The 55,787-nt window shown below is 74.3% G+C and carries 55 protein-coding genes and 1 pseudogene (2 of these 56 cut by a window edge); 38 read left to right on the plus strand and 18 right to left on the minus strand.

The window, feature by feature from the left end:
* The 8 genes from dop to ACTMS2_RS25425 form a co-directional block, all read left to right on the plus strand.
* Positions 1-47: the 3' end of a depupylase/deamidase Dop gene (gene dop, locus ACTMS2_RS25390; protein ID WP_121398237.1), read on the plus strand. Its footprint begins 1,471 nt before the window's first position; 47 of the gene's 1,518 nt are visible here — the last part of the coding sequence; its start codon lies off the left edge, out of view; the stop codon is at positions 45-47.
* 106 nt (positions 48-153) lie between these two features.
* Positions 154-369 carry a ubiquitin-like protein Pup gene (locus ACTMS2_RS25395; RefSeq protein ID WP_363899676.1) on the plus strand — a complete coding sequence of 72 codons (216 nt, stop codon included), beginning with the start codon at positions 154-156 and terminating at the stop codon, positions 367-369.
* Between the two features lie 21 nt (positions 370-390).
* Positions 391-1,077, plus strand: a complete 687-nt coding sequence (locus ACTMS2_RS25400; RefSeq protein ID WP_441177652.1) for an endonuclease VII domain-containing protein — start codon at positions 391-393, stop codon at positions 1,075-1,077.
* Entirely contained in the window at positions 996-1,835 is an 840-nt protein-coding gene (gene prcB / locus ACTMS2_RS25405; protein WP_192581475.1) for a proteasome subunit beta, read from the plus strand. Before ACTMS2_RS25400 ends, prcB begins: the two co-directional genes overlap by 82 nt.
* 61 nt (positions 1,836-1,896) lie before the next feature.
* Entirely contained in the window at positions 1,897-2,727 is an 831-nt protein-coding gene (gene prcA / locus ACTMS2_RS25410; protein ID WP_441177653.1) for a proteasome subunit alpha, read from the plus strand.
* A 459-nt stretch (positions 2,728-3,186) separates the two neighbouring features.
* On the plus strand, positions 3,187-4,545 hold the full coding sequence (gene pafA, locus ACTMS2_RS25415) for a Pup--protein ligase (protein ID WP_357881540.1): 1,359 nt from the start codon (positions 3,187-3,189) through the stop codon (positions 4,543-4,545).
* Between the two features lie 68 nt (positions 4,546-4,613).
* A complete protein-coding gene (locus ACTMS2_RS25420) occupies positions 4,614-4,799 on the plus strand; it encodes a hypothetical protein (RefSeq protein ID WP_089000436.1) in 186 nt (61 codons plus the stop codon).
* Positions 4,800-4,994: 195 nt separating this feature from the next.
* Positions 4,995-5,543 carry a carboxymuconolactone decarboxylase family protein gene (locus ACTMS2_RS25425; RefSeq protein ID WP_441177654.1) on the plus strand — a complete coding sequence of 183 codons (549 nt, stop codon included), beginning with the start codon at positions 4,995-4,997 and terminating at the stop codon, positions 5,541-5,543.
* Positions 5,544-5,561: 18 nt separating this feature from the next.
* On the opposite strand, the gene ACTMS2_RS25430 is transcribed toward ACTMS2_RS25425, so the two are convergent.
* Complete coding sequence (locus tag ACTMS2_RS25430) at positions 5,562-6,647, minus strand: DUF3866 family protein (protein ID WP_441177655.1); 1,086 nt, start codon at positions 6,645-6,647, stop codon at positions 5,562-5,564.
* A gap of 291 nt (positions 6,648-6,938) precedes the next feature.
* Here ACTMS2_RS25430 and ACTMS2_RS25435 point away from each other — a divergent pair, with 291 nt between their 5' ends.
* The 7 genes from ACTMS2_RS25435 (at position 6,939) to ACTMS2_RS25465 (ending at position 12,715) form a co-directional block, all read left to right on the plus strand.
* A complete protein-coding gene (locus tag ACTMS2_RS25435) occupies positions 6,939-7,937 on the plus strand; it encodes a helix-turn-helix transcriptional regulator (RefSeq protein WP_101409810.1) in 999 nt (332 codons plus the stop codon).
* Positions 7,934-8,998, plus strand: coding sequence for a helix-turn-helix transcriptional regulator (locus tag ACTMS2_RS25440; protein ID WP_441177656.1), 1,065 nt, complete (start codon positions 7,934-7,936; stop codon positions 8,996-8,998). The genes ACTMS2_RS25435 and ACTMS2_RS25440 overlap by 4 nt, the downstream gene beginning before the upstream one ends.
* Before the next feature lie 10 nt (positions 8,999-9,008).
* Complete coding sequence (locus tag ACTMS2_RS25445) at positions 9,009-9,257, plus strand: hypothetical protein (RefSeq protein ID WP_441177657.1); 249 nt, start codon at positions 9,009-9,011, stop codon at positions 9,255-9,257.
* A 208-nt stretch (positions 9,258-9,465) separates the two neighbouring features.
* Positions 9,466-9,792 (plus strand): Sec-independent protein translocase subunit TatA, encoded by a 327-nt coding sequence (gene tatA, locus ACTMS2_RS25450; RefSeq protein WP_121398247.1) that lies wholly within the window; start codon positions 9,466-9,468, stop codon positions 9,790-9,792.
* 17 nt (positions 9,793-9,809) lie between these two features.
* The gene (gene tatC, locus ACTMS2_RS25455; RefSeq protein ID WP_441177658.1) at positions 9,810-10,760 is read left to right on the plus strand and encodes a twin-arginine translocase subunit TatC; all 951 of its coding nucleotides are present in this window, start codon (positions 9,810-9,812) and stop codon (positions 10,758-10,760) included.
* A 626-nt stretch (positions 10,761-11,386) separates the two neighbouring features.
* A complete protein-coding gene (locus ACTMS2_RS25460; RefSeq protein ID WP_441177659.1) occupies positions 11,387-11,992 on the plus strand; it encodes a response regulator transcription factor in 606 nt (201 codons plus the stop codon).
* Positions 11,993-12,133: 141 nt separating this feature from the next.
* A complete protein-coding gene (locus ACTMS2_RS25465; protein WP_441177660.1) occupies positions 12,134-12,715 on the plus strand; it encodes a response regulator transcription factor in 582 nt (193 codons plus the stop codon).
* Between the two features lie 51 nt (positions 12,716-12,766).
* Here the strand turns inward: ACTMS2_RS25465 and ACTMS2_RS25470 are convergent, their stop codons facing one another.
* From ACTMS2_RS25470 to lanKC, 5 genes are all read right to left on the minus strand, one after another.
* Complete coding sequence (locus ACTMS2_RS25470) at positions 12,767-14,632, minus strand: ATP-binding cassette domain-containing protein (protein ID WP_441177661.1); 1,866 nt, start codon at positions 14,630-14,632, stop codon at positions 12,767-12,769.
* Positions 14,629-16,359 (minus strand): ATP-binding cassette domain-containing protein, encoded by a 1,731-nt coding sequence (locus tag ACTMS2_RS25475; RefSeq protein WP_441177662.1) that lies wholly within the window; start codon positions 16,357-16,359, stop codon positions 14,629-14,631. Before ACTMS2_RS25475 ends, ACTMS2_RS25470 begins: the two co-directional genes overlap by 4 nt.
* A 73-nt stretch (positions 16,360-16,432) precedes the next feature.
* A complete protein-coding gene (locus ACTMS2_RS25480) occupies positions 16,433-16,552 on the minus strand; it encodes a SapB/AmfS family lanthipeptide (protein ID WP_089003486.1) in 120 nt (39 codons plus the stop codon).
* A 71-nt stretch (positions 16,553-16,623) separates the two neighbouring features.
* Positions 16,624-16,743: a SapB/AmfS family lanthipeptide gene (locus ACTMS2_RS25485; protein WP_013734295.1), complete on the minus strand. Its 120-nt coding sequence runs from the start codon at positions 16,741-16,743 to the stop codon at positions 16,624-16,626.
* Positions 16,744-16,749: 6 nt separating this feature from the next.
* A complete protein-coding gene (gene lanKC / locus ACTMS2_RS25490; protein ID WP_441177663.1) occupies positions 16,750-19,350 on the minus strand; it encodes a class III lanthionine synthetase LanKC in 2,601 nt (866 codons plus the stop codon).
* Between the two features lie 244 nt (positions 19,351-19,594).
* Here lanKC and ACTMS2_RS25495 point away from each other — a divergent pair, with 244 nt between their 5' ends.
* Complete coding sequence (locus tag ACTMS2_RS25495) at positions 19,595-20,530, plus strand: diacylglycerol kinase (RefSeq protein WP_441177709.1); 936 nt, start codon at positions 19,595-19,597, stop codon at positions 20,528-20,530.
* Positions 20,531-20,649: 119 nt separating this feature from the next.
* On the opposite strand, the gene ACTMS2_RS25500 is transcribed toward ACTMS2_RS25495, so the two are convergent.
* Together ACTMS2_RS25500 and ACTMS2_RS25505 are read right to left on the minus strand one after the other, a co-directional pair.
* Complete coding sequence (locus tag ACTMS2_RS25500; RefSeq protein WP_441177664.1) at positions 20,650-21,360, minus strand: TetR/AcrR family transcriptional regulator; 711 nt, start codon at positions 21,358-21,360, stop codon at positions 20,650-20,652.
* Positions 21,361-21,420: 60 nt separating this feature from the next.
* On the minus strand, positions 21,421-22,194 hold the full coding sequence (locus ACTMS2_RS25505; protein ID WP_441177665.1) for an HAD family hydrolase: 774 nt from the start codon (positions 22,192-22,194) through the stop codon (positions 21,421-21,423).
* Positions 22,195-22,280: 86 nt separating this feature from the next.
* Here ACTMS2_RS25505 and ACTMS2_RS25510 point away from each other — a divergent pair, with 86 nt between their 5' ends.
* A complete protein-coding gene (locus ACTMS2_RS25510; RefSeq protein ID WP_441177666.1) occupies positions 22,281-25,094 on the plus strand; it encodes a DEAD/DEAH box helicase in 2,814 nt (937 codons plus the stop codon).
* Positions 25,095-25,257: 163 nt separating this feature from the next.
* Positions 25,258-26,139, plus strand: a complete 882-nt coding sequence (locus ACTMS2_RS25515) for an MHYT domain-containing protein (protein WP_441177667.1) — start codon at positions 25,258-25,260, stop codon at positions 26,137-26,139.
* Positions 26,140-26,179: 40 nt separating this feature from the next.
* On the opposite strand, the gene ACTMS2_RS25520 is transcribed toward ACTMS2_RS25515, so the two are convergent.
* Together ACTMS2_RS25520 and ACTMS2_RS25525 are read right to left on the minus strand one after the other, a co-directional pair.
* A complete protein-coding gene (locus tag ACTMS2_RS25520) occupies positions 26,180-27,100 on the minus strand; it encodes a 5'-3' exonuclease (protein ID WP_363899728.1) in 921 nt (306 codons plus the stop codon).
* A gap of 52 nt (positions 27,101-27,152) precedes the next feature.
* Positions 27,153-27,377 (minus strand): DUF3040 domain-containing protein, encoded by a 225-nt coding sequence (locus ACTMS2_RS25525; RefSeq protein ID WP_441177668.1) that lies wholly within the window; start codon positions 27,375-27,377, stop codon positions 27,153-27,155.
* Positions 27,378-27,491: 114 nt separating this feature from the next.
* Here ACTMS2_RS25525 and ACTMS2_RS25530 point away from each other — a divergent pair, with 114 nt between their 5' ends.
* Entirely contained in the window at positions 27,492-28,580 is a 1,089-nt protein-coding gene (locus ACTMS2_RS25530; RefSeq protein ID WP_441177669.1) for a DUF4037 domain-containing protein, read from the plus strand.
* Between the two features lie 88 nt (positions 28,581-28,668).
* Here the strand turns inward: ACTMS2_RS25530 and ACTMS2_RS25535 are convergent, their stop codons facing one another.
* Positions 28,669-30,048, minus strand: coding sequence for a glycosyl hydrolase family 18 protein (locus tag ACTMS2_RS25535; protein WP_441177670.1), 1,380 nt, complete (start codon positions 30,046-30,048; stop codon positions 28,669-28,671).
* A 221-nt stretch (positions 30,049-30,269) separates the two neighbouring features.
* Here ACTMS2_RS25535 and ACTMS2_RS25540 point away from each other — a divergent pair, with 221 nt between their 5' ends.
* The 3 genes from ACTMS2_RS25540 to ACTMS2_RS25550 all read left to right on the plus strand — a co-directional run bounded on the left by ACTMS2_RS25540 (position 30,270) and on the right by ACTMS2_RS25550 (position 33,123).
* Positions 30,270-31,385, plus strand: coding sequence for a M24 family metallopeptidase (locus ACTMS2_RS25540; RefSeq protein ID WP_441177671.1), 1,116 nt, complete (start codon positions 30,270-30,272; stop codon positions 31,383-31,385).
* Positions 31,382-32,524: an acyl-CoA dehydrogenase family protein gene (locus tag ACTMS2_RS25545; RefSeq protein WP_441177672.1), complete on the plus strand. Its 1,143-nt coding sequence runs from the start codon at positions 31,382-31,384 to the stop codon at positions 32,522-32,524. Before ACTMS2_RS25540 ends, ACTMS2_RS25545 begins: the two co-directional genes overlap by 4 nt.
* A 92-nt stretch (positions 32,525-32,616) precedes the next feature.
* Positions 32,617-33,123: an Lrp/AsnC family transcriptional regulator gene (locus ACTMS2_RS25550; RefSeq protein WP_363899745.1), complete on the plus strand. Its 507-nt coding sequence runs from the start codon at positions 32,617-32,619 to the stop codon at positions 33,121-33,123.
* On the opposite strand, the gene ACTMS2_RS25555 is transcribed toward ACTMS2_RS25550, so the two are convergent.
* Together ACTMS2_RS25555 and ACTMS2_RS25560 are read right to left on the minus strand one after the other, a co-directional pair.
* Positions 33,053-33,664: a histidine phosphatase family protein gene (locus ACTMS2_RS25555; RefSeq protein WP_357976524.1), complete on the minus strand. Its 612-nt coding sequence runs from the start codon at positions 33,662-33,664 to the stop codon at positions 33,053-33,055. The two genes, ACTMS2_RS25550 and ACTMS2_RS25555, sit on opposite strands and share 71 nt — an antisense overlap.
* A 289-nt stretch (positions 33,665-33,953) precedes the next feature.
* Positions 33,954-35,360 (minus strand): KamA family radical SAM protein, encoded by a 1,407-nt coding sequence (locus ACTMS2_RS25560; RefSeq protein WP_363899749.1) that lies wholly within the window; start codon positions 35,358-35,360, stop codon positions 33,954-33,956.
* 156 nt (positions 35,361-35,516) lie between these two features.
* Here ACTMS2_RS25560 and ACTMS2_RS25565 point away from each other — a divergent pair, with 156 nt between their 5' ends.
* The 9 genes and pseudogenes from ACTMS2_RS25565 to ACTMS2_RS25605 all read left to right on the plus strand — a co-directional run bounded on the left by ACTMS2_RS25565 (position 35,517) and on the right by ACTMS2_RS25605 (position 45,775).
* Positions 35,517-36,566 (plus strand): zinc-binding alcohol dehydrogenase, encoded by a 1,050-nt coding sequence (locus tag ACTMS2_RS25565; RefSeq protein ID WP_441177710.1) that lies wholly within the window; start codon positions 35,517-35,519, stop codon positions 36,564-36,566.
* Between the two features lie 5 nt (positions 36,567-36,571).
* Positions 36,572-38,140 (plus strand): amidohydrolase, encoded by a 1,569-nt coding sequence (locus ACTMS2_RS25570; RefSeq protein WP_441177673.1) that lies wholly within the window; start codon positions 36,572-36,574, stop codon positions 38,138-38,140.
* Between the two features lie 58 nt (positions 38,141-38,198).
* Positions 38,199-39,761, plus strand: a complete 1,563-nt coding sequence (locus ACTMS2_RS25575; protein ID WP_441177675.1) for a lysine 5,6-aminomutase subunit alpha — start codon at positions 38,199-38,201, stop codon at positions 39,759-39,761.
* 5 nt (positions 39,762-39,766) lie between these two features.
* Positions 39,767-40,534: an OAM dimerization domain-containing protein gene (locus tag ACTMS2_RS25580; protein ID WP_393404009.1), complete on the plus strand. Its 768-nt coding sequence runs from the start codon at positions 39,767-39,769 to the stop codon at positions 40,532-40,534.
* On the plus strand, positions 40,531-40,923 hold the full coding sequence (locus ACTMS2_RS25585; RefSeq protein ID WP_441177676.1) for a hotdog domain-containing protein: 393 nt from the start codon (positions 40,531-40,533) through the stop codon (positions 40,921-40,923). Before ACTMS2_RS25580 ends, ACTMS2_RS25585 begins: the two co-directional genes overlap by 4 nt.
* A complete protein-coding gene (locus ACTMS2_RS25590; protein ID WP_441177677.1) occupies positions 40,920-42,260 on the plus strand; it encodes a glutamate mutase L in 1,341 nt (446 codons plus the stop codon). Before ACTMS2_RS25585 ends, ACTMS2_RS25590 begins: the two co-directional genes overlap by 4 nt.
* 398 nt (positions 42,261-42,658) lie before the next feature.
* Positions 42,659-44,364: pseudogene (gene lnt / locus ACTMS2_RS25595) on the plus strand (apolipoprotein N-acyltransferase); the annotation flags it as partial.
* A complete protein-coding gene (locus ACTMS2_RS25600) occupies positions 44,360-45,166 on the plus strand; it encodes a polyprenol monophosphomannose synthase (RefSeq protein WP_441177678.1) in 807 nt (268 codons plus the stop codon). The pseudogene lnt and the gene ACTMS2_RS25600, both read left to right, overlap by 5 nt.
* Before the next feature lie 84 nt (positions 45,167-45,250).
* On the plus strand, positions 45,251-45,775 hold the full coding sequence (locus tag ACTMS2_RS25605; protein WP_441177679.1) for an FxsA family protein: 525 nt from the start codon (positions 45,251-45,253) through the stop codon (positions 45,773-45,775).
* Positions 45,776-45,836: 61 nt separating this feature from the next.
* Here the strand turns inward: ACTMS2_RS25605 and ACTMS2_RS25610 are convergent, their stop codons facing one another.
* On the minus strand, positions 45,837-46,178 hold the full coding sequence (locus tag ACTMS2_RS25610) for an RNA polymerase-binding protein RbpA (RefSeq protein ID WP_046564157.1): 342 nt from the start codon (positions 46,176-46,178) through the stop codon (positions 45,837-45,839).
* Between the two features lie 277 nt (positions 46,179-46,455).
* Positions 46,456-47,046 (minus strand): pyridoxamine 5'-phosphate oxidase family protein, encoded by a 591-nt coding sequence (locus tag ACTMS2_RS25615; RefSeq protein ID WP_441177680.1) that lies wholly within the window; start codon positions 47,044-47,046, stop codon positions 46,456-46,458.
* Between the two features lie 235 nt (positions 47,047-47,281).
* Here ACTMS2_RS25615 and ACTMS2_RS25620 point away from each other — a divergent pair, with 235 nt between their 5' ends.
* The 3 genes from ACTMS2_RS25620 (at position 47,282) to ACTMS2_RS25630 (ending at position 48,350) form a co-directional block, all read left to right on the plus strand.
* On the plus strand, positions 47,282-47,659 hold the full coding sequence (locus tag ACTMS2_RS25620) for a DUF2089 domain-containing protein (protein ID WP_441177681.1): 378 nt from the start codon (positions 47,282-47,284) through the stop codon (positions 47,657-47,659).
* 83 nt (positions 47,660-47,742) lie between these two features.
* Positions 47,743-47,916, plus strand: a complete 174-nt coding sequence (locus tag ACTMS2_RS25625) for a hypothetical protein (protein WP_441177682.1) — start codon at positions 47,743-47,745, stop codon at positions 47,914-47,916.
* Between the two features lie 11 nt (positions 47,917-47,927).
* The gene (locus ACTMS2_RS25630) at positions 47,928-48,350 is read left to right on the plus strand and encodes an SHOCT-like domain-containing protein (protein ID WP_441177683.1); all 423 of its coding nucleotides are present in this window, start codon (positions 47,928-47,930) and stop codon (positions 48,348-48,350) included.
* 174 nt (positions 48,351-48,524) lie between these two features.
* Here the strand turns inward: ACTMS2_RS25630 and ACTMS2_RS25635 are convergent, their stop codons facing one another.
* Together ACTMS2_RS25635 and ACTMS2_RS25640 are read right to left on the minus strand one after the other, a co-directional pair.
* On the minus strand, positions 48,525-49,661 hold the full coding sequence (locus ACTMS2_RS25635; RefSeq protein ID WP_441177684.1) for a hypothetical protein: 1,137 nt from the start codon (positions 49,659-49,661) through the stop codon (positions 48,525-48,527).
* Between the two features lie 150 nt (positions 49,662-49,811).
* The gene (locus ACTMS2_RS25640) at positions 49,812-51,158 is read right to left on the minus strand and encodes an MFS transporter (protein WP_441177685.1); all 1,347 of its coding nucleotides are present in this window, start codon (positions 51,156-51,158) and stop codon (positions 49,812-49,814) included.
* A 70-nt stretch (positions 51,159-51,228) separates the two neighbouring features.
* Between ACTMS2_RS25640 and ACTMS2_RS25645 the strand changes: the two genes are divergently transcribed.
* The 4 genes from ACTMS2_RS25645 (at position 51,229) to ACTMS2_RS25660 (ending at position 54,607) form a co-directional block, all read left to right on the plus strand.
* Positions 51,229-51,879, plus strand: a complete 651-nt coding sequence (locus tag ACTMS2_RS25645; RefSeq protein WP_441177686.1) for a TetR/AcrR family transcriptional regulator — start codon at positions 51,229-51,231, stop codon at positions 51,877-51,879.
* Between the two features lie 61 nt (positions 51,880-51,940).
* Complete coding sequence (locus ACTMS2_RS25650; RefSeq protein WP_441177687.1) at positions 51,941-53,266, plus strand: flavin-containing monooxygenase; 1,326 nt, start codon at positions 51,941-51,943, stop codon at positions 53,264-53,266.
* Positions 53,263-54,087, plus strand: coding sequence for an SDR family NAD(P)-dependent oxidoreductase (locus tag ACTMS2_RS25655; protein WP_441177688.1), 825 nt, complete (start codon positions 53,263-53,265; stop codon positions 54,085-54,087). The genes ACTMS2_RS25650 and ACTMS2_RS25655 overlap by 4 nt, the downstream gene beginning before the upstream one ends.
* Positions 54,088-54,097: 10 nt before the next feature.
* Positions 54,098-54,607 (plus strand): NUDIX hydrolase, encoded by a 510-nt coding sequence (locus ACTMS2_RS25660; RefSeq protein ID WP_441177689.1) that lies wholly within the window; start codon positions 54,098-54,100, stop codon positions 54,605-54,607.
* Positions 54,608-54,642: 35 nt separating this feature from the next.
* On the opposite strand, the gene ACTMS2_RS25665 is transcribed toward ACTMS2_RS25660, so the two are convergent.
* Positions 54,643-55,787 carry the 3' portion of a glycosyl hydrolase family 95 catalytic domain-containing protein gene (locus tag ACTMS2_RS25665; protein ID WP_441177690.1) on the minus strand. It continues 1,105 nt past the right edge of the window, so the window shows 1,145 of its 2,250 coding nt (coding positions 1,106-2,250); the start codon falls outside the window, past its right edge — the gene reads right to left on this strand; it ends in the stop codon at positions 54,643-54,645.

A 55,787-nucleotide genomic window follows, 5' to 3' on the forward strand; every position in this document is an offset into this window, starting at 1 on the left:
GCTGCCCCAGCGCGAAGGACCTGTTGGAGACCCTCACCGGCGGCTGAGGCGTCGTCGTCGATTGCCCGCCGTGTGCCGAAGCCGGCGCGCGGCGGGCTTTTCGTCGCCTGCGCGAGGTAAGTTGATCGCAGGGCGATCGTGGAGGAGGCAGCAATGGCCACTCGTGACAGCGGCGGGCAGTCGCAGTCGGGCAAGTCGCGTCAGGGCGAGGAGACCGAGGACGTCACCACCGAGGCGAACCCGGAGGTGGCGGAGCGGCACGCCGAGATCACCGAGGACGTGGACGACCTGCTCGACGAGATCGACTCCGTCCTCGAGGAGAACGCCGAGGAATTCGTCAGGGGCTATGTACAGAAAGGGGGTGAATAGGTTCTATCCGGCATTTCGGGCATGTCTAGACAGTGGGATGACCGAAACGGTGAGCGTCTCTGCCGAGACTGCGGCGTGTGGAAGCCCTTGGCGGACTTCTGCGCCAACAGCAGGAGACCAGACGGTCGAGGCAGCTACTGCAAACCGTGCTTCAATGTGCGTTCGAAGGCCAGCTACGCGAAGCGCGTCCGAGAACGGGATGGGCGTGAGGTGCGCCGGCTACCGGCGGTGCCGGAGGGGTACCGCCGGTGTCCGGCGTGCGATGCGGTCAAGGTGCTGGCGGACTTTCCCCGTAACCGATCCGGGCGGGGCGGCCACGGCCGATACTGCAAGCCCTGCCACAACGAGAAGGGCAGGGAGTCGCGGACGCGGCTCCACGGCGGCAGTCGCGAATACCACCTGCGGCGACGCTACGGCATCGGCGAGAAAGAGTTCCAGGACCTCCTGGCCGAGCAGGGTGGGGTCTGCGCGATCTGTGGCACGCCGGACCCCCAACATCTGGACCACGATCATCGCACCGGGTGGGTGCGCGGGATATTGTGCTTCAACTGCAACGGTGGTCTCGGCCAGTTCCGTGACGATCAGTCGCGGCTGGCGGAGGCGATCACATATCTGAGAGGAACCACGTGGCAGCGGGTTTTGATCCATCCGGGCGTCTACCAGATGTGTTCACCAACGCGGGGACGTCCTCCTTCACCTCGTTCCTGAGCAAGGTGGCCCCCGAGATGCTGCCCGGCCGCCGGCCACTGCCGCCGGGTATGGCCGCCGACATGGCGCCGCACGCGACGACCATCGTGGCCATCTCGGCCGCCGGCGGCGTCGTGATGGCCGGCGACCGGCGGGCCACCATGGGCAACCTGATCGCCCAGCGCGACATCGAGAAGGTGCACCCGGCCGACGCGTACTCCCTGGTCGGCATCGCCGGCACGGCGGGGATCGGCATCGAGCTGATGCGACTGTTCCAGGTGGAGCTGGAGCACTACGAGAAGATCGAGGGCGCGATGCTCTCGCTCGACGGCAAGGCGAACCGGCTCGCCTCGATGATCCGCGGCAACCTGGGCGCCGCGATGCAGGGTCTCGCGGTGATCCCGCTCTTCGCCGGCTACGACCTGGCCGCGAAGGACCCGGCGCGGGCCGGCCGCATCTTCAGCTTCGACGTCACCGGCGGCCCCTACGAGGAGACCGGCTACGACGCGATCGGCTCCGGCTCGCTCTTCGCCCGGTCGGCGCTGAAGAAGCGCTTCCAGCCGGGGCTCTCCATCGACGAGGCGGTCCGGCTCGCGGTCGAGGCGCTCTACGACGCGGCCGACGACGACACCGCGACGGGCGGCCCGGACCTGATCCGGCGGATCTACCCGGTGGTCATGACGGCGACGGCGGAGGGCACCCACCGGCTCACCGACGAGGAGATGTCGGCGATCGCCGAGAGCGTGGTCTCCGGCCGGATGGAGAACCCGGGCGGTTGATCCGCTCCCGCCCGCACCAGTCAGCAGCCGTCAGCACAGCGCCCTAAGGAGAACCGCCGCCGTGGCCATGCAGTTCTACGCCTCGCCCGAGCAGATCATGCGCGACCGCTCCGAGCTGGCCCGCAAGGGCATCGCCCGGGGCCGCAGCGCGGTGGTCCTGAGCTACGAGGGCGGGGTGCTCTTCGTCGCCGAGAACCTCTCCAGCGCCCTGCACAAGGTCAGTGAGATCTACGACCGGATCGGCTTCGCCGCCGTCGGCCGCTACAACGAGTTCGAGAACCTGCGCCGTGCCGGGGTGCGGATGGCCGACCTGAACGGCCTGAGCTACGACCGGCGTGACGTCACCGGCCGGGCCCTGGCGAACGCGTTCGCGCAGACCCTGGGTGCCATTTTCACCGAGCAGTCGAAGCCGTTCGAGGTGGAGATCTGCGTGGCCGAGGTCGGCACCACCGCCGAGGACGACGAGCTCTACCGGCTCACCTACGACGGCTCCGTCAACGACGAGCCGGGCCGGATGGCCATGGGTGGGCAGGCCGAGGCGATCACCGGCGTACTGAAGTCGCACCACCGTCCGGACATGTCGCTGGGTGAGGCGGTCAAGGTCGCGATGCAGGCGCTGAGCAGCGTCGGGGGAGAGGGCGGCGCCGCCCGCACCATCGCCGCCAACCAGCTGGAGGTGGCAGTCCTGGACCGGCGCCGGGTGGGGCGGACGTTCCGCCGCATCACCGGGGCCGCGCTGACCGCGCTGCTCGACGGCGACAAGGCCGAGGAGCCGGTGTCGGCCCGTCCGGATACGCCGACCTCGCCGAGCCAGGAGGCGAAGAAGCCCACCACGTCGGCCGGCTCGGCGGACCTGGAGGGCCAGGAGGCCCCCGAGGCCCCCGAGGCGTAGTGGCAGCACGTGCCGGGCGGGCGGTCGGGGCGTCGACACGCCCGAACGACCGCTCGCCCGGATCCGCGCCCGCCGCCTGAACCGCTTTCCGTCTCGCCCGCGTTCCACTTACGGGTCGACGACGAGTCGGCCCTGCGGGCCTCGCATGGTCCGCCCGCCGTCCGCGCCGCCCTGGTACGGGTCTGCGCCCGTCCGGGCCGGCGACTGCCAGCGCCGGGTCTCCAAGCGGGCCTGCGGAGGCCGGCGTACGGGGCCTTCCCGCCTCGGCGCACCCCGCCCGGCCGCCCCGGGGACCTTCGGCGGTCAGCGTCCACCTGGGACGCCGGGGCGTACGGGAACCGGGAGCGAGCCCGACGGTCGTCGCGCGGCGGGCTCCCCGGGACGGCCCGCGGGCGCCCGGTGTGAGACGGGCGCGGTGTGCGCTGCCCATCTGGGGCCTCGGGCGGCTAATGTCTCATCATGGAGCGGCGAATCTTCGGCCTCGAGACCGAGTACGGCGTCACCTGCACCTACCGTGGGCAGCGGCGGCTGTCCCCCGACGAAGTCGCCCGGTACCTCTTCCGCCGCGTGGTGTCCTGGGGCCGGTCCAGCAACGTCTTTCTGCGCAACGGCGCCCGGCTCTACCTGGACGTCGGCTCGCACCCGGAGTACGCCACCCCCGAGTGCGACTCGGTGGTGGACCTGGTCGCGCACGACCGGGCCGGCGAACGGATCCTGGAGGGCCTGCTCGTCGACGCGGAGAAGCGGCTGCACGACGAGGGCATCGCGGGCGAGATCTACCTTTTCAAGAACAACACCGACTCGGCCGGCAACTCGTACGGCTGCCACGAGAACTACCTGGTGTCGCGGCACGGGGAGTTCGGCCGGCTGGCCGACGTCCTGATCCCGTTCCTGGTCACCCGGCAGCTGATCTGCGGCGCGGGCAAGGTGTTGCAGACGCCGCGCGGGGCGGTCTACTGCCTGTCGCAGCGGGCCGAGCACATCTGGGAGGGCGTCTCGTCGGCGACGACCCGCAGTCGGCCGATCATCAACACCCGCGACGAGCCGCACGCCGACGCGGAGCGCTACCGCCGGCTGCACGTCATCGTCGGCGACTCCAACATGAACGAGGTCACCACGCTGCTCAAGGTCGGCACCGCCGACATCGTGCTGCGGATGATCGAGGCGGGGGTGGTGATGCGTGACCTGACGCTGGAGAACCCGATCCGGGCGATCCGCGAGGTCTCGCACGACATCACGGGCCGGCGCAAGGTGCGGCTCTCCTCCGGCAAGGAGGTCAGCGCGCTGGAGATCCAGCAGGAATACCTGGCCAAGGCGACCGAGTTCGTGGAGCGGCGCGGCGGCGACCAGACCGCCAAGCGGGTGGTGGAGCTGTGGGGCCGGGTGCTGCGCGCGGTGGAGACCGGCGACCTGGAGCCGGTGTCGCGGGAGATCGACTGGGTGACGAAGCTGCGGCTCATCGAGCGCTACCAGCGCAAGCACGACCTGCCGCTGTCGCATCCCCGGGTGGCGCAGATGGACCTCGCCTATCACGACCTGCGTCGCGGCCGGGGCCTCTACGGGCTGCTGGAGCGGCGCGGGGAGGTGGACCGGGTGGCGACGGACCCGGAGATCTTCGAGGCCAAGGAGACGCCGCCGCAGACGACGCGGGCCCGCCTGCGCGGGGAGTTCATCCGGCACGCCCAGGAGAAGCGGCGCGACTTCACCGTCGACTGGGTGCACCTGAAGCTCAACGACCAGGCGCAGCGCACGGTGCTCTGCAAGGACCCGTTCCGGGCGTACGACGAGCGGGTGGAGCGGCTGATCGCCAGCATGTGACGCCGACGCCGGCCCGGGGTGGTGCTGAGCGCCGTCCGGGCCGGCGGGGCCGGTAGGCTGACCGCGCGATGACGACTTCCGAACCCCCCGAGAGCGGCCGCCAGCGGCAGAACTGGGCCGAGCGCCGCCGCGAGAAGATCCGCGCCGAGATCGAGCGCAACCGGCGCGGCGAGTACACGGTGCCCACCTGGGTGCTGGCCCTCGCGCTGGTGCTGATCGTGGGGGCCTGGCTGGCCCTGATCTTCCTGGTCTGAGCCGCTGCCGGCGTGGCGACGCCGACGCCCGGCGGTAGCCGACCGGGCACGGCTGCGGGCCCGTGGTCGTACCGGCGCGGCGACGCCGCAATCTCGAAGTTGTGCGCCCCCGATGGAACTGGAACCGTGGTGCCGTTCGGCGTTTCCGGTGACCGGCCGCGCACGCCGCGTGGTCGCGGCAGGGAGGGTGGCGGTATGGCACACATCGACCTCGGTCTCGACGAGCGGGCGCATCCGGGCATCAACGGTCCGATGCGGTTCCGCCCCGAGACGGCCAAGCCGCTCAACGAGCTCGCGGAGACGCTGCTGCGCGCCCCGCACCCGACGCTGACGCCCGGTGAGCGGGAGCTGATCGCGGCGTACGTGTCGGGGCTCAACGAGTGCCGGTTCTGCTGCGCGTCGCACTCGGCGTTCGCGGCGGCGCAGCTCCCCTCGGGCATGCGGCTGGTCGACCAGGTGCGCGCCGATCCGGCGACCGCCGAGGTCAGCGACAAGCTGCGGGCGCTGCTGGAGATCGCCAGCGCGGTGCAGCGCAGCGGCCGTGACGTGACGGCGGAGCTGGTCAAGGCCGCCCGGGTCGCCGGCGCGACGGATCTGGAGATCCACGACACGGTCCTGATCGCGGCGGCGTTCTGCATGTTCAACCGGTACGTCGACGGGCTGGGCACGCTGGCCCCGGAGGACCCTGGGGTGTACGAGCAGACCGCGGAGCACATCGTGCGCTACGGCTACGGCACGAGCTGACCGCCTCCGAGGGAGAGCTCAGGTCAGCAGGCGCGCGGCGTGCCGGCCGGCCGCGGCGGCGGCCAGGAAGTAGGCATGGTCGGCGTCGAGGCCCCGGCCCATGGTGGACAGCGCAACGGGCGTGGCCCGCAGCGCGGCGTCGAGCCCGTCGGTCGGCACCCGGACGAGGGTGTGCCGCGCCGCGAGCGGCGCCAGCGCCGCGTCCACCTCGCCGGCCAGCGCCGGGGCAAGGCCGTCGGGCACCACCAGCTCGGCGGGGGCGAGGGCCACCCGGCCGTACGCGGTGAGGCTGTGGTGCGACACGCCCCGGTGGCGGGGCCGGGGGTCGGCGTCGGAGATCCGCAGCGAGCCGACCGGGCGCCCGCCCAGCGTGGCGACGGCGTTGACGGCCTCGCCGACGGCCACGCCCGAGAAGCCCCACCGGGTGCCGGTGCCCAGGTTGCCCGGCCCCTGGGCGACGATCGCCACGTCGGCGCCCAGGACGTGCCGGGCGGCCAGCAACCCGCTGTGCACGGTGCCCGCCTCCAGGTCCCCGCCGAAGGACTGGCCGACGGTGACCGTACCGACGAGGTGCCCGCGCAGCCCGGCGAGGGTGCGGGAGAACCAGGCCGGCAGGGCGCCGCCGTCGGTCAGCAGGTATGCCACCCGGGCGGCGGGGGCGTCGGCGTGGATGCCGGCCAGGATCGCCGGCAGCGCGGAGTGCAGGTCGGCGGTGACGACGGGCAGGCCGGCCAGGTCGTCGGCGGCGGCCATGACCTCCCGGTGCGGCGAGGCCTCCTCGTCGACGCCGAGCAGGATCGGCTGCAACGGGGTGTAGCGGGCCTTGACCAGGTGGCCGGCGTCGCGACTGTCGAGGGCCTGCGGCGGGTCCGGCGGCAGCCGGTCGGGCAGCGCGACGACAAGGGCGTACCCGCCGGTGCCGAGGCCCATCAGCAGCGCGCCGGCGTTGAGCAGGACCCGGTCGCCGGGCTCGGGCCGGCCGACGAGCGCGGGATAGGCCAGGGCCCGTACGGTGGCGCCGTCGGGCAGGTCGACGTCCAGTTCCACCGCCCCGGTCCACTGCCGCCGCAGCGCCGTCACCGTTCCCGACCGCCATCGCACCATGCCCGGCACGCTAGCGTCGCCGTCCGTGGCGGGCGCGCCCGGGGCGGGTCAGCCGCCGGAGCCGTCCGGCTTCCGCTCGTCGCCGGGGCCGGCGGCGCCCGCCACCACGACGGTCCCGACGCGCTCCGTCCTGGGCTCCGGCGCGGTCACCGGGCCACGGTAGGGTCGTCGCCGGTCCGCCGTCCGCCGTCCGCCGCCCGGCGTGCGACGGGGCCGGCCGGTCGCGACGCGCCCCACGTCCTGCCCGCGTGGGTGCACGGGCGCGGCGCGTGGGCTGCTAGCGTCTACCGCGTGTCGCGGACCCGCACCGAACGCCTGGTCAACCTGGTTATCTGCCTGCTGTCCACGCGACGGTTCCTGACCGCCGCGCAGATCGCCGCGACCGTGCCGGGCTACGAGCACGATCCGGACGACGCGCGTGACCACGAGGCCTTCCAGCGCAAGTTCGAGCGGGACAAGGCCGAGCTGCGTGAGCTGGGCGTGCCGCTGGAGACCGGGACGGCCAGCGTCTTCGACGCGGAGCCCGGCTACCGGATCGCCCACCGGGAGTACGCGCTGCCCGACATCCCCCTCGAACCGGACGAGGCCGCCGCCGTCGGCATCGCCGCCCGGCTGTGGCAGCACGCCGGCCTGGCCGCCGCCGCCTCCTCGGGGCTGGCGAAGCTGCGTGCCGCCGGCGTCGACGTGGATCCGCAGGCCACGCTGGGCCTGGAGCCGATGGTGACGGTGGACCCGGCGTTCGCGCCGCTCACCGCGGCCGCCCGGGACCGGCGCGAGGTCAGCTTCGACTACCGGGTCCCCGACCGCGACGACCCGACCCGTCGCCGCCTCCAGCCGTGGGGCGTGGTCTGCTGGCGGGGCCGCTGGTACGTCGTCGGGCACGACCTCGACCGCGCGGCGACGCGCTGCTTCCGGCTGTCCCGGGTGGTCGGCACGGTCCGGGCGACCGGCGCCCCGGGGGGTTACGAGCCGCCGGCCGGGGTCGACCTGATCAGCCACGTGGCCCGCTGGTCGGGGCCGGCGGAGCGCACCGGGCGGGCCACCGTGCTGGTCGCCGCCGGGCGCGCGGCCGGGCTGCGCCGCTGGGCGGTCGGCGTCACCGCCGGGCCCGACGGCGACCGGCTGGTGCTGCCGTACGCCGACGCGGACGTCCTCGCCGGGCAGCTCGTCGGCTACGGTCCGGATGTGCGGGTGCTCGATCCCCCCGAGGTGCGTGACGCGGTGATCCAGCGGCTCAAGGAGATCGCCGCGCGGCACGAGGACCTCGCGGTCGCCGGCGGTGTCCGGTGACCCGCCCGGCCGCCCGGGGCGGCTCCCGCGCGTCGGCCGACCGGCTGGCCCGGCTGCTCAACCTGGTGCCCTACCTGCTGGCCCGGCCCGGCATCGAGCTCGCCGAGGCGGCGGGGGACCTGGGCGTCACCGAGCGGCAGCTGCGCGAGGACCTGGAGCTGCTGTGGGTGTGCGGGTTGCCCGGCTACGGCCCGGGTGACCTGATCGACATGGCCTTCGACGGCGACCGGGTGACGATCACCTACGACGCCGGCATCGACCGGCCGCTGCGGCTCACCCCCGACGAGGCCCTCGCGTTGGTGGTGGCGCTGCGGATGCTCGCCGAGACGCCCGGGGTGACCAACCGGGAGGCCGTCGAGCGGGCGCTCGCGAAGATCGAGCACGCGGCCGGTGACCTGGTGGCGGCGCCGGTCGAGGTCCGGCTGCCCGCCGACACCCGACGGGTGGAGGAGCTGCGGTCGGCCGTCGAGAGCGGCCGGGCGCTGCGCATCACCTACTACACGGCCGCGCGGGACGAGACCACCGAGCGGGTCGTCGACCCGCTGCGCATGCTCATGGTCGGCGGGCGGGCGTACGTGGAGGCGTGGTGCCGCCGGGCGGAGGCGGTGCGGCTGTTCCGGGCCGACCGCATCGACGCGGTCACCGAGCTGGACGAGCGGGCCGTCGTGCCACCGCAGGCCCGCCCGCACGACCTCACCGAAGGCGTGTTCCGCCCGTCGCCCGACCTGCCGCTGATCACGCTGCGCATCGGCCGGGGCGAGCGGTGGCTCACCGAGTACTACCCGTGCGAGCGGGTCGAGGCCGGTGACGGCGACCACTGGCTGGTCTCGCTGCGGGTCACCGACCTGGGCTGGGCCCGCCGCTTCGTGCTGGGTCTGGGTTCGGACGTGGCGGTGGTCGCGCCGGTCGAGCTGGCCGAACAGGTCCGGGCCGCGGCGGTCGCGGCCCTCGACGCGTACGCCTCGCCGGCGCCGGCCGCACCGCGCGGGCCGGCGGATGTCGCGGCCACGGCGCGGGCGGTGTCGCCGGCCGACCCGGCGGTGACCGTGGGCACCCAGTAGGCTGGCCGCCGTGGTGAAGTGGATCGTGCTCGCGGTGGTGCTGTTCGCGCTCGTCGTGTTCGTCCTGGCCCTGCGGCCGGTGCTGACGCGGCTGCCCCGACTGCGTCGCGCGGCCGTGGCCCTGCAACGCCGGGCGGGCGAGGCGGAGGCGCTGCGGGCGACCGCCGAGACCCTCCAGGCGCGGGCGGAGGCCCTCCAGGAGCAGCTCGACACTGCTCAGCGGCGGATGGCCGTGATCAAGGCGAAGCGCGGCGACTGATCGGTCGGTGCCCGGTTCCTGCGCGAAGCGGCCCGGTTGCACGCAGGAACGATCCGGCGGCAGGTGGTTGACGGGACGTCCCGCGTTGGTCAAGACTTCACCGGCCGGGACGAACCACCACCACCCGGCGGGTGGCAACGGCCGTCGGCGCACGTACGATGGGCTGCGGTACACCCCTCACGACGACACAGAGCGACTGGAGCTTCCCATGGGTGCCCTCAAGCCGTGGCACATCGCCGTACTCGTGGTCGTGCTGATCCTGCTCTTCGGCGCGAAGCGGCTCCCCGACGCGGCCCGTTCGCTGGGCCGGTCGCTGCGGATCATCAAGGCCGAGACCAAGAGCCTGCACGACGACGACCGTGACCTCGCCGAGAAGGCCGACGCGCAGTCCGGCTACCAGCCGCTCCCGCCGCAGACCGTCCAGGGCCAGCCGTACGCGCCGCCGCCCGCCGGCCAGCAGCCGCACGTCGCCCCGCAGCAGCAGCCGTACGCACCCCCGGTCAACGACCCGGTGCAGCGCGTCCGCGACAACTGACCGAAGGGCCCGAGACCGTGGCCTTCGCCCTCAAGAAGCGCGGCCCGAGCAGCTTCGTGCGGGCCGCCGACGGCTCGATGACGCTCATCGAGCACATCCGCGAGCTGCGCAACCGGCTGTTCAAGGCGTCGCTGGCGATCCTCGTCGGCTTCGGCTTCGGCATCTGGCTCGCCGGGCCGGTGCTGAACGTGCTGAAGCGGCCGTACTGCGATCTGCCGCAGGCGCGGACGACCAACGGTGCCTGCGACTTCGTCCAACTCGGCCCGGCCGACCTATTCCTGCTCAACCTGAAGATCGGGCTCTGGGTCGGGCTGATCATCGCCGCGCCGGTCTGGCTCTACCAGCTCTGGGCGTTCATCGCGCCCGGCCTGCACCGGCACGAGCGGCGCTACGCGTACGTCTTCACCGCGCTGGCGGCGCCGCTGTTCGCCGCCGGCGCGGTGCTGGCGTACTTCGTGACCGCGAAGGGTCTGGAGTTCCTGCTGGACATCTCCGGCAGCGACATCAACACGACCCTGGACATCACCCGTTACGTCTCGTTCGTCACCAACCTGATTCTGCTGTTCGGGGTGGCGTTCGAGTTCCCGCTGCTGGTGTTGATGCTGAACTTCGTCGGCATCGCCAGCGCGAAGCGGCTGCTGAGTTGGTGGCGGATCGCGGTGTTCGTGTTCTTCGCGTTCTCCGCCGTGGTCACGCCGACCCCCGACCCGTTCGGGATGACCGCGCTGGCGCTCTGTCTCTGCGCGCTCTACTTCGCGGCGGTCGGGGTGGCGTTCCTCAACGACAAGCGCAGGGGACGCGGCAAGGAGATCTACGCCGGCATCGACGACGACGAGGTCTCGCCGCTGACGCTCGACCCCGACCCGGTGGAGGCCGGGCAGCGGGTGGACGCCAGCGCGCCGATCGCCGCCCCGGAGCCGGTCGCCGCGCCAGCGCCGATCGAGCGCCGCTACGACGACATGACCTGACCGCCGGTCGTCCTCGTGCCGCACGGAACAAGCCCTCCCTCGCCGGAGGGCTTGTTCCGTTGGCGGCCGGCCGTCGGGCCGCCCCGGTCGACCAGCGGCAGCGAGCGCCCCGGTGTGCCACGGTGGCGCCCCTAACGCATGCCGCGCCAGCCGTCAGCCCGCAGTCGGCAATCCGTCACGAGGCATCCACGAGCTGCAATCGGGTAAGCAGATCTTTACGATGTGTCGACGTGTCCGACGAGGGAGGTCGCTGTCCAGTGCGTCGCCCGACGTTTCGTCGTCCACCCGTGACCGGGGTCGAGACCACCTCCCGGCCGCGGCGGTGCGGCGTGCCCGTCGCCCGGTCCGTCGTGCGCTCGACGAGGACTGACGGCGGACCGCTGCCCGCCCCGGGCGACCGGTTTCCCGGGGTGAGTGCCCGCCCCGGCTGAGTCCCGGCGGGCCCACCCGCGCGGTCGTCCGGCCCCGCTGGCCGCACTCCGGCGCGCCGGGCCGCCCGAACGCCCCTGACCGCCCGATCGCCGTCTGTCGCGCTTCATGATCCAGTCGTTCCCTCCGGCCGGCCTGCCGGGTCCCGTCAACGGGACCGATCGCCGCCCCCGCACCCCCAGATCGGAGCTAACGCGTTGATCCGCGTCGTCGTTGTCGAGGAGATGGGACTGCTGCGCACCGCCCTGTGCGCGGCACTGTCGAGCGAGGAGGACATCGAGGTCGCCGCCGAGGTGACCGGGGTGGAGGACCTGCCCGCCCTGGTGCGCCGGCATCGGCCGGACGTGGTGCTGGTGGACCTGGCGCCGGACGCCCCGCACCCGGTCCAGGTCGTCGCCCACATCACCGAGGCCATGCCCGACACCGCCGTGCTCGCCATGGGGCGGCGGTGGAGCCAGCAGCTCATCGGGGACCTGCTGGCCGCCGGCGTACGGGGCCTGGTCGGCAAGGATGCCTCGCTGGAGGCGCTGGTCGGCGCCGTACGGGAGCTCGCGGCCGGCGGGAAGGTCATCGACGCGGACGCCGCCGTGACGGCGCTACGGCCCGCGTCGAGCCCGCTGACGCGTCGCGAGGTGGAGGTGCTGCGCGTCGCCGCGGAGGGCCTGCCGCTCAAGGAGATCGCCCGCCGGCTCTACCTGGCGCACGGGACGGTACGCAACCACCTGTCGGCGGTCATGCGCAAGACCGGCGCGCGCAACCGGATGGAGGCGGTGTGGCGCGCCCGACGCGACGGCTGGATGTAGTCGCGTCCACCGTGGGGCGCCGGTTCCGTTCACCTCCTCGTCCAGCCTGGACGGTGGCGGACCGCTCACCGAGCGGAACCGGCCGAAGCGTGTTTAGATTCTGACGGTCCGTGATCTGTCCGACGACGCTCCGGAGGGTCAATGGTGATCCGTACGCTGCTCGCTCTCGACGGTGCCCTGGTCCGTGGCGCCCTGTCGCTCGTCCTCGCCGCCGAGGCGGACATCAGCGTGGTGGCGGAACTCGACCGGGGCGACGCCCTGCCGCCGGCGGTCCGAACGCGGCGTCCCGACGTCGCGGTCGTGGATCTCGACCTCATCGGGGAGACGGGCATGGCGGGGCAGTGCCCGCTGCTGGTGCTCGCCGACCGGCGCCGGGCGCGCAGCCTGCACCGGGTCTTCGTGCCGGGGCGCACCGTCGGGATCCTCGGCAGCGACGTCTCTCCGCACCGGGTGGTGGACGGCATCCGGCGGCTGGCCCGTCGCGAGTCGGTGGTCGACGCCGACCTGGTGATGGCGGCACTGAGCCGCGACAGCCCGCTCACCTCGCGGGAGACCGAGATCCTCGACCTGACCGCGGCCGGGGCGCCGGTCGTGGAGGTCGCCCGGACGCTCGGGCTCGCCCCGGGGACCGTACGCAACCACCTCGGCCGGATAGCCCGCAAGGCGGGCGCGCGCACGAGGGTGGAGGCCGTGCGGGTCGCCCGCGAGGCCGGCTGGATCTGACGACCGCCCCGGCACCCGCGCCTGGACCGCGACGGTGGCGGCGGCGGGTGCTCAGGCCCGGCCGAGTGGCACGCGGGCCGGCGGTGCCACGTCCTCCCAGTGCCCGACCAGCTCACGGTAGACGGGCGAGCGCACCAGCAGGTCGTCGTGGGTGCCGACGAGGGGCCGATCGCCGTCGAAGACCACCACCCGGCGGGCGCGGGTCGCTGAGCTGATCCGGTGCGCGATCACCACCAGGGTGCCGCCACGGCGGGCGAAGGCGTGCTCGACGGTCGCCTCCAGGGTCGGGTCCAGGTGACACGTCGCCTCGTCGAGGATCACCAGCGGCGCGGGGGCCAGGTAGGCCCGGACCGCGGCGACGAGTTGGCGCTCCCCGGCGGAGAGGTCGGCGGGGTCGAGGTCGGCGTCGAGGCCACCGAGGCGGCTCAGCAGGGGACCGGCGCCGAGGGTGCGTACGGCGGCCAGGACCGTCGCGTCGTCCACCCCGGGGTGCAGGTAGCGCAGGTTGTCGCCGAGGGAACCGGTGCGCACGTACGCCTCCTGCGGCAGGAGGACCCGCAGCCGGGCCAGCTCCTGCGGCGCGGTGCCGGCGGTCGGCACGCCGGCCAGGTGGACCGTGCCGGACTCCGGTGGCACGAGCCCGGCGACCAACGCGGCCAGGGTGGACTTGCCGGCGCCGCTCGGCCCCACCACGGCCACGTGCTCGCCGGCCGCCACGGTCAGGGTGAGGTCGGTCAGGACGGGGCGGGCGTGCGGGCCGTACCGGAAGGTCAGCCCCCGCAGCGCGACCGCCGGCGGCGCGCTGCCGCTGGCGGCTTGCCGGGCCGGGCCGGTGCGGGTCGGCGGGCCGGCGGCGAGGGGAGACGACGCGGCGTCGTCGCGGGTCGCCGGGTCGGCGGCGCCGTCGGTCGCCGGGTCGCCGTCGGTCGCCGGGCCGGCGGAGGGCAGGGGAATGGGCCCCGGCGGCGGGCTGGTGCGCAGGATCCGGTCCAGGGTGACGGCGTAGCGCAGACCGCCCCCGCCGACACCCTGCACCACCGCGTGCAGGGCCGGTTGCAGCCCGGTGGTGACGTAGACCAGCGCGCCCAGCACGGCCCCGGCGCTGAGCCCCTGCCGGACCAGCCACGGCGCGGCCAGCACCAGCACCACCACGGGCAGCCAGCCGCCCACCCCGAGGCTGAGGCTGCGCAGCGCCGCCATCCGGGCCAGCGTCCGCTCCGCGTCGGCCTGCGCCCTGACCCGCCGGTCCACGTCGGACACCACGCGCTCCTGCGCGCCGCAGGCCACGACGTCGCGGTGCCCGGCCAACGCCGACGCGGCCGAGCGGCCGAGCCGCTCGCCGGCGCTCACCTGTGCCCGCTGGTGCGCCACCATGGCCGGCAGCGACGCGGCGAACACGGCCAGCCCCACCAGCAGCGGGGCGGCCACCGCGCCCGCCAGCGGTGGGGCCAGGGCGAACAGGCCGAGCAGCGCCGCGCCGGCGGTGAACAGGAACCCGCGGACCACCAGCAGCAGCCCGCCGAAGGTGTCCCGGACCACCTCGACCTGATGGGTCAGCCGGGCCACGGTGGCGCTGTCCGCCCGGCCGCCGGCCCGGGTGGCGTCGCGCAGCGCCCCCCACACCACCCGGGCGGCCAACTCGTCGCGGAACGGCTCGACCACGGCGCCGAGGCTGCGGTACACCCGGCCGCTGGCCGCCGCGCCGACCAGCACCGCCGCGGCGAGCCCGGCCAGCCAGGCCAGCCCGGTGCCGAACTGGCCGGCCAGGAAGCCCCGGTCCACGGCCCGGGCCACGAGCGCGCCGCCGAGCAGCGCCGGCAGGGCCTCGACGGCCGACCAGGCGGCCAGCCGGCCCAGCGCCCGGCGGCGGGCCCGCAGCGCCGCCCAGGTGGTCCGGCGTACGCCGGGGCCGCTCATCGGGCGTCCCCGTTGGGCGCGAAGACCGCCCGGTAGGCCGGGTCGGACCAGAGCCGCCGGTGCGGCGCCACGGCCCGCAGCCGCCCGCCGTCGAGCCACGCCACCAGGTCGGCCGCCGCCGCCGTCGCGGCGCGGTGGGTCACCACGAGTCGGGTACGGCCGCCGGCGCCGGTGGCCACGGCGCGGGCGATGCGGTGTTCGGTGGCGGTGTCGAGGCTGGACGTGGCGTCGTCGAGGATGAGCAGCCGCTCGGCGGGGAACGCGCGGGCCAGCCCGAGGCGCTGCGTCTCGCCGCCGGAGAACGGCGCGTCCGCCAGCCGGGTGCGGAAGCCCTCGGGCAGCCGGGCGACGACGTCGGCGACCTGCGCCGCGCGCGCCGCGGCCAGCACCGCCGGGGTGGCCGGGGCGGCGTCGGCGGGCGGTCGTGCCGCCGTGGCGGGCAGGCCGAGCCCGATCGCGTCGTGCACCGTCTCGCCGACCAGGACGGGCCGGTCGAAGGCGTGGCCGACGGCCCGGCGCAGCGCGGGCGGGGCGAGCCGGCGCAGCGGCGCCCCGTCCAGCAGCACCTCGCCGCTGTCCGGGTCGTGCAGCCGGCCGGCCACCGCGGCGAGGGTCGACTTGCCGGCGCCGGAGCGGCCGACGACGGCCAGGGTGGCGCCCGCCGGTACGGTCAGGTCGATCCCGTCGAGGACCGTTCGCCCGTCGTCGGCGCGTACGCCCACCCCGCGCAGCCGCAGTTCCCCCCGCCCGGGCGGCAGGGGCTCGGTGCCGTCGCGGCGTACGGGGTGGGCCAGCGGTTCGGCGATCCGGCTGGCCGCCGCGCGGCTGCGCACCAGCCGGTTCAGGGTGGCCAGCACCGCGCCGAGCCCGGCGCCGAGGGCCGCGTACTGCACGGCGGCGACGAGCTGGCCGGGGGTGAGCCAGCCGACGGTCAGCGCATACCCGCCGACGGCCACGACGGCCACCTGGAGCAGCGGGCCGACGGCGGCGGTGCGGGCGCTCGCCCTGGCCAGCAACCGCCAGCTGAGCAGGCCGTACCCGCGCAGTTCCGGCAGGGCCGCGAGCACCCGGTCGCGTTCCCGGTCGACGGTCGCGGCGGCGGCGATGGTGCGGGCACCGCCGAGAGCCTCCAGCAGCCGGCCGGCGATGTCCCCCAGCACCCGCTGGTAGCCGGCCACGGCGGCGGAGGCGTCCGTGACGAAGGCGCGCATGAGCAGCGTGAGCAGGGCCAGCCCGCCGAGGAGGGTGAGGCCGAGCAGCGGTTCGAGCAGGGTGAGCGCCACGACGCTGCCGACCGGAGGAAGCAGCGCGACGACGCCCAGTACCACGGCGGTGCCCGCCTGCCCGGCATCGGCGGCCTGCCCGACGAGTCGGCCGACCAGGTCGCCCACCGGATGGCGGCGGACGGTGCGCACGTCGCAGGCGAAGAGGTGACGCAGCAGGCGCCGGCGAAGCCGCGCGGTTGCCCGGGCCGCGCCGTATCCGCTGGCCACGTCGCCGAGGATGTCGGTGAGCATGAGGACGGCGATCAGGCCGCAGGCGGCGGCCGGCCACCAGGCGCCACCGTCGCCGGCGACGGCGGCGTCGACCGCGAGCCCGAGCGCGGCGGGCAGGGCGAGTTCGGCGGCGGCGCCGGTGAGCGCCACCGCGCCGAGCAGGACCGTCCATCCGCCGCCGTCGCGGACCACCCGGCGCAGCAGCCGGTCGGAGCCGGTCGGCGTCCGCATCGGTCCTCCCGCAGAAGACGTGCGGCCCTGGGCGGACACGTCCATCCGCCCAGGGCCTCGCGTGATGACCTGATCAGTTGCAGGTCGTGACGGACAGCGAGCTGTCGCCGCAGAGCAGCAGGCTCGCGCGGCTTCCGCCGCCGGTGCGGTCGGCGGGGGCCATCTCCATGCCCTGAAGGTCGAGAAGCGCCATGTCGATCATCTCCTTGTGTGCTGGTCGGTCGGATGGTCGTGCCCTGCATGTCGCCGGTGAAGGCGTTCGGTTCAGTTGCAGGTCGTGACGGACAGCGAGCTGTCGCCGCAGAGCAGCAGGCTCGCCCGGCTGCCGCCGCCGGTGCGGTCGGCGGGGGCCATCTCGAGGCCCTGGAGGTCCAGAAGCGCCATGTCGTGTCACCTCCTTCCGTGCTGGTCGGTCGGGTCGGTCGCCCTCGCCGAGGCGAGGGAGTCGGGGGCGCCCGCCAGGGGCGCGAGGAACGGCAGGCTCACCGGGTCGTCGGGCCGTGCGGCGGCCAGGGCCAGCAGCACGCCGGCGGTGCCGGTGCCGAGGTCCATGGACAGCCGCAGCAGCTGCTCGCCCGGGAACGCGGTGCCGTCGCCGTAGGGCAGGGCGTGCCAGGCCAGCCGGGCCACCTGGGCGTCGCGTTCGCGGCGGCGCTGCGGATCGTCGGGGTACGCCGCCAGGTAAACCACGATCCCGGCCCGCCCGGCGAAGAGGCCGGACTGCGCGTAGAACGGGGACCGGGCGGCGCGGCGTACGCCGGCGCTGGCCTCGGCGAAACGCTCGTCGGCGCGGTGACGCAGGTACTCGTCGAGCACCAGCCCGATGCCGACGCTGCCCTGCCCGAGGTAGGGCATGGTGCGCCAGCCCTCGTTGACCTCCAGCGCGCCGTCGGGGCGTACCACGCAGCGGCGCAGGTCCTGGCGCAGGGCCGTGGCGGCGTGGTCCAGCAGGGACTGCTCGCCGGTCAGCTCGTGCAGCCGCACCAGCAGCAGCGCCGGCCCGGTCCGGCCGCGCAGCAGCCCGGCGTACGGGTTGCGTCCACCGCTGATGTCCGGCCCCGGGTCGTCGGCGAGCTGGTCGACCACCCGCTCGGCGACCCGCCAGGCCGCGTCGCGCAGTGCCGTCTCGCCGGTGCGCCCGGCCAGCTCCGCCAGGTTGAGCGCGATGCCGGAGAGGCCGCCGGAGAGGCTGTGGTCCAGGCCGTCGAGCGGCTGGCGCAGGCAGATGTCGAGCACGTCGAGGGCGTCCTGCCGGCGGCCGAGCGCCTCCAGTGCGTACGCGACGCCGTGCAGGCCGTCGTAGAAGCCGCACCGGGTGCCCGAGGCGGGCGCGGTGGCGTGGCGGACCAGCCACCGCTCGTGTTCCGGCCATTGCCCGGCGCCGCTGACGTGCAGGGCGTACAGGACGCCGGCCGCGCCGTGGGCGAGGTTGAGCCCGCCGCTGCGGAACTGCTCGATGTCACCGGGGAAGAGCCGGTCGTCCCGCTGGGGTGTCGCGCTGGCGAGGATCGCCCGGGCGAGGCGGTCCCGGTGGGCCGGCCCGACGTCGACCGTCAGGTCGGGCGCCGCTCCGGCGTCCGACGCCTCGGCGCCGGTGATCTCCCGTACGGCGGCGTCGAGGAGGTCCCTCGGCACCGGGAAGTGCGCGGCGATCACGTCGGCGAGGTGCGCGGCCTTGTCCGGCCCGAGCCGGACGAGCTGGGTCAGTGGCAGGAACAGCGCCAGCCGCAGGCAGGCCAGGGCGTACCGGTCGACGGCGGGACCGGTGCGGTCCCGGGGTGCGGCGAAGCCCTGGTTGCGCAGGCCCGGCCGGCGGTGACCGTCGATCGGCGCGGTGACCTCGAAGTCGACCAGCGCGATCCGGTCGTCCGGGCGGACCATGACGTTGAACAGGTGCAGGTCGCCGTAGACCAGGCCGCGGTCGTGGATCGCCGTGACGACCTCCTCGACCTGCCGGTGCACGTCCAGCGCCCACCGGGTGTACTCGGCACGGTCGGCATCCGTGGCGTCGGCGTCGATCAGCGGGTACCGGTCGACCAGCACCTTGTTCAGCGCGCGGCCCTCGATGAACTCCAGCGCGAGGAACCGGTGCTCACCGAGGGTGAACTCGTCGTGCACCCGGGGCACCTGGGGCAGGTCCGCGAGGCGGCGCAGCGCGTCGGCCTCCCGGGCCAGGCGGGCGACGGCGTCGGTGCCGTCGGCGTCGAGGCCGGCGTGCGGCCGGGCCTCCTTCAGCACGACCTGGGTGTCGGTGCGCACGTCCCGCCCGACGTAGAGACCGCCGCCGTTGGAGAAGTGGATGACCTTCTCGATCCGGTACGGCACCTCGTCGGTGCTGGTGGCGTTGCGGGCGGCCAGGTGCGGGGCGAGGAAGTCGGGCAGGGTCACCCATGACGGCACGTGGAACACGGGGTCGCGGCGGTCGGGCACCAGCGTGCCCGTGTCGTCCTCGATCGCCGGGACCACCTGGCCGTCGGGGGAGTGGCAGTAGCGGGCGGCGAAGCCGCCGTAGCGCACGTGCACCGGGCCGGCGCCGTGGCGCAGGTCGCTGAGGATGTACGGGCCCGGTTCGTCGGCGAGCAGCTCGTCGAGCTCCTTGCACACCAGCTCCAGCTCCGCGTCGTCACGGGGGTAGACCGTGACGAACTTGCCGCTGGCCGCCCGGGAGGCGTACTTGGAGTTGCGCAGCAGCAGGGTGCGCGGGCCGCGGAGGAACTTGAAGGACAGGCCCCGCGGTACGCAGTAGTCCCAGATGGTGTCGAGCACCCGCTCGGCGTTGCCCAGCGTCGCCGACACGTGGATCTTCCAGCCCTGCTGGGGCAGCGTGCCGCCGTCGGGGGCGTAGATCAGCCAGTCGTCGAGCGGCTCGGAGCGCCAGCCGTCGGGTACGGGTCGCTGCGCCGCTGCGAACGTGGGCTGCTCGACCGCGCTGCCGAGGGAATCGTAGAAGAGCCGGTCGGCGGCGCAGTAGCTGTCGTAACGCTCGTCCACCGTGACGACTCCCTCCGCTGTTCGGTCGATGCCTTTGTCGTTCGGCCGATGTGCTCGGCCTGCCGACGGATATGAGTCTGTCCGTTCGGGCCATGGCGGTTCCAGTGCGTTCAGTCATGACGACGAATGCGTGCCGCACGGTCGGCCATGACAAAAGTCAGTTGCGTCCGGGCGTGAGGTGCCCCGCCGACGGGTGGCCGGGCGCACGGTGGGCGCTGCTCCCACCCCGGCCGGGGGCGGTACGGTGCTCGCCGTGACCGCAGACGATCACCCCTCCGTCGTCGGCGACGGGCCCGTCGCCGTGCTGGCCAACCCGACCGCGGGCCGGGGTCGGTACCGAGGGTTGCTGCCGCAGGTCCTGCACCGGCTCGCGGCCGCCGGCCGGCCCGTACGCCCCTTGCGCGCCGGCACCGCCGACGAGGCCGAGGCGGCCTGCCGCGCGGCCGTGCGCGACGGCGCGTCGGCCCTGGTCGTGGTCGGCGGCGACGGCACCGTGCACCGCGCGGTGCAGGCGGTCGCCGGCACCGCCGTCCCGTTCGGTCCGGTGCCCGCCGGCACCGGCAACGACTTCGCGGCCGACACCGGCTTCCCGGCCGACCCGCTCGCCGCCGTCGATGTCATCGCCGCGGCCCTGCGCGACGGCCGCACCCGCCCGGTGGACCTGGCCCGGATGACGGGGGCCGACGGCACGCAGCGCTGGTACGGGGCGGTGCTCGCCGCCGGCTTCGACGCGATCGTCAACGAGCGCGCCAACCGGATGCGCTGGCCGAGCGGTCCGCGCCGCTACGACCTGGCGATCCTGGTGGAGCTGGCCCGGCTGCGCCCGCGCCGCTTCACGCTGCGCCTCGACGGGGTGGCGCACGAGGTGGACGCCGTGCTGGTGGCGGTGGGCAACTGCGCCAGCTACGGCGGCGGCATGCGGATCTGCCCGGACGCGGACCCGACCGACGGCCTGCTCGACGTGGTGGTGGGCGGCCGGTTCGACCGGCGCACCCTGATGCGGGTCAAGCCGCGCATCTACCAGGGCACCCACGTGGCGCACCCGCTGGTGCGCAGCTACCGCGCCCGTACGGTCGAGTTGAGCGCCGAGGGCATCACCACGTACGCCGACGGCGAGCGCGCCCTGCCCTTCCCACTGACCGTCACGGCCACCCCCGCCGCCCTCCACCTCCTCCGCTGACCCCGTCGCCCCTCTCCCGGCGTCGTCCCCGTCCGACGATGTCGATCATGGAGTTGAGGCTCCACGTAAGCCGTCGTGCGGTGCAGACCGGCACCAGAAGTGCGTGATCGACGCGTGGGTCAGGGGGTGGATCTGGTCATGCGGTCCAGCCATTCGGCCAGCAGGGTGCGTTCGGCGGTGGTGAGGTCCGTGGTGAGCGTGTCCAGCGCGGCGCGCAGCGCCACCGCGTGCCGGAGCGGACGGTCGGCCCGGGAGGTCGCCCGGGCGGCGGCGGAGTCGCTGACCAGTGCGCCGAGCATCGCCTCCCGGGTGCGGGTCGACAGGGCCGGGTCGCGCTGCGGGGGCGGGGTCCGGATCAGGGTGAGGGTGGTCCCGCAGGCGGTGGCGTGCAGCATCTCGGTCGCCTCGTCGACGCCCGTGCGCAGCCGGCCCGCCTCGGCCACCCGCTGCACGAGCTGGCGCAGGATGTCGGCGGCGACCCGGGTCGCGGTCGGGGTTTCGCCGGGGCGCGGGTCGGCGTACATGAGGGCGTGGAACGCCGGGTTGGTCACCCCGAAGCCGACGTGCAGGTCCCAGCCCCGGCGCAGGTCGTCGACGGGGTCGCCGGCGAGGTCACCGGCCGCCTGGGCGTGCAGGTACGCGGCGAACCCGTAGCTGGCCGCCGCGTCCAGCAGCCCCCGCATGTCGCCGAACTGGCGGTAGATCGTGGGCGCCTGCACTCCCGCCGCCCGGCCGACCGCCCGGGTGGAGACCGCCTCGCGGCCTCCCTCGGCGAGCAGCGCTGCGGCGGCCCGGACGATCCGGTCCCGGGGCGACGTCTCGGTGATCATGACAGCGACGATAACGTCTTCGCGTTAGCGCCGTGTGTTAACGGTGCTGTCGACGTTTTGTTAGCTCTGCTCGCCGACCCCGGCCAGGTCCAGCACGGCACCCAGGCCGTTGGCCCGGCCCGCCTCGGCGGCCGGCAGCACCAGCGCCGCGCACCCGGCCGCCACGGCGCCCGCGTCGGCCGGGGTGTCGCCCACCATCAGCGTCCGCTCCGGGTCGACGCCGAGCATCCCGCAGGCGCGCAGGAAGATGCCCGGGTCCGGCTTGCAGCGCCCCACCTCGTACGACAGCACGAACGCGTCGACCAGCCCGGCCAGCCCCCACGCCTCGAAGTGCGGCCGGATGTCGAAGCCGATGTTGCTGACCACCGCGACCCGTACGCCCCCGGCGCGCAGCGCGGCCAGGGTCGGGGCGGTGTCCGGGTAGGGCACCCAGCCCTCGGGCACCAGCACCCGCTCGTAGAGCGCCTCGGCGAAGCCCTCGATGCCCGCGTCCACGGTCTCGGCGAGCCCCGTGTAGGCGCCCCGGTGGGCGTGCGGGTAGAGGTCCCGGTCGGCCCAGAGCTCCGTCAGCCGGGGCGGCACCCGGGTCGGCAGCGGCCCGCCCGCCCGGCCGGCGGTCAGCAACCGGTCGGCCAGCGCGGTGGCCCGCATCCGCTCCAGCGTCACCCCGCAGGCGGCCGCGGCGGCGAGGACCCACTCCCGGGGCTCCTCCACCTGGGCCAGGGTGCCGTGGAAGTCGAGCAGGACCGCCTCCACCGGCCGGCGGGACGGATCCGGACGGGCGGCGTCGTCGGCGCCGCGCGGGGCGTGGGGCGGTTCGGCATGATCCGGCACGTCGTGCACCCTACCGACCGCCCCCGACCCGGCTGCCGGTTGGCCTTGTCCGGTGACTGTCGGCGGCACGCATTAATCTTGGAGACATGTCGAGCCCCGCCGAGCGGTACGCCGCGGCGCGCCGCCGGGCCGCGCAGGCCTCACAGTTCCCGGCACTCAACGAGTTCGCCCTCGACCTGGGGTTCGATCTCGACGACTTCCAGCGGGAGGCCTGCCAGGCGCTGGAGCGGGGCAGCGGCGTGCTGGTGTGCGCCCCGACCGGTGCCGGCAAGACCGTGGTCGGCGAGTTCGCCGTACACCTGGCGCTGCGCGGCACCCCGGCGCCCGCCGACGGCGACGCGACGGCGACCGGTGCCGAGGCGTCCCCGCCCCGCCGGCGCAAGTGCTTCTACACCACCCCGATCAAGGCCCTGTCGAACCAGAAGTACCACGACCTGGTCGACCGCTACGGCGCCGCGCAGGTCGGGCTGCTCACGGGCGACAACGCCATCAACGGCGACGCCCCGGTGGTGGTGATGACCACCGAGGTGCTGCGCAACATGCTCTACGCCGGCTCGGCCACCCTCGACGGCCTGGCGTACGTGGTGATGGACGAGGTGCACTACCTCGCCGACCGCTTCCGCGGCGGGGTGTGGGAAGAGGTGATCATCCACCTGCCCGCCTCGGTCACGCTGGTCTCCCTGTCGGCCACCGTGTCCAACGCCGAGGAGTTCGCCGACTGGCTGGTCACCGTGCGCGGCGAGACGGCCGTGGTGGTCAGCGAGCACCGCCCGGTGCCGCTGTGGCAGCACATGCTGGTCGGCAAGCGGATGTTCGACCTGTTCCACGACGCCGACGCCGCCCGCAAGCACGACGTGCACCCCGAGTTGCTGCGCTACACCCGCGACACCATGCGCCGACTGGAGCTCGGCGAGGGCCGCAGCGCCGGCCCCGGCGCCGGGCGGCGCGGGCCCCGCTGGCGCGGCCCCATGCGCCCCGACATCGTCGACCGGCTCGACCGCGAGGGGCTGCTGCCGGCCATCCTGTTCATCTTCAGCCGCGCCGGCTGCGCCGCCGCCGTGCAGCAGTGCCTCGCCGCCGGCCTGCGGCTGACCTCTCCCGACGAGCGGGCGGAGATCCGCCGCGTCGTCGAGTCGCGGGTCACCGCCATTCCCGGCGAGGACCTGACCGTCCTCGGCTACTGGGAGTGGCTCGACGGGCTGGAGCGCGGGCTGGCCGCCCACCACGCCGGCATGCTGCCGGTGTTCAAGGAGGTCGTGGAGGAGCTTTTCGTCCGGGGCCTGGTCAAGGCGGTCTTCGCCACCGAGACGCTCGCCCTCGGCATCAACATGCCGGCCCGCTGCGTCGTGCTGGAGCGCCTGGTGAAGTACAACGGCGAGGCGCACGTCGACCTGACGCCGGGGGAATATACGCAGCTCACCGGCCGTGCCGGCCGGCGGGGCATCGACGTCGAGGGGCACGCCGTCGTCGTCTGGTCCCCGGAGACCGACCCCCGGCACGTGGCCGGGCTCGCCTCCACCCGCACGTACCCGCTGCGGTCCAGCTTCCGGCCGTCGTACAACATGGCGGTCAACCTGGTCGGCACCGTCGGCGCCGAGCCGGCCCGCGCGCTGCTGGAGTCCTCGTTCGCCCAGTTCCAGGCGGACCGCTCCGTGGTCGGCCTGGCCCGCCAGGTGCAGCGCAACACCGAGACCATCGAGGCGTACGGCGCGGAGGCGGCCTGCCACCACGGCGACTTCGACGAGTACTTCGCGCTGCGGGTGGCGATCGGCGACCGGGAGCGGGCCATCGCCCGGCAGGGGCAGAGCCAGCGCAAGGCCGCCGCGGTGGCCTCGCTGGAGCGGCTGCGGGTCGGCGACGTGATCCGCGTGCCGTCGGGTCGGCGGGCCGGCCTGGCCGTCGTGCTCGACCCGGCGACCGGCGGCTTCGGTGAGCCCCGGCCACTGGTGCTCACCCAGGACCGTTGGGCGGGCCGGGTCAGCCCCGGCGACTTCACGACCCCCGCCGAGGTGCTGGCGCGCATCCGGGTGCCGAAGCACTTCAACCACCGGTCCCCGGCGGCCCGGCGGGACCTGGCCGCCGAGGTCAGCGGCACGGGTCTGGACCGCCACGGCGGCCGGCGGGGTGGCCGCTCCCGGCAGGCGGTCGGCGAGGACCACCGGCTAAGCCAGCTGCGCACCGAGCTGCGCCGGCACCCCTGCCACGCCTGCCCCGACCGCGAGGAGCACGCCCGCTGGGCGGAGCGGCGCCGCCGCCTGGAGAAGGACACCGAGGAGCTGCGGCAGCGGGTGGCCGGTCGGACGGGGTCGCTGGCCCGCACGTTCGACCGGATCGTGGCCCTGCTCACCGCCCGGGGCTACCTGACTCCCGACGGGACGGTGACCGACGCCGGCCGGATGCTCGGCCGGATCTGGACCGAGGCCGACCTGCTGGTCGCCGAGTGCCTGCGACGCGGGGTGTGGGACGGGCTCTCCCCGGCCGAACTGGCGGCGGCGGTCTCGGTGGTGGTCTTCGAGGCCCGCCGCGACGTCGACGAGCGGGCGTCGCTGCCGCGCGGCCCGGTGGCCGAAGCGGTCGACGAGACCCTCAAGCTGTGGAGCGAGATCGAGGCCGACGAGGCGGCCCGCGGCCTCACCGGCACCCGGGAGCCCGACCTCGGCTTCGCCTGGCCGGTCTACCGCTGGGCCCGCGGCGAAGCGCTCGCGAAGGTCCTCGGCAGCGGCCACGAGATCGACGGTGAGATGCCGGCCGGCGACTTCGTCCGGTGGGCGCGGCAGGTGGTCGACCTGCTCGGCCAGCTCGCCGACTCGGGCGGCGCCTCGACGGAACTCAGGTCGACCGCCCGGCAGGCGATCGGCGCCGTGAACCGGGGCGTGCTGGCCTACCACGCCACCGCCTGATCGTCACCGTCGGTCACCGACGACCGAAATCGCCGCATCGCACAGTCATCGCGACGGCACCCCCCGAGTTGTGCGGGGGGTGCCGTCTTGCCTGGTGGGAGCATCCCCGATCATTGCTGCGGCGCGCGGTTACGCGCCGGTAATCGATCCGAGGAAGGCCGCGATGGCGGAGATAAATCACTTTGAGTACGGGTGGATCACCCCCGCTCTCAGCTACGCGCTCTCGGTGCTGGGCTCGGCCCTGGGGCTGATCTGCGCGAGCCGGATCCGCACCGCGGGCAGCGCCGGCCAACGCGCCTGGTGGGGCACCCTGGCGGCCTGGGCCATCGGCGGTACGGCCATCTGGACCATGCACTTCATGGCGATGCTCGGCTTCGCCGTGGAAGGCACCCGGATCCGGTACGACGTGCCGATCACCGTGGCCAGCGCCCTGATCGCGGTGGTCGCGGTCGGCATCGGTCTGGCCATCGTCGGCACCGGGCGGTTCTCCGCCGTACGGCTGCTGGCCGGGGGTCTCTTCACCGGCGCGGGGGTGGCCGCGATGCACTACACCGGCATGGCCGCCATGCGGCTCAACGGCCGGATCGACTACGACACGACGCGCGTCGTGCTCTCCGTCGTGATCGCGGTGGTGGCGGCCACCGTGGCGCTCTGGCTGGCGATGACCGTCCGGCGGGGGCTGGCGATCGTCGGCTCGGCGCTGCTGATGGGCGTCGCGGTCAACGGCATGCACTTCACCGGGATGAGCGCCATGTCGGTGCACCCGCACACCCGGCAGGGCGAGGTGACCGGCGCCGGCGTCAGCACCCTGCTCGTGCCGATCGTCCTCGCGGTGGTGTTCGGCGTGGTGGGGCTGGTCTACGCGTTGCTGGCCGCCCCCACCGCCGAGGACCGGGCCGCCGCCGCGTACGTCGGCAGCCTGCGGGAGAGGGAGCCGGCCGAGGCCACGGCGGCGGCACCGGACCCGGTGGGGCTGCGGGCCCGCTCCACGCTCGGTAGCCCCGGCACCCCGTTCCCGTCGCGCCGGAACGACCCGCCGAGCTGAGCGCCGGCCGTCGACCGGGCTCGCGCTGCGTCGGGGCGGGCTAGGCCCGCTGCGCGAGGGCGTCGACGAGGCGGCGCGCCGAGCCGGCCAGGTTCCACTCGCCCGCCAGCTCCAGCAGCCGGTCGGGGTCGGCCGGGGCGGTCGGCAGCGCGGTGGGCAGCTCGGGCAGCGGCACGTCGAGGGCGACCCGGACCACCTTCGGCGCGACGGCCAGGTAGTCCCGCGCGGCGGCGAGCTTGGTGCGCAGCCCGGGGGCGAAGCCGGAGCCCGGGTCGTCCAGGGCGGCCAGGATGCCCGCCACGTCGCCGTAGCGCTCGACCAGCCGGGCGGCCGTCTTCTCGCCCACGCCCGCCACTCCTGGCAGCCCGTCGCTGGGGTCGCCCCGCAGGGCGGCGAAGTCGGCGTACCGGTTCGCCGGCACCCCGTAGCGGGCGCGCACCGCGGCGTCGTCGCAGTCGTCCAGCTTGGCCACGCCCCGCCCGACGTAGAGCAACCGCACGGGGCGGGCGTCGTCGACGAGCTGGAACAGGTCCCGGTCCCCGGAGACCACCTCGACCGGCGCCGGCTGCGTCACCGACAGGGTGCCGAGCACGTCGTCGGCCTCGTAGCCGGCCGCGCCGACGTGGGTGATCCCGACGGCGTCGAGCACCTCCAGGATCAGCGGGACCTGCGGGCTGAGCGTGTCGGGCACCACCTCGCCGCCCTCGGGGGCCACCCGGTGCGCCTTGTAGGACGGCAGCAGCGCCACCCGCCAGTCGGGCCGCCAGTCGTGGTCCATCGCGCAGACCATCCGGTCGGGTCGGCGGGTGCGGATCAGGCTCGCCAGCATGTCGAGGAAGCCGCGCACCGCGTTGACGGGGCTGCCGTCGGCGGCGCGGGCCGCCGACTCGGGGATGCCGAAGTAGGCCCGGAAGTAGAGACTGGGCGCGTCGATGAGCAGGATCGGGGGTCGGTGTGCCACGCCCGACAGCCTGGCACACCCCACCGACGATCAGGGGGCACGGCGCGGCGGATCAGGGACGGTCGTCGCGGTACAGCGTCTCGCGGCGGGCCACGTACTGAAGCCCGTAGCTGACCAGCAGCAGCACGATCGCGGCCGCCACCTCGAGCCAGGCCGCCGTGCCGTCGGCGACGGTCAGGCCGACGACCAGCAGCACCAGGCCCGCCACCGCGAGGACGCCCGCCCAGAGCAGCCGACGGCGTCGGGTCGCGGCGCGCTCGCGTTCCGTCGCTGCCACGGCGGTCGCTCCTTCCCGTCGGCGACCCGTCCGCGCCCAGCCTATCGGCGGGTACGGCCGGCGGCGGCGGAACCGGGCTGCGGGAGCGCCGCCCCCGGGCGCAGACTTGCCGGTGTGACGTTCGTTGCCGGCCTGACGCTGGGCCGCCGGTTCCACGACGAGGTGCTGGCGCCGATCCTGCGTCGCCGCCTTCCCGACCTGCCGTACGCGGCCGGTCTGCTCGACGGCGGCTCGGAACTGCTCGGCCTGGACACCCCGCGCTCCACCGACCACGACTGGGGCCCGCGGGGGCAGCTCTTCGTCGCCGCGCCGGACGCGGGGCGCATCCCGGCCCTGCGCGCGGCGCTGGACGCGGACCTGCCGGCGGAGTTCCTCGGCTGGCCGACCCGGTTCACCGGGCACGGCAGGCTGGGGGTGGCCGACCGGGCGGGCAGCCGCCACGGCGTCACGGTGCACGAGCTGGGCGGTTGGTGGCACGACCGGCTGGGCTTCGACCCGGCCGGCGGCGTCGGCACGGCCGACTGGCTGGCCACCCCGACGCAGCGGCTGGCCGAGGTGACCGGCGGCGCGATCTTCCACGACGGCCTCGACGGCGCGCTGACCGCAGCCCGGGCGGCGCTGGCGTGGTATCCGGACGACGTGTGGCGGTACGTGCTCGCCGCCGCGTGGACCCGCGTCGCGCAGGCCGAGCACCTGCCCGGCCGCTGCGCGGAGAGCGGCGACGAGTTGGGCAGCCGGGTGGTCGCCGCCGGGCTGGCCCGGGACCTGATGCGGCTCGGCCTGCTGCTGCACCGCCGCTGGCCCCCGTACGACAAGTGGCTCGGCACGGTGTTCGCCCGGCTGCCGGACGCGGCGCCCGTCGTCGCGGCCCTGGCCGACGCGCTCGGCCAGGCCGACTGGCGGGGGCGGGAGGACGGGCTGGTCCGGGCGCTGGCGGCGGTCGCCGCCTGGACCGACGGCACCGGCCTGGCGGCGCCGGTGCGTGCCCGGCCCCGGCCGTTTCACGCCCGGCCGTTCCTGGTCCTGGACGCGGGTCGCCTCGCCGCCGCGCTGCGCGCCGCCATCACCGACCCGGCCCTGCGCGCGTGTGCCCCGCTCGGCGCGGTCGACCAGTACGTCGACAGCGTGGACGTGCTGACCCACGCGCACCGGGTCCGCCGGCTCGCCGCCGCGCTGCCGCCGGTGCTGGACGGCGCCGACTGACGCGGGCCGGCCGACGGCGGCGGGACCGCACCGTCGACGGGCGGCGGGCCCCGTCCCGCCGGGGCGGCGACGGGGCCGCGTGCGCCGCTCAGGCGGGCAGCCGCCAGACCTGGTTGGCGCCGCCGAAGCAGTCCCAGATCTGCAACCGGGTGCCGTCGGCGGAGCTGTTGCCGGTGGCGTCGAGGCACTTGCCGGCCTGCGGGTTGCGTAGGGTGCCGTTGGACTGGGCCTGCCAGACCTGGGCGCCGGTGCCGTTGCATTCCCACAGCTGCACCTTGGCGCCGTTGGCGGTGGAGCCGCTGGCCACGTCGGCGCACTTGCCGAGGGCGCGCAGCGTGCCGTCGGTGCCCACCGTCCAGCTCTGGGCGTTCGTGCCGTTGCAGGCGTAGAGCTGCACGGCGGTGCCGTTGGCGGTGTTCGCGGCGGCCACGTCGACGCACTTGCCGCCGATCCCGGTGATCGGGCCGGTCCGCCCGACCGGCGGCGGGGTCGTGCCCCCGGTGGCCGTGTCGTAGATGGCGCTGACCAGGGAGGTCGCCCCGGTGGTGTCCTGGCTGAGTTCCCAGTTCATCATGCCGCCGGCGTTGGCCATGGCCCACTGGGTCTTGCGCTTGACGGTGGGGACGCCGTTGTAGCACTGCTGGGTCCCGCCGACCGTGGTGCAGTCGCGGTTGGCGTTGGCCGGGTCCATGGCGACCAGCGACGCGTAGGTGTGGTAGCCGGGTCGGCTGTAGAACGGCACGCCGAGCACCGCCTTGCGGGCGGGCAGGCCCCGGGACTTCCAGTAGTTGACGGCGTTGATCGACCAGTCGTAGTTGGCGTGTGGGCTGCCGCCGTCGTACGCCATGATGTTGAGCCAGTCCACGTGGCCGAACACGGCGGGCTGCACGCCCTCGGCGTACCAGCCCTCGGAGACGACGGCGGCGGTGAGCAGCTTGCCCCGGCTGTGCAGGGCGCCGGCCAGCTGCTGCATCAGCGCCGTGTAGTTGGTGGCCGAGGCGCCCGGGTCCGGGTACTCCCAGTCCATGTCGACGCCGTCGAGGCCGTACTGGTTGACGAAGGCGACCACGTTGTTGACGAACGTCGTGCGGCTGCCGGCGTTCGCGGCGAGCGCCTCGAAGGCGGAGTCGTCGCCGTTGTTCCAGCCGCCGATCGCGATCGACACCTTGACGTTGCTGGCGTGGCCGCGGGAGACCAGCTGGGAGAGCTTGGCGGGGTTCTCCACCGGGCGCAGCGTGCCGTCGCCGTTGGGCAGCACGAACGCGTAGTTGACGTGGCTGAGCTTGCCGTACTGCACGGCGTTGACGTCGCCGGTCCAGGACGGCAGGTAGCCCACGCTGCGGAAGCCGTCGGGCAGCGCGGCGGCCTGCGCGGGGGCGGGGTTCAGGGTGAGGGTGGCGGCGGCGGTGGCCAGGGTGAGCAGGCCGGCGGCGAGGGCCGACCTGAGGCGGGGCAGCGATGAGGGCATCGGGGGCCTTCCCGTGGGCGGGTTGCGGCGGCCGTGCCGCCCGCGTCGGCGACCGGCGCCGGGAAGCGGGGGTACGGGTGGGACGGGCGGACATCCTCGAGGCAGCCAAATCCTAAGGAGTGTTAACTGTGGCGTCAACGACGACGCTCGATGGATCGGAGAGCGCTCCCCTGGAGCCGGGCGGGCTGGGGCGGCGCCCGAACGACCGTTAAGCTGACCGGGTGGCATCCGACGAGTTGTATCCGCCCCGACGGCTGGCCGACGCCCAGCGCGCCACCGCCGCCGCCGGCCTGGACGCGCTGCTGCTCACCCCCGGCTCCGACCTGCGCTACCTGACCGGCTACGACGCCCACGAGGGGGAGCGGCTCACCTGCCTGGTGCTGCCCGCGCAGGGGGAGCCGACCCTGATCGTGCCCACCCTGGAGCGGCCGGCCGCCGAGGCGTCCCCGGCGCCGGCCACCGGCGTACGCATCGTCGACCACGCCGACGGCAGCGACCCGTACCCGCTGCTCGTCGCCGCCCTCGGCGGACCGGTGGCGGCGGTCGGGCTGGCCGACCGGATGTGGGCCGAGCAGGTCCTGGCCCTGCGCGCGGCGCTGCCCGGCGCCGTCCAACGACTGGCCTCCGAGGTGCTGCGCGAGATGCGCGTGCGCAAGTCCCCGGCCGAGGTCGCGGCGCTGGCCGAGGCGGGCGCGGCGATCGACGCCGTGCACCGGCGGATGGGGGAGTGGCTGCGGCCGGGACGCACCGAGGCGGAGGTGGGCGCCGACATCGCCGCGGCGATCCGGGCCGCCGGCCACGTGAGCGTGGACTTCGTGATCGTCGCCGCCGGCCCGAACGGCGCCAGCCCGCACCACGGCACCTCCGAGCGCCCGATCGGCGCTGGCGAACCTGTCGTCGTGGACATCGGCGGGACGATGCCCTCGGGCTACCGCTCCGACTGCACCCGCACCTACGTCGCGGGCGCCCCTGCGCCGGCCGAGTTCGTCGACTACTACGCGGTGCTGCACGCCGCCCAGCGCGCCGCGGTGGCCGCGGTGCGCCCCGGGGTGACCGCCGAGGACGTCGACGCGGCGGCCCGCGAGCCGATCGCCGCCGCGGGGTTCGGCGCGGCCTTCCTGCACCGGACCGGCCACGGCATCGGCCTGGACGGCCACGAGGAGCCCTACGTGGTGGCCGGCAACGCCCGCCCGCTGGAGGCGGGGATGGCGTTCTCCGTCGAACCGGGCATCTACCTGGCGGGCCGCCACGGCGCCCGTATCGAGGACATCGTCGTCTGCGCCCCGGACGGCGTGCAACGGCTCAACACCACCCCCACGGAGCTCATCGCGCTATGACTGTCGACCGGATCCTCCCCACCGACGAGGCCCACGACCTGCTCGACCTCGCCACCGAACTCGCCGACCGGGAGCTGGCGCCACGGGCCGCCGGGTTCGAGGAGCGCGCCGAGTTCCCCCGCGAGGTGCTGCGTACCCTCGGGCGGGCCGGCCTGCTCGGCCTGCCGTACGCCGAGGAGCACGGCGGCGCCGCCCAGCCCTACGAGGTCTATCTCCAGGTGCTGGAGATCCTGGCCAGCCGCTGGCTCGCGGTCGCCGAGGCGGTCAGCGTGCACACGCTGTCCTGCTACCCCCTGGCGCAGTTCGGCACCGACGCGCAGCGCAAGCTGCTGCCCGACATGATCGGCGGGGAGTTGCTCGGGGCGTACTGCCTGTCCGAGCCGCAGGGCGGCTCGGACGCCGCCGCGCTGACCACGAGGGCGGTACGCGACGGCGACGCCTACCTGGTCGACGGCACCAAGGCGTGGATCACCCACGCCCAGGTGGCGGACTTCTACAACATCTTCTGCCGCACCGGCGGGCCCGGTCCAAAGGGCATCTCCTGCCTGCTGGCCGACCGCGACACGCCGGGCATCGCGCCGCAGGCGGCCGAGCGCACGATGGGGCTGCGCGCCTCCCCGGTGGCGCAGATCGCCTTCGACTCGGCCCGGGTGCCGGCCGAGCGGCTGATCGGCGGGGAGGGGGCGGGCTTCACCATCGCGATGTCCGCGCTCGACTCGGGGCGCCTCGGCATCGCCGCCTGCGCGGTGGGGCTGGCCCAGGCGGCGCTGGACTACGCGGTCGGCTATGCCCGGGAGCGCCAGCAGTTCGGCAAGGCGATCATCGACTTCCAGGGGCTGGGGTTCACCCTCGCCGACCTGGCGACCCAGATCTCCGCGGCCCGGGCGTTGACGCTGGCGGCGGCCCGGCTGCGTGACGCCGGGCGGCCGTACTCGATCGAGGCGGCGAAGGCGAAGCTCTTCGCCACCGACGTGGCGATGCGGGTGACCACGGACGCGGTGCAGGTGCTGGGCGGGGCCGGCTACGTGGCCGACCACCCGGTGGAGCGCTACATGCGTGAGGCGAAGGTGCTCCAGATCGTGGAGGGCACCAACCAGATCCAGCGGCTGGTCATCTCCCGGGCGCTGGCGAAGGGCTGACGGGCGTCGTCCCGCCGGCCGGCGCGTGTGCCGCGTCGCGCCGGCGGGCCGCGTCGTCGCCGTGGCGCGGTTTTCCCGGTAGGTTGCACGCCGTGGAGGAGATCGACCGCGCCATCATCGCCGCGCTGACCGCTGACGGTCGGCTGTCGTACACCGATCTGGCGGAGCGGGTGGGCCTGTCGGTCTCCGCCGTGCACCAGCGGGTGCGCCGCCTGGAGCAGCGCGGCGTCATCAAGGGGTACGCCGCCCGGGTCTCCTTCGAGGCCCTCGACCTGCCGCTGACCGCGTTCGTGGCGATCCGGCCGTTCGACCCGTCGCAGCCCGACGACGCGCCGGAGCGGCTGGCCCACCTGCCCGAGATCGACTCGTGCTACTCGGTGGCGGGGGAGGACTTCTACCTCCTGCTGGTGCGGGTGGCCAGCCCGGCGGACCTGGAGCGGCTGCTCCAGGAGATCCGGACGGCGGCGAACGTCACCACCCGTACGACGGTGGTGCTGTCGACGCCGTACGAGAACCGGCCGCCGAAGATCAGTGCCGAGCCCCACGTTCGGGTGCGTTCCCGGGCGTCGGGGGAACCGGCTGGTTCCACCGCAGGATGACCCGTCGGCCGTGCTCGTGGCCGAGCACGCTGACGGTGGCGGTGTCCAGCCGCAGCAGCCCGCCGGCTGAGGGCGGCAGGCCGACCCAGCGGGCGCCGAGCACGCGCAGGCTGTGGGCGTGCCCGACGAGGGCGACGGTGCCCCGGTCGAGCAGCGGGTGGACCCGGGCGAGCACCCGGTCGAGGCGTTCGCCGACCTGGTTGGGGGACTCCCCGCCGGGGCAGCCGTCGGTCCAGATGGACCAGTTCGGGTGGTCGTCGCTGATGTCGGCGGTGGTGCGCCCCTCGTACTCGCCGTAGTTCCATTCGGCGAGGTCGTCGAGGGTGCCGGTGACGGTGAGGCCGGCCAGCCGCGCCGTGTGCAGCGCCCGGGCGCGGGGACTGGTGAGGACCGCGGCGAAGCGCCGGCCGGCGAGGAACCGGCCGAGGGTGCGGGCCTGCCGCTCGCCGTCGGGGGTGAGCGGGAGGTCGGTGTACGAGGTGTGCCGGCGGCTGGCGCTCCAGGTGGTCTCGCCGTGCCGGATCAGCAGAAGCTCTCCCATCTCCCCAGTCAACCAGACGACGCGCTCCACCCCTCCACCTAGTGTCCTAGGATGCGCTAGCGGGTGTGCGGGCCGTCGCACAAGCCGCAGGCGACGACCTGAGAGGGCGGTGCCTCAGCCGGGACCGGTGAAAGCAACCTGGAGCGGCCAGAGGGCCGAACGCGGAGTGCCTGCGGTCCGCACCTCGCCGGGGGAGTGGTGGAGGCCGCGACGCGGCCTGTCGGGGCCGGAAACGCGTCACCCCCGGGGCCGGTGGTCGGCTCCGGGGGTGACGGTGTCGCGGGCGGGGTCAGTCGTTGCGGTGCTCGGCCCACCACTGCTGCCCGGTCTCGGGCAGGGTGTCGATCGGGTCGTAGTAGGCGTGGCGCTTGTTGAGCGCCTCGGCGTCGGCGGACTCGATGGAGGTGCGGTAGTTCTTCGTCCAGTACGAGATGCCGCGGTCGCGGTCGTACTCGGTGAGCATGTGCACCCAGCGCTTGCCGACGAAGGGGACGTCGCAGACGATGCGCGGGGTGGCGTAGCCGGGCAGGTAGCCCATGATGTCGTGCTGGAGCTGCTGGGCGTGCCAGACCGGCACCCGCCAGTGCTCGGCGTTGGGGATCATGTCGCACATGTAGAAGTAGTACGGCAGGATTCCCGCCTCGCCCTGGAGGGCGAAGCAGAGGTCGAGCAGGTCGGGGGCGGTGGCGTTGACGCCGCGCATGAGCACGCCCTGGTTGCGTACGTCGCGTACGCCCACGTCGAGGGCGGTCTGGGCGGCCCTGGCGACCAGCGGGGTGAGCGACTGGGCGTGGTTGACGTGGGTGTGGATGGCGAGGTTGACGCCGCGGCGGGCGGCGGTGCGGGCGACGCGTTCGAGGCCCTCGACGACGTCGGGCTGGAGCCAGTGCTGGGGCAGGCCCATGAGGGCCTTGGTGGCGAGGCGGATGTCGCGGATGGTCTCGATCTCGAGCAGCCGCATCAGGTAGGACTCGAGGTTCTTCCACGGCACGTTGGCGACGTCGCCGCCGGAGACGACGACGTCACGGACGCCGGGGTGGGCCTTGAGGTAGCCGATGTGGGCGTCGTAGCGGTCGACGGGCTTGAGGGTGAGCTTGAGCTTGTCGACGGCGGGGGTGGAGTTGCCCACGAGGTCCATGCGGGTGCAGTGCCCGCAGTACTGGGGGCAGGTGGAGAGCAGTTCGGCGAGGACCTTGGTGGGGTAGCGGTGGGTGAGGCCCTCGGCGACCCACATGTCGTGTTCGTGCAGGGAGTCGCGGCTGGCGTACGGGTGGGAGGGCCAGTCGGTGCGCCGGTCGGAGGCGACGGGGATCATGTAGCGCCGGATGGGGTCGGCGAGGAACGCCTCCGTGGTCATCGGCGCGAACGGCACCATCGTGTTGATCATCTGTGGCGGCACCAGCATGGACATGGTGGCCAGGGCCTTCTGGTCGGCCTCGAGGTCGGCGTAGAAGGACTCGTCGACCGCGTCGCCGAGGACGGTGCGCAGCTGCTTGATGTTCTTGACGCAGTTGACGCGCTGCCACTGTGCGTTCTCCCACTGCTCGCGGGTGATGTGGCGCCAGCCGGGGAAGCGGGTCCAGTCGGGCTCGACGAGGGGCGCACGACGGTATTCGTAGGGCTGTCCGGCGGTGGGTACCGCGACCGGCGCGGGGTGGGGCGGGGGCAGGGTCTCCACCGGTTGGGTCTGGGTCACGGCCCCTCCTCGATGTGGTGCGGGTTGATCAGCGATCCCGAAGGCTACTGGAAAATATTCGGTGAAGAAATTAGTCTGCCGTAAGTTTTCCCGCTACGCGAGCCCTGGCCGGGGCTTCGAGCGGCGTGACAGGGGGAGGTCGGCGTGACGTCACCGGTGGGTCTGCACCGCGTTGTCGAACCGGCGGGGGTGCTGCCGCAGGCCGCGTGGCGGCTGGACGCGAGTCCGGAGATCGCGCCGAACGAGGTGCGTATCCGGGTGGAGCGGTTGAACCTGGACGCTGCGAGCTTCCGGCAGTTGTGGGAGAAGCACGGCGGGGACGGCGACGCGGTGCGCGCCGAGGTGCTCCAGATCGTGTCCGCGCGGGGCAAGATGCAGAACCCGGTGACGGGGTCGGGCGGGATGCTGATCGGCACGGTGGAGGAGGCGGGGCGGCGCTCCCCGCTGGGGCTGCGGGCGGGGCAGCGGGTGGCGACCCTGGTGTCGCTGACGTTGACGCCGCTGACGATCCTCGACGGGTTGGCCCGTTGGGACGGGCGCAGCGAGCAGGTGCCGTGCGACGGGTACGCGATCCTGTTCGCCCGGTCGATCGCGGCGGTGCTGCCGGCGGATCTCGATGCGCAGCTGTCCCTCGCGGTGCTGGACGTGTGTGGGGCGCCGGCGCTGACGGCGCGGGTGGTGTCGCGGTACGTGGCGGAGCGGGAGCGGGCGGGGGACGCGGCGCCGGTGCGGGTGGCGGTGATCGGTGGCGCGGGCAAGAGCGGGTCGCTGTCGCTGGCGGCGGCGCGGCGGGCGGGTGCCGCCCGTACGGTCGGGGTGGTGCCGGTGGTGGCGGAGCGGGACGCGCTGGCGGCGGTGGGGTTGGCGGACGCGGTGGCGTTGGCCGACGCCCGGGATCCGGTGGCGTTGTCGACGGCGGTGACGACGGCGTTGGGGGCGCCGGCGGACGTGACGGTGGTGTGCGTGGACGTGCCGGGCTGTGAGCACGGTGCGGTGCTGGCGACGGCGGACGGCGGCACGGTGGTGTTCTTCTCGATGGCGACGAGTTTCGCGGCGGCGGCGTTGGGGGCGGAGGGCCTGGCGGCGGACGTGACGATGCTGGTCGGCAACGGTTACGTGCCGGGGCACGCGGAGTTCGCGCTCGGTCTGCTGCGGTCGGAGTCGGGGGTGCGGGCGTTGTTCGAGGCGCGACTCGCGGCAGACTGATGGTCATGACGAACCCCTCGACTCTGTACCGCGGCGGGACGCTGCACTGCCCGGCCGATCCGAGCGCGACGGCTCTGCTGGTGTCCGACGGCAGGATCTCCTGGCTGGGGGTGGACGCGGACGCGCCGTCCGCCGATCGGGTGGTGGATCTGGACGGGGCGTTGGTGACGCCGGCGTTCGTGGACGCGCACGTGCATGCCACGGACACGGGGTTGGCGTTGTCGGGGCTGGACCTGTCGGGGGTGCGTTCGGCGGCGGAGTTGTTGGACGCGGTGGCGGGGTTCGCGGCGGGGTTGCCGTCGGACGCGGTGGTGCTGGGGCACGGCTGGGACGAGTCGAGTTGGCCGGTGCCGCGGTTGCCGGACGCGGCGATGGTGGATCGGGCGGCCGGGGGGCGGCGGGTCTATCTGTCGCAGGCGTCGATCCATTCGGCGTTGGTGTCGGCGGCGTTGCTGGCGGCGTGTCCGCAGGTGGTGTCGGCGGTGGGGTACGACGCGTCGGGGTGGTTGCGGCGCGACGCGCACCACGTGGTGCGGGCGGCGGCGTTCGCGTCGGTGACGCGGGAGCAGCGGGTGGCGGCGCAGCGGGCGGCGTTGGGGCACGCGGCGTCGTTGGGTATCGCGGCGGTGCACGAGTGTGGTGGTCCGGAGATCTCCGACGAGGAGGACTTCACGGGTCTGTTGGCGTTGTCGGGTGACGGCGTGGCGGAGGTGTACGGGTACTGGGGTGAGCTGGGTGGTGCGGCGCGGGCCCGGGAGTTGGGTGCGGTGGGGGCGGGTGGTGATCTGTTCGCCGATGGGGCGTTGGGGTCGCGTACGGCGCACGTGTCGCGGGACTACCTGGACGGTGACGGTGGGTGTGGTCACGGTTATCTGAGTGCGGAGCAGGTGCGGGAGCATCTGTTGGACTGTGCGGCGCACGGTGTGCAGGGTGGTTTCCACGCGATCGGTGACGCGGCGATCGCGACGGTGTTGGAGGGTTTCGCGGGGGCGGCGCAGCGGCTGGGCACTGATCGGGTGCGGGCGGCGCGGCACCGCATCGAGCACGCGGAGATCATGAACAAGCGGTTGATCGCGGGGTTCGTGGAGTACGGGATCGTGGCGAGCATGCAGCCGGCGTTCGACCGGTTGTGGGGTGGTGCGGGTCGGATGTACGAGTCGCGGTTGGGCTTGGCGCGGTCGTTGGAGTCGAATCCGATGGGTGCGATGCACGCGGTGGGGGTGGCGTTGGCGTTCGGGTCGGATTCGCCGGTGACGCCGTTGGATCCGTGGGGTTCGGTGCGGGCGGCGGTGTGGCATCACAGTCCGGCGCAGCGGATGAGTGTGCGGGCGGCGTTCGCGGCGCACACCCGTGGTGGGTGGCGGGCGGTGCGGCTGGACAACGAGGGTGTGTTGGCGTTGGGGGCGCCGGCGACGTTCGCGGTGTGGTCGACGCCGGCGGGGGTGGAGCGGGGTTTGCCGGTGTTGTTGGCGGCGGATCCGGAGGCGCGGGGTCCGCAGGATCCGACGCCGCTGCCGGTGTGTCGGCGCACGGTGTTGCGTGGTGACGTGATCTTCGAGGAAGGGTCTTCGTGAGCGAGCGATCCATCGGTACGGCGTGTGGCGCCGTCGCGGCGCAGGGTGGGGTGACGGTGTGACGGGCAAGCTTGATCTGGATCCGCGGTTGGTGGCGCGGGCGCGGGAGTTGGCGCGCCGTGCGGGTCAGCCGGTGGTGGATCTGGCGCGTAGCCACACGACGGTGTCGGTGGAGCGGGCGGTGTTGCGGCTGGCCGGTGTTTCCGGTGCCGATCCGGACGGGATTCCGTGGGTGAACCGGCTCGTGGACGCGGTGGTCGCGGACGTGGGGTTGGGGCACGGGGTGGCGTTGCCGGTGTTCGACGCGTTGGCCCGGGAGCAGATCGGCGACGTGACGTTGCTGGCGCAGAAGGCGGCGGCGGGGTCGGTGCGGTTCGAGGTGCCGACGGGGAAGGCGGCCACGGCGGCGCGGAGGGCGGCGCGGCGGGCGGTCGGTGCGGGGGTGCGGGCGATCGACCGGCGGCGGGCGGAGCGGGACCGGCTGGTGAAGCGGTTCGGGGATCCGAAGCAGCGGCCGTGGATCTATCTGATCGTGGCGACGGGGGACATCTACGAGGACATTCCGCAGGCGCAGGCGGCGGCGCGGGCGGGTGCGGACGTCATCGCGGTGATCCGGTCGACGGGGCAGTCGTTGTTGGACTACGTGCCGGAGGGTGCGACGCGGGAGGGGTTCGCGGGCACGTACGCGACGCAGGAGAACTTCCGGTTGATGCGGGCGGCGTTGGACTCCTCGTCGCGGGAGTTGGGTCGCTACGTGCGGTTGACGAACTACGCGTCGGGTCTGTGCATGCCGGAGATGGCGACGTTGGCGGGCCTGGAGCGGCTCGACATGATGTTGAACGATTCGATGTACGGGATTCTGTTCCGGGACATCAATCCGATTCGTACGTTCGTGGACCAGCGGTTCTCGCGGCAGGTGCACGCGCGGGCGGGGATCGTCATCAACACCGGTGAGGACAACTACCTGACCACGGCGGACGCGGTGGACGAGGCGCACACGGTGACGGTGTCGCAGTTGCTCAACGAGTTCTTCGCGCACGAGGCGGGGTTGGCGGACTGGCAGTTGGGTCTGGGGCACGCGTTCGAGATCAATCCGGATGTGCCGGAGTCGTTGCGGTTGGAGTTGGCGCACGCGTTGTTGGCGCGGGAGTTGTTCCCGGACGCGCCGTTGAAGTGGATGCCGCCGACGAAGCACATGACGGGTGACGTGTTCCGGGGCAATCTGCTGGACGGGTTCTTCAACCTGGTGGGCACGATGACCGGGCAGGGGATTCTGCTGGTGGGGATGATGACCGAGGCGGTGGTGACGCCGTGGTTGTCGGATCGGGACATCGCGTTGCAGAACGTGCGGTACGTGCTGGGTGCGGCGGGTGGGTTGCATGAGGATTTCGTGCCGGCGCCGGGTGGGTTCATCCAGCAGCGGGCCAACCGGGTGCTCTCGGAGGCGGTCGAGCTGTTGGAGCGTATCGGTGAGCAGTCGTTGTTGACGGCGATCGCCGAGGGCACGTTCGGGATCATGAAGCGGCCGGCGGACCGGGGCAAGGGGTTGGCGGGGGTGGCCGCGCACGAGGCCGGCTACTTCAATCCGGCCACCGAGATCCTGGAAGGGGCGGCCGCGTGAGCGCTGTGGAGGCCGGCGGCGGGGCTGCCGGGAAGAAGATCGTGCGGCCGTACGGGGACACCACGGGCGACGGCATGGTGCAGGTGTCGTTCACGTTGCCGGTGCCGCACGACAAGCGGGCCGAGGGCGCGGCGGTGCAGTTGGCGAACAAGATGGGCATCGACCCGGCGATGCTGGTGCACGCCAAGCCGATGAGTGAGGGCTTCACGTTCTTCGTGGTGTACGGGCGGGTGAACCATCTGGTGGACCTGTCGGCGGTGCAGGTGGTGGAGCGGGACTTTCCGCTGCTGAGCGCCAAGGAGGTCAACGCGGTGGTGAAGCGGCGGTTGCGGCGCAAGTTGTCGGTGGTGGGGGCGTGCATCGGTACGGACGCGCACACGGTCGGCATCGACGCGATCCTCAACGTCAAGGGCATCGCCGGTGAGAAGGGGCTGGAGTACTACCGGGAGTTGAAGGTCACCAACCTGGGGGCGCAGGTGAGTGTGCCGGAGTTGGTGGAGGCGGCCCGGGTGGAGCGGGCGGATGCGGTGCTGGTGTCGCAGGTGGTGACGCAGCGGGATGCGCATCTGCACAACACGCGGGAGATGTCGGCGGCGTTCCGGGAGGCGATGCCGGCGGGGCGTCGGCCGCTGCTGATCGTGGGTGGGCCGCGTTTCGACGAGACGATGGCCGGTGAGTTGGGCGTGGATCGGATCTTCGGCCGGGGCACGACCCCGGGTGAGGTGGCGAGTTTCCTGGTGCACGCGTTGATCGAGAAGAAGGCGAAGGCATGAGTGATTCCCGGGTGGGTCTGACGGTCGTGCACCGGCGGTACGTGCCGTATTCGCATGCCCACTACGCGGGCAACCTGGTCGACGGGGCGTACGCGTTGGGGTTGTTCGGGGACGTGGCCACGGAGGTGTGTATCCGCACCGATGGTGACGAGGGGTTGTTCGCGTCGTACTCGGATGTGCAGTTCCGGGCGCCGATGAAGGCGGGGGACGTGTTGGAGGTGACGGCGACGGTGACCCGGGTGGGTACGCGGAGCCGCACGATCGACTTCGTCGCGGCGGTGGTGTGTCGGGGGCGTCCGGACCGGGGTGAGTCGGCGGCGGAGGTGCTCGACGAGCCAATCGTGGCGGTCACGGCGACCGGCACGGTGGTCGTTCCGCCTGCGGCGTGAGGTACGCGGTCTGCGCCGACGTCGGGTCCACGTACACGAAGGTGGCGGTGGTGGACCTCGACGTCGGCGCGTTGGTGGGTGCGTCGTCGGCGCCGACGACGGTGGGTACGGACGTGCTGCACGGCCTGGACGCGGCGGTCGGGGCGGCGACCGCCGGGTTGGCTGGTGTGCGCGACGCGCCGTGGTACGTGTGTTCGTCGGCCGGTGGTGGGCTGCGGTTGGCGGTCATCGGCTACGAGCGGCTGGTGACGGCGCAGGCGGGGCGGCGGGTGGGCCTGTCTGCGGGTGCGAACGTGGTGCACGTGGCGGCGGGTCGGCTCGGCGCGGCGGACCTGGCCGGGTTGCGGGCGGCCCGCCCGGATGTGGTGCTGCTGGTGGGTGGCACCGACGGTGGGGACGCCGAGACGTTGACGCACAACGCGACGCGGCTGGCGCGGGCCCGTTGGCGGGTGCCGGTGGTGTTGGCGGGCAACGTCGAGGTCCGCGAGGAGCTGCATACGGTGCTGGCGGCGGCGGGGGTGCCGGTGACGGTGGCCGACAACGTGTTGCCGCGCATCGGGGTGTTGGCGCCGGCGGGGGCGCGGGCGGCGATCCGGGAGGTTTTCCTGCGGCATGTGATCGGCGGCAAGCGGTTGTCGCGGGGGTCGCGGTTCGCGCGGCTGGTGCGCGCGGCCACTCCCGACGCGGTGTTGACCGGGGTGGAGGTGCTGGCCGACGCGTTGGGTGGTGATCTGGTGGTGGTGGACGTGGGGGGCGCCACCACGGACGTGTACTCGGTGTTGACGCCGGACGAGCGGGCGACGGGGCCGGGGCGGGAGGTGGCGGGGTCGCTGTGGCGGGCCCGTACGGTCGAGGGCGATCTGGGTATGCGGTGGAGCGCGCCGGGGGTGGTGCGGGCGGCGGCGGAGGAGCGGCTGCTCACCGACGCGGAGCGTGACGCGCTGGCGGCGGGGGCGGCGGCGCGGGCCGCCGAGCCGGGTTTCCTGCCCGCAGGGGAGGCGGACCGTGCGGTGGATGCCCGGATCGCGGCGTTGGCGGCGACGGTGGCGTTGCGGCGGCACGCGCGGGGGGCCGCGACGGGTGAGCGGGCCGGCCGGGACCTGCGTGACGTGCGGCTGCTGGTGGGCTCGGGTGGGGTGTTGCGGCATGCCGCGCCGGTGGACGCGGCCGGTGTGCTGGGTGCGGTGCTGACCGATCATGCCGGCGGTTGGCCGTTGCCGCGGGCGGCCCGGCCGGTGGTCGACGTCGACTACGTGCTGGCCGCCGGTGGGCTGCTGGCGGCGGAGCATCCGGTGGCGGCGGTGGCGTTGTTGCGGCGGCACCTGGGCACGGATTGAGACTCGCCGACGCGACACGCCGTGGTACATCACACGACAGGCCCGGGTGGGTTGACAGCGGCGGGGGTGTACGCCGTACCGTCTTTGAGTCCTACTACGGGAAGCGGCTGTTGTTCGCTTCGTCCCTTCGTCCGCTGGCCGAGCGACATGTGAGCAGTGCGTCGCGGCGGCCAGGTCCAGCGGGCGGGGGTCGGCGGGGCGGCGCGAACCGGCCGCGGTTACCGGTGTACGGGCAGGGTGAGGTGCACGGCCAGTAGACAACGGCCAGGCGGGGGCAGCCAGTCCGCGTCGGGTCGGTCCGAAGGTCGGCGCAGCTCATTCTCGCCCCACCGGCCGGGAAGGGCCTGGGAGCATCGGGGCGCGGCGCGAGCCGCGCCCCGATTTGTGTCCGGTGTCCGTTGGCGGCGGGGCAGAGCGGCCGGGTGGGCCGTGGCGGGGCGGCGGCGGTACGGGCGGGTAGCCTTCGGCCCGTGATCGTGGGGAATCGACCGGCGGCGACCGGGGACGACGACCGGCCTGCCGGGCGGGCGGGGGCGCTGCCGTTGCGGGTGGCCGCGCCGATGGCGGTGGCGGCGGGTCTGGCGTTGCTGGCGGCGTTTCCGCCGTACGGGCTGTGGCCGCTGGCGCCGCTGGGTGTGGCGTTGCTGGCGGCGGCGACGCACCGCCGTCGGCTGCGTGCCGGGGCGGGGCTGGGTTTCCTGACCGGGGTGGCGTTGTTCGCGCCGCTGTTGAGCTGGACGAACCTGCACACCGGCTACCTGCCGTGGGTGCTGCTGTCGCTGTTGCAGGCCGGCTATTTGGCGTTGCTGGGCGCGGCGGGCGCGTACGTGTCGCCGCTGGTGGACCGGGTGCGGTGGAGCTGGCCGGCGGTGACCGGGGTGTTGTGGGTGGGGCAGGAGGCGCTGCGCGACCGTACGCCGTTCGGCGGGTTCCCGTGGGGGCGCCTGGCGTTCAGTCAGGGCGACTCGCCGCTGCTGCGGCTGGCGGCGTGGGGTGGGGCACCGTTGGTGACGTTCGCGGTGGCGTTGACCGGTGGGCTGCTGGTGGCGGCGCTGTGGCGGCCGTGGGGCGGGCGGCGGCGCTGGTGGGTGCCGGTGGCTGCGCTGAGCGCGGGGGCGGTCGCGGTGCCCGTGGTGGGGTTGCTGGTGCCGGTGGCCGCCGTGGGGGGCGGCGACGCGGTGACGGTGGCGATCGTGCAGGGCAACGTGCCGCGTCTCGGCCTGGACTTCAACGCGCAGCGGCAGGCGGTGCTGAACAACCACGTCGACGCCACGATCGAGCTGGCCGGGCAGGTGGCCGCCGGCGTGCGGCCCCGCCCCGACCTGGTGGTGTGGCCGGAGAACTCCAGCGACATCGACCCGCTGCGCGACACCGACGCGGGGGCGCGCATCTCGCAGGCCGCCGACGCGGTCGGTGCCCCGATCCTGGTGGGTGCGGTGCTGCGTGGCCCGGGCGACGGTCAGGTCCGCAACGCGGGCATCCTGTGGCGGCCCGGCAGTGGCCCGGATCTGGCGCAGCTGTACACCAAGCGGCATCCGGTGCCGTTCGCCGAGTACGTGCCGATGCGTGAGCTGGCCCGGATGGTCAGCAAGCAGGTCGACCGGGTGCGCGCCGATTTCGTGCCGGGCAGCGAGCCGGGGGTGCTGGACGGCGGGGCGGCGGTGCTCGGCGACGTGATCTGCTTCGAGGTCGCCTACGACGAGGTGGTGCGTGACACGGTGACCGGTGGGGCGCAGCTGCTGGTGGTGCAGACCAACAACGCCACGTTCGACGTGGCCGAGGCGCGCCAGCAGTTGGCCATGGTGCGGTTGCGGGCGGTGGAGCACGGCCGGCCGGCGTTGATGGCCTCGACGGTCGGGGTGTCCGGGTTCGTTGCCCCGGACGGGCGGGTAAGCGACGCCACCGGGTTCAACACCCGAGCGGTCGTGGTGCGGCAGCTGCGGCTGGACGACGGGCGCACCCTGGCCACGCGGGTCGGGCTGTGGCCGGAGGTGGCGTTGGCCGCCCTGGCCGTGGCGGCCCTGGCGGGCGCGGTCGTGCTGCGCCGCCGGCACCACGGCGGCTGACACCAGCCGGTACGCCGGCGGAGGGGAAGCACGGTGGGCGAGACGACCGGTACCCGGGCGGACACCGGTCAGCCGGGGGTGGGGCGGGTGCTCGTGGTGATCCCGACCTACAACGAGGCCGACAACGTGGCGCGGATCGTGGCGCGGGTGCGTCGTGCCGCGCCGGCGGTGGAGATCCTGGTCGCCGACGACAACAGCCCGGACGGTACCGGCGCGGTCGCCGACGCCCTGGCGGGCGCTGACGGCCGGGTGCACGTGCTGCACCGCGAGGGCAAGCAGGGACTGGGGGCGGCCTACCTGGCGGGGTTCGCGTGGGCCCGCGAGCGTGGCTTCGACGCGGTGGTGGAGATGGACGCCGACGGCTCGCACGCCCCCGAGGATCTGCCCGCGCTGTTGGCGGCGGCCCGCGACGCCGACGTGGTGATCGGTTCGCGGTGGACCGGGGGAGCGCGGGTGGTGAACTGGCCGCTGCGGCGGCTGCTGTTGTCGCGTTGCGGCAACCTGTACGCGCGGCTGGCGTTGGGTATGCCGTTGTCCGATGCCACGGGCGGCTACCGGGTGTACCGGTTGGCGGCCCTGGATGCCATCGACCTGGAGTCGGTCTGTTCGCAGGGCTACTCGTTCCAGGTGGAGCTGTCGCGGTTGGCGCACCGTTCGGGGGCGCGCATCGTGGAGGTGCCGATCACGTTCGCGGAGCGGGAGCGCGGCAGCAGCAAGATGAGTCCGTTGATCGTGGCGGAGGCGCTGTGGCGGATCACGACGTGGGCGGTGCAGGACCGGCGGGTGGCGTTGCGGCGGGGCCTGCACGGCACCCCCACCGGTCAGGTCCGGTGGCCCTGAGCGGCGGCGTGTCATGCTGGACGGGGCGCCGGTGCCCGCGCGGGTGGCCCGCGTCGGGGCGCCGCGGATGGTGAGTGGGGTGAGATGCGCCGAGGACTGAGGTTTGTGCCGCTGGCCCTGTTGGCGGCGGTGCTGCTGGAGCTGGTGGTGTTCGTCGTGGTGGGGCGGGCGATCGGGTTCGGTTCGGCGCTGCTGGCGGTGTTCGCGGCGTCGCTGCTCGGGCTGGTGCTGCTGCGGCGCGAGGGGATGCGCGCCTGGCGGGGCTTCAAGGCGTCCGCGCAGGCCGGGCAGCCGCCGGGCCGGCAGGTCACCGACGGTCTCGTCGGGTTGCTCGGTGCGCTGCTGCTGGCGTTGCCGGGCCTGATCAGCGGCCTGGTGGGAATGTTGTTGCTGGTGCCGCCGGTGCGCCGGTTGGCGCGCGGCGGGGTGCAGCGGGCGGCGGAGCGGCGGGTGTCGTCGATGGTGGCCGGTGACCTGTTCGGGCCGCGGCGGGTGCGGGTGCGTCGGGGCGCGGCCGCGCCGGCGGAGCCGCCGGCGGCGGAGCCGACCGTCGTCGTCGACGGGGGTCGGGCCATCGAGGGTGAGATCGTGGAGCCCGGCCGTAACTGAGTCGCACACGACGGCGCCCCGGGAGCATCGCTCCCGGGGCGCCGTCGTGTGCGGGTGTGGCTCAGGCGCGGCCGCGGCGGGTGCGGACCTCCTGCAGCCGCTCGGCGAGGATGTCCTCCAGTTCGGCGATGGAGCGCCGCTCCAGCAGCATGTCCCAGTGGGTGCGCGGCGGCTTGGCCTTCTTCTGCTCCGGCTCGCTGCCGTCGACCAGCCGGGCCACGCTGCCGTCGAACTTGCATTCCCAGGTCGTGGGGACCTCGGCGTCGACGGCGAACGGGACCTCGAACTGGTGGCCCTTGGCGCAGAGGTACTCGCGGGTCTGACGCGGCGCGAGCTCCGTGTTGCGGTCGGATTCGTAGCTGACCGCGCCCAGACGGCTGCCACGCAGCATACGCTCGCCCATGATCGACTTCCCCTCGTTCGTGGTGCTGGTCTACTCGGTGTAACGGTCCGTTCCCGCCGGGCCATTCCCGCCCGGATGCCCGGGCGGGCCTGCACAAGGGTAGCGGGCCATGCCAGCTGCCCGGCGGGATCGTCCCGCGCCGGGTCGGGTCCTGCGGTGTCTCCGCGGTGCCAACGGCGATGGTAGCCGCCCCGCGTCGGCGCAGCTCGCGCTGGCCGGTGACGCGCCGGCGCGTGCTTGCTCGTGCCGACGGTGGCACCAGATGTGCGGCGGCGGTTCAGCTCGCCGGGGTCGGTGGCAGCGGCAGTGGCAGGCCCGGCAGGCCGTCGATGCTGTGCGCCACGTGGTCCTTGCCGGCGAAGTAGTCGCTCAGCGACGCGTCGTCCTCCCGGGCGAAGCGCTGGCCGTGCAGGTCGCGGTCGGCGTCGTAGGACATGAACGGCACCGCGTAGCCGCAGGTGTCGCGGATCAGTTCGGCGCGTACGACGATGATCGCCCGCAGGCCGTGCACGGTGGGGTCGATGTCGGGGAAGTGGCCCATCAGCTCCCGCCAGCGGGCGTCGTCGCGGAACACGGGCTCGCCGCGCCCGTGCACCCGCACGATGTTCGGCGGTCCCTCGAAGGCGCACCACATGAGGGTGATCCGGCCGTTCTCCCGCAGGTGGGCGATCGTCTCGGCGTTGCTGCCCGCGAAGTCCAGGTAGGCCACCGTGTGCGCGTCGAGCACCGCCCACGAGCCGCGCAGCCCCTTCGGGGACAGGTTGATGGTGCCGTCGGCCGACAGCGGGGCCGTGGCGGTGAAGAACAGCGGCTGCTGCTCGATGAAGGCGCGCAGGCGGCCCTCGATGCGCTCATGTGTCTTTCCCACCCCGGCATCATGACCCGCCGACGTCCCGTCCGGCTGCCCCGGGCGGCGCGGTGCTCAACGCGTGGACGCGGCGGCGCGTACGCGCTCGCTGTCGCCGTCGGAGAGCAACGACGACAGCGAGCGGCCCTGCCCGGCAACGGCGACGCGCCTCGGCCCGGAGAGGCGGCGAACCCGAACCAAGAAAATCAAGGTCGACATCTTCAAAGTTAAGGCCTTGGCGGGTATAACTTTAGACATGACAGAGCAGGCGATGGACTGGCAGGAACTGACGAACCTGACCCGGGGCCAGCCGTTCGTCGTCGAGCGGGTGCGCCTGACAGGCAACGGCGTCGCGATCGAGGGCGAGTTCGAGCTCCCGCAGCTGGCCCAGCTCAACGTCGAGGACCAGGTCTTCGTCACGGCGTTCGTGCGGTGCCACGGGTCCATCAAGGAGATGGAACGGATCTTCGGGGTGAGCTACCCGACGGTCAAGTCACGACTCAACCGGATCACGCAGATGCTCGACTTCGTCGAGACCGATCCGGCGCCGTCGCGGGCCGACGTCATCGGCCGGCTGCGTCGCGGCGAGATCACCGCGCAGCAGGCGGTCGCCGAACTGGAGGGCCGCGCGTGATGCCGCGGTCGGTGACCGTACGGGTGCGACGCCCCGCCGGCCGTCCCGTGCGGATCCGCGTCCCGGTGCTTCCCGTCGTGCTCGTGTGCGCACCGCTCGTGGCCCTGGTCGTGCTGGTGGCGGCCGTGGCCTGTCTCGCGTACCGCGTCAGCGTCACGCGCGCGCTCGGCACCGCCTGGCGCGTCGTGTGCGCACTGCCCGGCACCCGGGTCGACATCGAGCAGGGCCGCACGGCCGTGCTCGTCGCCATCCGATAGGAGAGGAACCGATGACCGAACAACGCAAGGACATCCTCGACATGCTGGCCGAAGGCCGGATCACCGCGGCGGAGGCCGAGCAACTGCTCGCCGCGCTCGAACGCGACCAGCCGCCGGCGGCCTCGAGTGTCGACGCCCGGCCCAGGAACAGGGCGAAGTACCTGCGGGTGGTGGTGGACACCGTCGACGACGGCGAGCCGGGCCGGGTCAACGTACGGGTGCCGCTGCAACTGCTGCGGGCCGGCGTGCGGCTGGCGGCCCTGATCCCGCCGCAGGCGCTGGGTCAGGCCAACGCCGAGCTGCACAGGTCGGGTGTGCCGTTGGATCTGACGCAGCTCAAGCCGGAACAGCTCGAGACGCTCGTGGAGCACCTCGACGAGATGACCGTGGAGGTCGACCAGCCCGATGCCAAGGTGCGGGTCTTCTGCGAGTAGCCGCCGTCGCAGTGCGACGGACCCTCGGGAAGGGTGCGGGAACACCCTCCCGAGGCCGCGTCCGCCAGGGCAGAGCACGGTTGAACTGCGAATCTGAATTCTAGCCGCGCAGCCGGCCGGGTCGACGTCGACACCGGGCAGACCCGTACCGGTGCTGGGCGGCGTGCGCCTCGCTCACGGCGCCTGCCGGGCGGGGCCGGGGGCGCCGAGGTTCGCCAGGGCGGCGGCGAGGTGGCTGACCTGGTCGGCGAGCTGGGCGGCGCGCCGCTGCGCCTCGTCGCGGTCGGTCTCGGCGGCGCGCAGCCGTACGGCCAGGTCGGCGGCGCGGCCCTCGGCGGCGCTGGCGGTCTCGCGCGCGGCGGCCAGCTCGGCGCGCAGCGTGTCGCGGTGCCCGGCGAGGTCGGCCACCTCCGCGCGGGCCTGCCCGGCGGTCGCCTCGGCGCGCTGCCGGGCGGCCTCCGCGTCGCGGCTGGTCGCTTCGGCGCGCTGCCGGGCGGTGTCGGCCTCGGCGGCGGCCGTGCGGGCGACGTCAGCCTCGGCGCGGGACTGCTCGGCGCGTTCGCGGGCCTGTTCGGCTTCGGCGTGCAGGCGCTGCGCGCGGTCGAGGGCCTCCGTGGCGGCGCGGGTCGCCCGGTCGGCGTCGGCGCGGGCGGCGTCGCGCTCGCCGGTCAGTTCGGTGGCGCGGCGGCGCTCGGCGTCGACGTCGACGCGCAGCGCACGCAGCTCGTGACGGGCCTGGTCGCGGTCGCGTTCGGCCTGGGTTCGCAGGGCCTCCGCGGCGCTGGCCTGCCGGCGGGCCTCGTCGCGGGCGGCCTCCGCCCGGTCGGCGCGGGCGATCGCCGCCGTGGCCCGCTCGGCGGCGGAGTGGGCCTCGGTGTGGGCGGCGTCGCGTTCGGCGGCGGCGGAGCGGGCCTGCTCGCGGGCCAGGACGGCGGCCGCGGCGGCGTCCTCGGCGTCGCGGCGGGCCTCGTCGCGCTCGGTCTGTGCCGCCGCGACCTGCGTGGCCGCGTCGGCGCGGGCCTGGGCGAGCTGGCGTTCCACCCCGACCGGGGACAGCTCGGCGTGCAGGGCGTCGACGAGGGTCTCCGCGACCTGCTCCAGCCGGTCCACGGCCTCCCAGGTGCGGGCCACCTGACCGGGCAGGCCGGGGGCGTTGCGGTGCCGCATCCGGCTGTTGCGGGAGGCCCGCTGGCAGGCGCCGTCGTTGTCGCGGCAGTAGCGGAACGGCCGGCCGGCGCCGACACGCTGCGGCACCTGGCGTCCGCAGTGGGCGCAGGGGCGGGTCTCTACGGAGGTGGGCTCGGCGTCCATCGAGGGCGCAGTCTACTGCCGGGGCCCCGCCGGTCCCCGCCGCAGCGCCCGACCGGTCCGCCCTCGCACGTGGCCGACGCACGGGGACGGTGGTTGACGCACGGAACGGTGGCCGCCGCGTGCGGCGCGGACGCCCGGTGGCCCGGCTGCTCAGTCGGCCGTGCGGGCCGTACGGTCCAGGGTGTAGCGGCGTTGCAGCAGCAGCGCGACGAGCATCGCTGCCGCGGGCAGCAGCCCGAAGCCCCAGCGGATCGCGTCCAGCGCGCCGTCGGGCTGGGTGACGCCGGCCCCGGCGGTGGAGGCGACGAACCCGCCCGCTGCCAGGCACAGCGAGTACGCCCACGGGCCCAGCGCCGCGCCGGTGGCCTCGGTGGCCGTCCAGACCCCGGTGTAGGTGCCGGCGGCGCCGCCGCTGGCACGGATGACGTCGGGCACCATCGAGAACGGCAGCAGCTGCATGCCGGCGAAGGCGACGCCGAGCACCGCCACGGCCGCCACCAGCAACGGCAGCCCCGCCGGACGGCCGACGGCGAGCACCAGCGAGCCGGCCGCGAAGGCGCCCTGGGCGCCCAGCAGCGCCCGTTGTTTGCCGACCCGGCGGGCTGCCACCAGCCAGGCGGGGGTGACCAGCAGGGCCGGGGCGACGAAGGCGGCCACCAGCACGGTGGTCAGCCCGGGGCGACCCAGCTCGTACTCGGCGTAGTAGGGCACGCCGGCCAGGACCAGGTGGGTGGTGCTCGACATGGCCAGGTACGCGGCGACCAGCCACCGGAACTGCCGGTCGCGCAGCGCCACGGCGAGGCCCCGCCAGCCGCCGCCGTGCCGTGCGGGCGTCGCGGCGGCGGCCCGGCGCAGCCGACCGATGCCGGCGACCCCGACCAGCATGGTGGCCAGCATGCCGACGGCCAGCAGCACGCCCATCCGCTGGTAGCCGCCCCGGGTGGCGTCCTGCCCGCCGGCGAGCAGCGGCGCCAGCAGCCCGGAGGCGAGGATGCCCAGGGTCAGCACCACCATCCGGAAGGCCATCAGCCGGGTGCGTTCGTGGTAGCCGATGCGCAGGTCGGCGGGGGTGGCCAGGTAGGGGACCTGGTAGGCGGCGAAGAGCAGGTTGCCGGCGACGAAGGCGAGCGCCACCCAGGCGGCGGCCGGCGCGCCGGTGAGCGCGCCGGGCACGGCGAACAGGGCGGCGAAGGCCAGCGGCAGGGCGCAGCCGAGCAGCAGCAGCCGCCGTCGGTCGCCCCGGCGGGTCTGTTCGACGTCGCAGCGGTGCCCGATCCAGGGGTGCAGCAGGACGTCGGCGACCTTCGGCAGCAGCAGCGCCAGGCCGGCGAGCCAGGGGGCGACGGCCAGCACGTCGGTGAGGAAGTAGAGCAGCAGCAGACCGGGGACCGTCACCCAGACGCCCATGCCGAGGGAACCGGCGGCGAAGCCGAGCAACGGCCCGCGGGGCAGGGTGGCGCTGCGCGTGCCGGCCGGCTGCTGGTCGAGCCCGGTCATGACGGCCTCCTCTGCGGGCACGCCGCCCGCAATCCAACGGATGCTGGATTGTAGGGGCAGAATGGCGGCCATGACCATGCCCCGCCGCCGACCCGGGCGGCCCCGCCGCGAGGAGACCCGACCCACCCGGGAGGTGGTGCTCGCCGCCGCGACCGCGCTGTTCGCCCGGCGGGGCTTCGACGCCGTCGGGCTGCGGGAGGTCGCGGCGGCGGCCGGCGTCGACGTGGCCACGGTCTCGCACCACACGGGTACGAAGGCGCAGCTCTACGACGCCTGCTTCGCGCGGGTCTTCGACGCCGAGCGCGACGTGCTCGAGGCGGCGGCGGTGCGCGCCCGGCAGGCGCTCGACAGCGGGCCGACCGAGGTCCGGCGGGCGCTGCACGACCTGGTGGACGTGTTCGTGGACTTCCTGGAGGACCGGCCGGAGACCACCGCGTTGTGGCTGCGCCGCTGGCTGGAGCCGCAGCGGCACGCCGAACTCGACGAGCGCTACGCCGCGCCGCTGTACCGGCTCGTCGCGGACCTGCTCACCGCCGCCGCGGGGGCCGGCGCGCTGGTCGAGCCGGCGCCGCACGTGACGGTGCGCAGCCTGGTGTGGGCGGTGCACGGGCACGTGGTGGCCCTGGCCGCGGGCGGGGGTTCGCAGGCGCGCCAGCGGCGGGAGTTCCGCGCCTTCGTGCACCGCTTCCTCGACGGGCTGTACGGGCCGGCGACGCCTTGACGTGCCGAGGCGTACCGGGCCATTATCCAACGCACGTTGGATTAACGGGAAGGAGCCGGCGATGGGTGCGCAGCCGTCCGTGGCGGTCATCGGCGCGGGTGCGGCCGGACTGGCCACCCTCAAGGCCCTCGCCGACGCCGGCGTGCCCGCCGTCGGCTTCGAGGCGGCCGGGCGGGTCGGCGGCCTCTGGGTGTACGGGGCCCCCGGCTCGCCGGCGTACCGGACCCTGCACCTGAACACCAGCAAGGCGCGCACCGAGTTCGCCGACCACCCGATGCCGGCGCACTGGCCGGACTACCCCGACCACGCCCGCGTCGCCGGCTGGCTCACCGACTACGCCGACCGCTTCGCCCTGCACGACGCGGTACGGCTGCGGCACACCGTCGAGCGGGTCGAACGCGGCGGCGACGGCCGCTGGAGCGTGCACGCCGCCGGACCCGACGGCCCCGTCGACGTCAGCGTCGACGCCGTCGTCGTCGCCAACGGCCACAACCGGGTGCCGAAACCGCCCACCCCCACGCCGCCGGGCGCCTGCACCGCCGAGCAGCTGCACAGCCACGCCTACCGGGGGCCCGAGCAGCTCGCCGGCCGGCGGGTCCTGGTCGTCGGCGGCGGCAACTCCGCGATGGACATCGCCGTGGACGCCTCCTACGCGGCCCGGCGCACCCTGCTGTCACTGCGTCGGGGCGTCTGGGTGGTGCCGAAACACCTGCTGGGGCGCCCGTCGGACACCCTCAACGGCGCCCTGGCCCGGCGGCTGCCGTGGCGGCTGCGCCAGCGCATCACCCAGCGGCTGCTCACCGCGACCGTCGGCCCACCCACCCGCTACGGCCTGCCCGCCCCCACCCACGGCTTCCTCCAGGACCACCCGACGCTGTCCGACGGGCTGCTGTCGCGGCTGACCCACGGCGAGATCGAGCCCCGCCCCGGCATCGCCGGCTTCGACGGCGAGCGGGTCACCTTCACCGACGGCCGCGTCGACGAGGTCGACCTGGTGATCTGGTGCACCGGCTACCGGGTGCAGGTCCCCTTCCTCGACCCCGCGCTGCTCGGCGACGGCGCGGACACCCTGCCGCTGTACCGGCACGTGTTCCACCTCGACGCGCCCGGCCTGGCGTTCGTGGGGCTGATGCAGTCCACCGGCGCCGCGTTCCCACTGGTCGAGGCGCAGGCCAAACTGGTCGCCGCGCAGCTGTCCGGCCGCTACGCGCTGCCCGAGCCGCACGCGCAGCGCGCCGCCTGCCGGGCCGAGCTGCGCGCCGCCACCGCCCGCTGGGGGCAGCGCCGACCCGCCATGCGGGTGGACTTCGACGCGTACCTGGCAGAACTGAGACGGGAACTGGTCGCCGGCGCCCGCCGCGCCCGCGCCACCGGAGCCGCGACATGAGCGCCCTGCCGGGCCGCCGGGTGCTGGTGACCGGGGCCAGCGGCACCTTCGGCCGGCACCTGTGCGCCGCGCTCACCGCCGCCGGGGCACGGGTCGTCGGCGTCGACCGCCAGGCCGGCACCGTCGACGGCGTACCGGTGCTCGGCTGCGACCTGACCGACCCCGCCGCCGTGACACCGACCGTCGCCGCCGCCGTGGAGCGCCTCGGCGGGCTGGACCTGCTGGTCAACAACGCCGGCGTGGGCGGGCCCGCCCCGGCGGAACTGCCGCCGGACGAGGTGGTGCGCCAGCAGTTGGAGGTGAACCTGCTCGCCGCCTGGCGGACCACCGCCGCCGCGCTGCCCGCCCTGGAGGCCGCCCGCGGCCGGGTGGTCTTCGTCGCCAGCCGGATGGCCCTGCTGCCGCTGCCCCTGGCCGCCGCGTACGGGGTCAGCAAGCGGGCCCTGGTCGCCTACGCCGACGCGCTGCGCCACGAGGTGGGCACCCACGTCGGGGTGAGCGTCGTCTACCCGAGCATGGTCGCCTCACCGATCCACGACAGCACCGCCGACGCCGGCCTGTCCCTGCGGGCAGTGTCCCGTCCGGAACCGGTGCAGGGGGTCGTCGCGGCGATCCTGCGCGCCGCCACCGCCCGGCGGGTACCCCGGGACGTGGCCACCACCCGGCGGGGGCGCCTCGAACTGGCCCTCGCCCGGCACGCCCCGGCGCTGGCCGACCGGCTCGTGCGCCGTACCGTCGCCGCCCGGATCGCCGCCGGTGACCTGGACGCCGCGCCGCTGGCCGCCGGGATGCTGCGCCGGCACCGCGCCGGCACCGGCTAGGGTGGCCGACGTGCCCATCCCCCCGTACGTCGCCCGGATGCGCGCCCAGATCGGGCACGACCTGCTCCTGCTGCCCGGCGTCAGCGCGGTCGTGCGCGACGACGCCGGGCGGGTGTTGCTGGCCCGGCGCGCCGACAACGGGCACTGGTCGGTACCGGCCGGCATCATCGACCCCGGCGAGCAACCCGCCGACGCCGTCGTGCGGGAGGTGTACGAGGAGACCGGCGTGCACGTGCGCATCGAGCGTCTCGCCGGCCTCGCCACCCATCCCGTGGTCTACCCCAACGGCGACGTCTGCGAGTACCTGCAAGTGTGGTTCCGGTGCCGGGTGGTCGGCGGCGAGCCGCGCGTCAACGACGACGAGTCCATCGAGGTGGCCTGGTTCGACCCGGCCGACCTGCCCGAGGTCAACGACTGGGTGCGACTGCGCGTCGACACCGCGCTGCGCGAGGACGCCCCCGTCTGGCATGCCGCGCCCGGCGAACGGCATCCGGCGCTCGGCCGGCCCGACGCGCTCTGAGCGTGGCCCGCCCGTAGGTGGCCGGGCGCACGAGATCACCGCTGCCCGGCCACCGCCCGTTGCTCCGGCGCGCCGAAGGCCACCTCGACCGGCGTCGCCGCCACCAGGTCCACGTCGCGCCCGCCGTACGGGCTGCGCACCCGCAGCCGCTGCGCGACAGGGGAGAGCAGGCGGACCCGCACCCGCCCCGGCGACCAGGACAGCTCCTCGACGCCGACGCGTCCCCGGCAGGCCACGCCGCGCAGCACCCCGGCGTCCAGGCCCGGCAGCGGGGCCGGCAGCAGCCGCAGCAGCCCCGGACGCGACTGCACCAGCGCCTCGATCAGCACCGCTGGCAGGGTGTGCGCGGCGTCGGCGTTGTAGGTCACCAGACCCGGGTTGTGCGCGCTCATCAGGGACCGGAAGAACATGTCGTTGCCGAGGATCTTCCGCAGGTTCGCGGCGGTCAGGGCGCCGTCGCGCAGGCGGGCGGCGGCCAGCGCCCGGTGCAGGCTGCCGTGCGCCGACAGGTTCTCGTCGCCGCGCAGCGTCAGCGCCCGGTGCGCGGCCCGCGCCAGCTCGGGGGTGTCGTCCGGGTCGATCTCGTCCAGCGGCCACACCGGGTAGAGGTGGCTGACGTGCCGATGATCGTCGTCGCCGTGGTAGCCGGGCCAGGCCCACTCGGCCAGCGCGCCGCGCCCGTCCACCCGGTACGCGGGCAGCCGCCGCCGCAGCCCCGCCCACCGGTCGACGCCGCTCACCTCGGCGGCGGTGCGCAGGGCGTGCCGGGCGGCGGCGATGTCCATCGTGGCGTTCACGGCCACGTGCACCGCCCGCCCCCGTTCGTCGTACGGGCCGGTCTCCGCCGAGTACGACGGCACGAGCACCACCGTGCCCGCCTCGTCGGTGACGGTGAGGACGTCGGAGAAGAAGTCCGCCACCTCCACCAGCCAGCCGGCGACCTCCCCGAGGGGCGCGCCGGTGACCAGATGGTGCTCGTACAGCGGGTGCAGCAGCCAGTGCGCGCCGGGCAGCCACGCCGCGAACGGCCAGTCCTCGTGCAGGTGGAACAGGTGCCCGTGCTCGCCGTCGGTACGGCTCGGCGCCAGCAGGCCCCGGGCGCCGTAGATCGCCCGCGCGTTGCGCCGCCAGTCGTCGACCTGCCCGCGCACCAGGTTCGCGTGCGCGGCGGTCACCTCCG

This window comes from Micromonospora sp. SD12 (assembly GCF_052068495.1).
In the GTDB taxonomy this organism is placed as follows: Bacteria; Actinomycetota; Actinomycetes; order Mycobacteriales; family Micromonosporaceae; genus Micromonospora; species Micromonospora echinofusca.

Coding starts and splice junctions, on each gene's coding strand:
- ACTMS2_RS25395 (WP_363899676.1), top strand. CDS start 154: ATGGCCACTCGTGACAGCGGCGGGCAGTCGCAGTCGGGCAAGTCGCGT.
- ACTMS2_RS25400 (WP_441177652.1), top strand. CDS start 391: ATGTCTAGACAGTGGGATGACCGAAACGGTGAGCGTCTCTGCCGAGAC.
- pafA (WP_357881540.1), top strand. CDS start 3,187: ATGGAGCGGCGAATCTTCGGCCTCGAGACCGAGTACGGCGTCACCTGC.
- ACTMS2_RS25420 (WP_089000436.1), top strand. CDS start 4,614: ATGACGACTTCCGAACCCCCCGAGAGCGGCCGCCAGCGGCAGAACTGG.
- ACTMS2_RS25425 (WP_441177654.1), top strand. CDS start 4,995: ATGGCACACATCGACCTCGGTCTCGACGAGCGGGCGCATCCGGGCATC.
- ACTMS2_RS25430 (WP_441177655.1), bottom strand. CDS start 6,647: ATGGTGCGATGGCGGTCGGGAACGGTGACGGCGCTGCGGCGGCAGTGG.
- tatA (WP_121398247.1), top strand. CDS start 9,466: ATGGGTGCCCTCAAGCCGTGGCACATCGCCGTACTCGTGGTCGTGCTG.
- ACTMS2_RS25465 (WP_441177660.1), top strand. CDS start 12,134: ATGGTGATCCGTACGCTGCTCGCTCTCGACGGTGCCCTGGTCCGTGGC.
- ACTMS2_RS25470 (WP_441177661.1), bottom strand. CDS start 14,632: ATGAGCGGCCCCGGCGTACGCCGGACCACCTGGGCGGCGCTGCGGGCC.
- ACTMS2_RS25475 (WP_441177662.1), bottom strand. CDS start 16,359: ATGCGGACGCCGACCGGCTCCGACCGGCTGCTGCGCCGGGTGGTCCGC.
- ACTMS2_RS25480 (WP_089003486.1), bottom strand. CDS start 16,552: ATGGCGCTTCTCGACCTTCAGGGCATGGAGATGGCCCCCGCCGACCGC.
- ACTMS2_RS25485 (WP_013734295.1), bottom strand. CDS start 16,743: ATGGCGCTTCTGGACCTCCAGGGCCTCGAGATGGCCCCCGCCGACCGC.
- ACTMS2_RS25500 (WP_441177664.1), bottom strand. CDS start 21,360: ATGATCACCGAGACGTCGCCCCGGGACCGGATCGTCCGGGCCGCCGCA.
- ACTMS2_RS25510 (WP_441177666.1), top strand. CDS start 22,281: ATGTCGAGCCCCGCCGAGCGGTACGCCGCGGCGCGCCGCCGGGCCGCG.
- ACTMS2_RS25515 (WP_441177667.1), top strand. CDS start 25,258: ATGGCGGAGATAAATCACTTTGAGTACGGGTGGATCACCCCCGCTCTC.
- ACTMS2_RS25535 (WP_441177670.1), bottom strand. CDS start 30,048: ATGCCCTCATCGCTGCCCCGCCTCAGGTCGGCCCTCGCCGCCGGCCTG.
- ACTMS2_RS25545 (WP_441177672.1), top strand. CDS start 31,382: ATGACTGTCGACCGGATCCTCCCCACCGACGAGGCCCACGACCTGCTC.
- ACTMS2_RS25555 (WP_357976524.1), bottom strand. CDS start 33,664: ATGGGAGAGCTTCTGCTGATCCGGCACGGCGAGACCACCTGGAGCGCC.
- ACTMS2_RS25570 (WP_441177673.1), top strand. CDS start 36,572: ATGACGAACCCCTCGACTCTGTACCGCGGCGGGACGCTGCACTGCCCG.
- ACTMS2_RS25585 (WP_441177676.1), top strand. CDS start 40,531: ATGAGTGATTCCCGGGTGGGTCTGACGGTCGTGCACCGGCGGTACGTG.
- ACTMS2_RS25605 (WP_441177679.1), top strand. CDS start 45,251: ATGCGCCGAGGACTGAGGTTTGTGCCGCTGGCCCTGTTGGCGGCGGTG.
- ACTMS2_RS25610 (WP_046564157.1), bottom strand. CDS start 46,178: ATGGGCGAGCGTATGCTGCGTGGCAGCCGTCTGGGCGCGGTCAGCTAC.
- ACTMS2_RS25620 (WP_441177681.1), top strand. CDS start 47,282: ATGACAGAGCAGGCGATGGACTGGCAGGAACTGACGAACCTGACCCGG.
- ACTMS2_RS25630 (WP_441177683.1), top strand. CDS start 47,928: ATGACCGAACAACGCAAGGACATCCTCGACATGCTGGCCGAAGGCCGG.
- ACTMS2_RS25635 (WP_441177684.1), bottom strand. CDS start 49,661: ATGGACGCCGAGCCCACCTCCGTAGAGACCCGCCCCTGCGCCCACTGC.
- ACTMS2_RS25640 (WP_441177685.1), bottom strand. CDS start 51,158: ATGACCGGGCTCGACCAGCAGCCGGCCGGCACGCGCAGCGCCACCCTG.
- ACTMS2_RS25645 (WP_441177686.1), top strand. CDS start 51,229: ATGACCATGCCCCGCCGCCGACCCGGGCGGCCCCGCCGCGAGGAGACC.
- ACTMS2_RS25650 (WP_441177687.1), top strand. CDS start 51,941: ATGGGTGCGCAGCCGTCCGTGGCGGTCATCGGCGCGGGTGCGGCCGGA.
- ACTMS2_RS25655 (WP_441177688.1), top strand. CDS start 53,263: ATGAGCGCCCTGCCGGGCCGCCGGGTGCTGGTGACCGGGGCCAGCGGC.